Here is a 42,435-nt window from a genome sequence, read left to right on the forward strand (position 1 = left end):
GCAGCATGTCCCATTCGCGTTCGACGCTGTAGAGGGCGTCGACGCAGGCGGTCTCCAGGTCGGTGCCTGATCCGTTGCCCCAGCTGTCGTCGGTGCCGGTGTAGGCCGAGCCGCCCTGCCCGCCGCAGCGCAGGCCGCTGCGGGTGGAGTCGGTCATGGAGTACGACGAGCCCGAGCCGCTGGTGTCGAGGGTGACCGTGCCGTAGTAGTAGCCGCGGCCGGTGCCGGCCTTCACCTCGTCGTAAGCGTCGGCGATCTCGCCGGTGCGCGCGTCGACGAACACGTGCTGCTTGCTCGGCTTGCCGTCGACGATGCCGGACACCAGCGCCTCCCAGGCCAGGCGCGGTTTGCCGCCCCAGGCCAGGACCACCAGGCGCGGGGCCGCGCTGTCGTCGGCCCGGTCCAGCCTGGTCCTGGCCTTGGCGGTCGCGCTCTCGGCCGTCACGGTGGGGCTGGTCGCCACGCCGGTCGTGGCGCCGGCCCCGGCCGCGGTGTCCCGGACGTGGCCGCCGGCGTCGGTCACCACGACCGCGTCGCCGCCGACCACCGGAAGGCCCTTGTAGGTGCGCTCGTAGCTGACGTAGTACATGCCTCCCGCGCCGGGGGTCACCGCCGTGCGCCGGTAGCTCTCGTCCGGGCTCCTGCGCAGGTGGTCGAGGCCGCTGGCGACGGCCTGGTCGGCGACGGCCGCCGCGAGGTGCGGCGGGTCGGCGAGGGTCCTGATGGAGCCGGTGGTCCCGGGCGGCGGCTTGGCGGCCGCGGGGGTGGCGGGGGCCACCATCGCGACCACGGCGAAGCCGGCGGCGGCCGCTAGTAGAGCTCTGCGCCTCATGCGCCTTTTCCTTTCTCCGCCTCTCGCACCGCCGTACGCCTGGTAGGCACGCAGCGGTGATCACGCCGTCGGGCGGTGCCCGGCGGCGGACATGGAGGGATCTGGGGGGTGATGAGAAATTCGAACGGTGATTCCAGCCGAGCGGCGCCGTTGTGCGGCGGTCGGCTCATCGGGTGGAGATGTCTCCTACGGCGGAAGCGGCGGCTATGGCGGGGGGTGGGGGAATGTCACTGCACGGCGCTCCTTGTCTGAACGGCGGCTGTGTGAGCTGCCTGTGCGTGACGTTAGGGTCGCGGCCTAGAGTTGAACATCCGTAGTGACATCCGTATAGATACCGAAAAAGCGCTACGAACCGGGGGAAATACGGACCAGTCCGCGCAATACCGCCTCTAAGCCGCAGGCTTTCCGAGGTGGCTCGAGACGGCGTCGTGCGGCAACAAAATCGATCATGACGGCGATGTTAGGCTCCGGGGCGCCGCCGGGACATCGACCGTGGGCATCTTCCCGCTCATACTTCCGGCAAAGACTTTCCATGGCCGCGGGCCAGAAGCATTAATGATGTGGAATGTCCGGCACGATGGAGACTCCGGACATGTACGGCGCCAGGCCGGCGCGGGCGCGCGATCAGCGTGCCAGGACGGTGTTCGTGATCGGGTGGCCGGCGCTCGGAGGGCTCTCGTGCTGGGTGCGGTTGAGAGCGGTCACGTAGTAGGTGGAGGTGCCCGAGGCCGGGGCGGTGGTGTCGGTGAAGGACGTGCCGCGGGTCGTCCCGACGAGGTTGCGGGCGTCGGCGAAGCGGCAGCCGCCCTCCGCCCGCGTCCCGTCGAGACGGTAGACGGCGTACGAGACCGAGGCGCCGCCGTCGCCGGGCCGCCACGAGAGGGCGGCCCCCGACGGGCCCCGCTCCGCCGACGTGATCGTCGGCGCGGCGGGCGCGGTTCCGCCGCCGTGGGACGGGACGAGGGCCGGCCTGGCGTAGTGGTCGGCGACCAGGCGGGTGACGCCGCCCAGCCGGTCGGCGCGGACGTCGGCGGCGCTGAAGTACACATCGCCGGCCACCTCGGGGTACCGCCGGTTCGCGGTGAGGTGCCGGGTCAGCTCGTCCGGCCGTTGCCACCCCGGGGCCTCGCCGGGCACCCCGGCACGGTAGACGGCCTGCCCGATGAAGAGCTCGACGCCGGTGCCCGCGACCAGGTCCGACCACCAGTCGGCCAGCACGGAGTAGTCCGCCGAGGCGTCGCCGAGCTGCCAGTAGAGCTGCGGGGCGATGTAGTCGACCCAGCCCTCCTTCACCCAGCGGCGGGTGTCGGCGTAGACGTCGTCGTAGGACTGCAGGCCGGAGGTACGCGAGCCGTGGGGGTCGCTGGTGGAGTTGCGCCAGATGCCGAAGGGGCTGACGCCGAACCGGGCCCAGGGCTTGGCCTGGTGGACGCGGTGGCCGAGCTCGCGCACCAGCAGGTCGACGTTCGCTCGCCGCCAGTCGGCGATCGAGGCGAAACCGGCGCCGTACCGGGCGTAGGTGGAGGCGTCGGGCAAGGTCGCCCCGTCCACCGGATACGGGTAGAAGTAGTCGTCGAGGTGGACGCCGTCGATGTCGTACTTCGTGACCGCGTCCATGATCGCGTCCTCGATGAAGGAGCGGACGGCGGGGACGCCGGGGTTGTAGTACAGCTTGCCGCCGTAGGCGAAGCGCCAGGCCGGGTTCTTCCTGGCCGGGTGGTTCGGCGCCAGGTGGTTCGGGTCGGCGTCGTTCGAGACCCGGTAGGGGTTGAACCAGGCGTGGAGCTCCAGGTTGCGCGCGTGCGCCTCCTTGACCATGAACGCCAGCGGGTCGTACCCGGGGGCGGTCCCCTGGGTGCCGGTCAGCCACTTGGACCACGGCTCGTACTTCGAGGGCCAGAAAGCGTCGGCCGTCGGCCTGACCTGCACGAACACGGCGTTCATGTGCCTGCGCGCCGCCAGGTCGAGCCATGAGCGGAACTCCGCCTGCTGGGCGGCCACGCTCAGGCCCGGCTTGCTCGGCCAGTCGGTGTTGGCCACGCTGGTGATCCACATCGCCCGGAGCTGCCGCTTGGGGGCCGTGGCGTCGGTGGCGCACGCGGCGGCGGCGCGGGCCGTACGGCCGGTGGCGTGCCGGGCGCTCGCGTGCGCGGCCGGTGGGTGCGCGAGCATGCTGAGGACCGCCAGGGAGGCGGTGGCGGCGGTGATCCGGCTGAGGCGCCGGGGTCGGCCGGCGGAGCCGGTTACGGTGAACGGGCTGTCGTGATCCATGAAGACAGGCGGGATGTGAGAACGCGCCGGGCGGGGAGCGGAGGCGGACCGGTCACGGAGCGGACGTACGGACGCGAGCCGTCAGATCGGGCTCGCTCGTGCGTTGGTCATGAAGAGAACCTTCATCACACTACCTGCAGAGAGCAATAGTTTTCACCCTCTGGCCAGGTAGATCTTCGCGACCGGCCGGAGGAAGGCGAAAATCTTCGTTCAACTCCCCGGTAATGTCAATAATCGACATTTGTCATGGAATGCCCTTACTGTGCAGCCGTTGGCACCCTCCCCCCCAGGAGCCCACCATGACATCCCCCCGCATCGGACCAGCCTCCGCCGCCAACCGCCTGCTCGCCGCCCTCCTGCTCCTCGCCGGGGCCCTCGCCGCGCTGCTCACCGCTCCGCCCGCCATGGCCGCCGGCGACAGCCCGCTGGCCGCCGGCTTCGCCCGCGCCGCCGCCGCCCAGGACGTGCCCCGCGACCTGCTCGTCGCCCTCGCCTACTCCGAGACCCACCTGGACGGGCACGGGGGCAAACCGAGCGCGAGCGGCGGCTACGGGGTGATGCACCTGGTCAGCAACCCCACCGCGCACGTACTGGAGAAGGCGGCCGAGCTCACCGGCCTGCCCGCGGCCAAGCTCCGCACCGACGCCGAGGCCAACATCATCGGCGGCGCGGCCGTCCTGCGCTCCTACGCCGACGGGCTCGGGCTCGACGCGGCCGCCCGCAAGGACCCCGGCCGGTGGTACGCCGCCGTGGCCAAGTACGGCAACGCCTCCACGCCGGCCGTCGCCCGGCTGTACGCCGACACCGTGTACGACTTCCTCGGCCGCGGGCTGTCGGCCGCCGGGGTGAGCGTCGCCCCGCAGGAGGTCACCGCCGACCGCGGCGCCTACGCCCAGGCCCCTGAGCTCAACACGCCGGCCGCCGCGGCCGCCGACTACCCCGGCGCGACCTGGGTGGCCGCCAGCTCCAGCAACTACACCGCCTCCAGCCGCCCGTCGAGCTACGCCGTCGACCGGGTCGTCATCCACGTCACCCAGGGCTCCTACGCCGGCACGATCTCCTGGTTCCAGAACCCCAGCGCCCAGGTCTCGGCGCACTACGTCGTCCGCTCCTCCGACGGCGCGATCACCCAGATGGTGCGCGAGAAGGACATCGCCTGGCACGCGGGCAACTGGAACTACAACACCAGGTCGATCGGCATCGAGCACGAGGGCTACATCGACCAGGCGTCGTGGTTCACCGACGCGATGTACCGCGGGTCGGCCGCCCTCACCCGCTACATCTGCGACAAGTACGGCATCCCCAAGGACCGCACCCACATCATCGGGCACATCGAGGTGCCGGGCGCGACCCACACCGACCCCGGCCCCTACTGGGACTGGACCAAGTACATGAGCTACGTCACCGGCAGCGGCTCCACCTGGAGCACCACCGTGGACAACTCCACCTCGGGCCAGTTCACCGCCAGCGCCAACTGGGGCACCTCGACCTACTCCGGCCAGCGGTACGGCGCGGACTACCGCTACGCCGACCCCGTCGCGGCCAGCGACCCGGCGTGGTACCAGGCCACCATCCCCAGCGCGGGCACCTACCGGGTCGAGGTGTGGTACCCGAGCGACCCCGGATACAGCAGCTCGGCCCCGTACATCGTGGCCACCTCCGGCGGGAACCAGACGGTGTACGTCGACCAGCGGTCGGGCGGCGGCACCTGGCGCTCGCTCGGCACCTTCTCGCTGAACGCCGGCACCTACGACGCCGTCGGCGTCAGCCGCTGGACCTCCGGCACCGGCTACGTGATCGCCGACGCCGTCCGCATCAGCAAGGTCTGACATCGGCGAGGGGCGGTGGTCCGGCGGGGACCGCCGCCCCTTTTCATGAGGCGAGCAGCCGGTCCCAGTCGACGGTGCGCGCCCACTCCTCGAAGTCGTGCCACCCGACCTCCGGGTACCGCTCGCGCAGCGCCGCGGTGTCCAGGAACTGGGTGTTCTCCTCGAAGCTCTGGAACATGGCCGCGATCTCCTGCCCCGCCCACCGGCGCACCTGCTCGATCGGCATCTGCTCGTAGGGGATCTCCCGCCCGATGACCCTGCCGAGGACGGCCGCCGCCTCGCGGCCGGTCACGCTGTCGGAGGCCAGGTCGACCCGCCTGCCCACCAGGTCGCCGGGGTTCTCGATCGCGTGGACGGCCATGCCGGCGATGTCGAGCACGGTCACCTGGTCGAGCTTCTTGTCCGGGGACAGCGGCATGGTGAGGACCCCGCGGCCGAGCCCGGTGAAGCCGAGGTTCAGCAGGTTCTCCGTGAAGTACACCGGGCCGAGGACGGTGGCGCGGACGTCCTGCCCGCGCAGGTAGGCCTCGATCCGCTGCTTGCTGCCGGCGTGCTCGACCCCGCCGGCGGCCGTGCGGTCGCCGCCGCGCACCGACGAGTACACCAGGTGGACGCCGAGGCCGGCGGCGACGTCGACGAGGACGCGCCCCTGTTCGATCTCCTGCTCCATGCCGCCCGGCCCGAACGGCACCGACAGGCCGAAGACCGCCTCGGCGCCGGCGGCCGCCTTGGCGAGGGCCTCGCGGTCGGCGAGGTCGCCGGCCATCAGCCGTACGCCCTGGGCGGCGAGCGACCGCGCGGCCTGTGACTCGGGGGAGCGGACGTAGGCCGTCACGTCGTGCCCGCGCCGCAGGAGCAGGTCGGTGACGGCGCCTCCCTGCTTGCCGGTGGCGCCGATGACGAGAACCGCGGTCATGATCACTTCTCCTTCTCGATGTGCCGGATGGGCCGGTATGCCGTCCGGCTCACGCGGCCGATTCTTAGACAACTGTCGAGCGATGTCAAACAGCTGTCTAGTCAACTAGACTTCGCACGTGACCTCATCAGCCTCGGAGCCCTCGCCGTCCACGGCCCGCCCGCGCCGCGCCCCCTCAGCCGAAGATCGGCAGGTCAACGCCGAGCGCACCAGGGCCGCCCTGCTCGACGCGGCCCTGGAGGAGTTCGCCGCCAAGGGCTTCGCCGGGGCGCGGGTGCGCGACATCGCCGAACGCGCCGGGGTGAGCAAGGACCTGATCAACTACCACTTCGACAGCAAGGAAGGGCTGTACCTGGCCGTCCAGCGCGCCTGGCTGGCACGCGAGGACGCCTTCTCCGACCCCGGCCTGCCCCTGGACGAGCTGGTCGTCCGTTACCTGCGCGACGCCCTCGGGGACCCGCGTCCCATGCGCCTGCTCGCCTGGCGCGGGCTCACCGGTGACCGCCAGGCGATCCCCAACGCCGTCACCGGGACCGAGGACCTGTCCGCCATGCGCAGGCGCCAGGACGACGGAGAGCTGAGCCCGGCCGTCGACCCCGCGACCCTGCGCCTGGTGCTGCTGGGCGCGCTCGCCGCGCCGGTCGTCTTCCCCGACATGGTCCGCAGGCTCTTCGGCGCCGAGGTCGCCGACCCCGGGTTCACCGCCCGCTACGAGGAGGGCCTGCGCGCCCTGATCAGGGAACTGGCCCCCTCCTCGCCGCGCGCCTGATCCCCGTCCTCCCGTCGTCGGCCGATCGGGGGAGAGGGCGTGGCGGCGGGCCCGGGGGCGGGCATGACCACGGTATGAGCGGCGGCGGCAGGCTCGATCACGGTGCGGATCTGGTCACCTTGTTCCTCTGCGGCGACGTCATGCTGGGCCGGGGCGTCGACCAGATCCTCCCGCACCCGGGCGACCCGGAGCTGCGGGAGTTCCATATCCGCGACGCCCGCGCGTACGTCCGGCTCGCCGAGGAGGTGAACGGCCCGATCCACCGGCCGGTGGACTTCACCTGGCCATGGGGGGACGCCCTGGCGGCCCTGGACGCCGCCGCGCCCGACGTGCGGGTGGTCAACCTGGAGACCGCGATCACGCGGAGCGACGACTTCGTCCCGGGCAAACCCGTGCACTACCGGATGAACCCCGACAATCTTCAGGCCCTGACGGCCGCGCACCCGGACGCCTGCGTGCTCGCCAACAACCACATGCTCGACTTCGGCCCGCAAGGGCTGATCGAGACGCTGGACTCCCTGGCCGCGGCGGGGCTGCGGGGAGTGGGGGCCGGGCGCGACGTGGGGGAGGCGTGGCGTCCCCTCGCCGTCCCGCTGGCCGGGCGCAGGATGCTGATCTTCTCGATCGGGATGCCCTCCAGCGGCGTCCCGCCGGAGTGGGCGGCCACGCGGCACCGGCCGGGCGTGGCCTTCGTGCCCGAGCCCTCCGCCGCCGAGGCCGCCGAGGCCGCCGAGGTCGCCTCCTTCGTCCGGGCCGTGAAACGCCCGGGGGACGTCGCGGTCGTCTCCGTCCACTGGGGGTCCAACTGGGGCTACGAGGTATCCCGGGAACAGGTCCGGTTCGCCCACGCGCTGGTCGACGGTGGCGTCGACCTGGTGCACGGGCACTCCTCCCACCACCCCCGTCCGATGGAGGTGTACCGCGGCAAGCTCGTGATGTACGGCTGCGGCGACTTCATCGACGACTACGAGGGCATCCAGGGCTACGAGCGGTACCGCGACGACCTGCGGCTGATGTACTTCGCCGCGCTGGACCCCGAGACGGGGGACCTGACCGAGCTGACGATGACGCCGATGCGGGCGCGCCGGATGCGCCTGCGCCACGCCTCCGCCGACGACTCCCGCTGGCTGCAGGCGGTCCTCGACCGGATCAGCGCCCCCTTCGGCGCCAGGGTCGCGCTGGAGCCCGGCGGCACGCTCACCCTCCGCACGACATGATCGCCTCCGGCCCCGCGGACCTGGTCCGCGCCATCCGCGCGGCGGGGGTCCGCGACCCGCGCCTGCTCGACGCCGTACGCGCCACGCCGCGCGCCGCCTTCGTCCCGGAGGGGCAGATCGCCGCGGCGTACGAGGACGAGCCGATCCCGATCGCGCACAGGCAGGTCACCACCCAGCCGTCGCTGTCGGCCAGGGTCATCGAGGGCCTCGCCCTCACCGGGGACGAGCACGTGCTGGAGGTCGGCACCGGGCTCGGCTTCCAGACCGCGCTGCTCGCCCGCCTGGCCCGCGACGTGGTGAGCATCGACCGGTGGCCCGACCTGGTCCGCCAGGCCCGGCGCAACCTCGACCGGCAGGGCATCGGCAACGTCGAACTGCTGGCCGGGGACGGCAGTCTCGGCGTCCCCGGCCGCGCCCCCTACGACGCCGTCGTGGTCTCGGCCGCCTTCCCCGAGGTGCCCCCGCCGCTCGTCGAACAGTTGCGGCCCGGCGGCCGCCTCGTCCAGCCGATCGGGCCCGGCGGGCACGAGGAGGTCGTCCTGTTCCAGCGCACCCCCACCGGCCTGGAACGACGGCAGGTGCTCACGCTCGCCAGGTACGTCCGGCTGTACGGAAGGCACGGGTACCCCGGCTGACCCGGCCGCCGGTCCCGGTCCCGGTCCCGGTTTCGGAAGAAATTCTGGGAGCCTGTCCATATGGGCCCGTCCCATTCGTAGTCATGGTGCGCGGCGGCCGAGCAGGGCCGCCACCGAGACACCGACAGGAGCGGAACCGTGAAGTACATGATGCTGATCTACAGCGGCCCGGCGACCGGGACGGCGGAGGAGGAGCCCGGCGGCTCCTTCCAGGACTGGGTGAACTACGACAAGTCCGTCAAGGAGGCCGGCATCTGGGTCTCGGGGGAGTCGCTGGCGGACCTCACCACCGCCACCACCGTCCGCGTCGCGCCCTCCGGCGAGCGGACCGTCACCGACGGACCGTTCGCCGAGACGCGTGAGATCCTCGGTGGCTTCTACGTGATCGATGTGCCGGACCTCGACGTGGCACTCGACTGGGCCGCCCGATGCCCGGGCTCGCGCGGCGCCGGCGCCGTCGTGGTGCGGCCGGTGGCCGAGTTCGACATCTGACGAGCATGGACGAGCGAGCCACCCGTGCCGGGGCCTCCGTGGAGGCCGTGTTCCGCGAGGAGCACGGGAGGCTCCTCGCCGCCCTCGCCCGCCGCTTCGGCGACCTCGACCTTGCCGAGGAGGTCGCCTCCGAGGCGATCGAGACGGCGCTGGCGCACTGGCCCGTCCACGGCGTCCCGCCCAACCCGGGGGCCTGGCTGATGACCACGGCGCGCCGCCGGGCCGTCGACCGCCTGCGGCGCGACCAGGCGTACGCCGCCCGGCTCGCCATGCTGCAGGTGGAGGCGGAGCGCGCCGCCCCCGCCCCGTCCGGCAGCGACGGAGGCCTGCCGGACGAGCGGCTGGAGCTCTTCTTCACCTGCGCCCACCCGGCCCTGCCCGCCGAGGACCGCGTGGCGCTGACCCTGCGGTGCCTCGCCGGGCTGACGACGGCCGAGGTCGCGCGGGCCTTTCTCGTCCCGCCCGCGACCATGGCCAAGCGGATCGTCCGGGCGAAGAAGAAGATCCGCCAGGCCCGCATCCCGTTCCGCGTGCCCGGACCGGCCGAGTTGCCGCAGCGCCTGCCAGGGGTGCTGCAGGTGCTCTACTCGATCTTCACCGAGGGGTACGCGGCGAGCTCGGGCCCCGACCTGCAGCGTCTCGACCTCGCGGAGGAGGCCATCCGGCTGGCGCGGATACTGCGCCGGCTGCTGCCCGCGGAGCGGGAGGTCGCCGGCCTGCTCGCGCTGATGCTGCTGGTCCACGCCCGGCGTGAGGCACGCACCGGTCCCGGGGGCGAGCTGGTGCTGCTCGACGACCAGGACCGCGGCAGGTGGGACCGCGCGATGATCGAGGAGGGCCTCGGTCTCGTCGTCGTCGCGCTCACCGGTGGCCCTCCCGGCCTGTTCGGGGTCCAGGCCGCGATCGCCGCCCTCCACGACGAGGCCGCGGACGTCGCGACCACCGACTGGCCGCAGGTCGTCGCGCTCTACGACGTGCTGCTCGCCCTCGCCCCGTCCCCGGTCGTGTCACTGAACCGGGCGGTGGCGGTGGCGATGCGCGACGGACCGGAGGCGGGCCTGGCGCTGCTCGACGCCCTGGCCGGCGAGCCCCTGCTGCGGGGGTACCACCCCTACCCGGCGGCGCGGGCGGACCTGCTGTACCGGCTCGGCCGGTTCCCCGAGGCCGCGGTGGCCTACCGCGAGGCACTGGACCTGGCCGGCACCGACCCCGAACGCGCCCACCTGCGCCGCCGGTTGAACGCGACCGAGTCACCGGATGCGGAGGGCACGACCGGCGGATGACACGGCCGGGATGCACCGCCGACGGGGATACGGCCGGCGGCCGGGAGGGAGCGACGGTACGGCCGGCGGCCAGGAGAGATGGTGGACCGGCGGTACGGCCGGATACCGGGGCTTTCGCGCGGTTACTGTTCCGGTGGGCGGAGGCGGGCGCGGAGGGCCTCCACGCCGGCGCCGAGCACCGGCGGGACGGTGATCAGTATCGCCACCGCGTCGCCCCGGTTGCTCGCCGCCGCCTCGGCGGCCATCCACCCGACCAGCGGCGCGAGCAGCGCCCACACGCGGAGGTTGGAGGCGATCCACCAGCGCAGACCCCGGAGGAGGAGATCCGGCCGGAAGGCCCGTACGGGAAGATCGCGCCGCCGGCGGTCCGGTGGGGGGAGGGGAGCCCGGCGGAAGGACTGTACGGGGAGATCGCGCCGCCGGCGGGCGGACGAGGAGCGTGGTTTCAGGATCCCCGGTCGGCGGCGGGGCTCCGTGAGCGGCGACCGTCGGCGCAGGGTCGCCGCCATCGACGGCATGCCGAGGAGCAGCCGCGCGGCGAAGCGGGCGCGGGCGGGCCTGCCCGGCAGCGCGTGCAGCTCACCGAGCCACTCCTCCAGCCAGCGCGCCCTGGCCGCCGCCGGGAGGATGACGGCGCCGGCCGCGAGCACCCGGAAGAACACGGTCATGCCGTCGCCGTGCCCGTTCCCGACGGGCCGGAGGGGGACGGCGACGGGGACGGCCGCGGACAGGGTCGCCCTCGCGAGTTCCTCCAGCTCACGCCCGACCGCGTCCAGGCCCAGCCGCCGGGCCAGCGGGGCGTAGACCTCCAGGCTCTCCCGCGACTTCATCCGCCGCTTCTCCGGAGGCAGGAACTCCATCGTGCGCTGGTTGTGCAGGCGGTCGGCCAGTTTGAGCAGCAGTACCGCCTCGTCGGCCGACGCCTCCCACCCGGCCGGCCGGTCCACCGGGGCGTCCAGGTCGCGCAGCGCCCGGAGGATGCCGGTGATCCGCTCGCCGAACTCGTGGGCCAGCTCGGCCTCGGAGCAGCCGGTGTCCTCCAGCACGTCGTGCAGCAGCGCCGCGCACAGCGTCTCGTGGTCCGCCCCGAGCCGGGCGAGGATCACGGCGACGGCCACCGGGTGCGTGATGTACGGGTCGCCGCTGTACCGCCTCTGGTCACGATGCCAGTAGGCGGCCACCGTGTACGCCCGCTCGACCAGCCGCGACCCTCCTGCGTCGAACGTGTCCGGCAGCGCGTCCAGCAACGTCCCTATGGCCGAATCCATCCGCCCGCCCCCGCCACCCGCCGGCCGTGAGGTTTCCTCCAGTGGGCGTGTGGTTCGCTCCGCCGCCCGCCCGGGTTCCTTCGGTTGCCGTGTGGTGCGCTCCGCCGGCCCTTCGCATCCCTCGCTCATGACGTGCCTCCGGCGGTGCCGGGGCGGGGGAGCCAGGCGGGGAGGGGCTGCCTGCGTGAACGGTACGCCTTGGCGACGGCCTCGCGGCCCAGCTCGGCGCCGTCGGTGGTCATGCGGTAGTAGCGGCGCCGGGGACGGCCCTCGCTCACGTGCGCGTCCGGATCCTCCCACCGGCTCTCCACCCAGCCGATCTGCTCCAGCCGCGCCAGGATCGGGTAGACCGTGCCGCTCGGCAGCCCCGTCTCCTCGCACAACTCGAGCCCGTACCGCTCCCGCCCGGGCTCCCCGAGCAGCGCGCGCAGGACCGCCTGAATCTGCAACGTCATCCGGGGGCTATTCGACATATTCCGAACTCTACATAGCTAGAGAAAGGCGGACAGGTGTCCCTTCCGCGACAGTCCCATCACCGTTTCCTCCGCTCACCCGCTGGCTGTTATGGCTGGGCGGGGTTTGAGGTCTTGATGGGTATTAGTCGTGTTTGTGGTGTGCTGTCCGATGGTCGGCCTGCTGCTCTTGGGGGGGCGTGTGAGCGCGTGAGTGTGGCCGGCGGGCTTCTTCTTGTCGTGTGCCTTCTTCGGCGGGAAGGCCGTCGGGGAGGAATGAAGGTCGGTAGCGTGGCGTAGTTGGGCTGTGAAGGTTATCGGTGACGCTTCCCGAGGTGGAATATGACGGCGACGGTGGATTCACCACATTCGGCGCCTTTTGATGCGCTCTGCCCGCTTATTGGGGTGGAGGAGGAATATCTGGTCGTCGATCCCGTGACGCGCGAGGTGGCGCCGGAGGCGGCCGCGGTGGTCGAGGCCGCCTCCGGGGAGCTCGGTGCGCGGGTGTGCACCGAGATCACCCGCTTCCAGGTGGAGGCCAAGACGGATCCCTGCGCCGGCATCGGCGATCTGGAGGCGCAGCTGCGGGCGATGCGCGCGGTGGTCGCCGAGGCGGCCCGGCGGCAGGGGCTCGCCGTCGTCGCGTCCGGCACGCCCGTGCTCGGGGACGCCGTCCCGCCGCCCATCACCGACCACCCCCGGTACGGCGTCGGCATCGCCAACTACCGCTCCCTGCACGACGAGCAGAGCATCTGCGCCGGGCACGTCCACGTGCACCTCCCCGACCGGGAGCGGGCGGTGCTGGTGAGCAACCACCTGCGGCCGTGGCTGCCGGTGCTGATCGCGCTCATGGCCAACTCGCCGTTCTGGACCGGCCGCGACACGGGGTACGCCGGCTGGCGCACGCTCACCTGGGGCAAGTGGCCGGTGGCCGGCCCACCGCCGTACTTCGCGTCCCTCGCCGAGTACGACGAGCTGATCGCCGCGCTCACCGAGTCGGGCGCCCTCGTGGACCCCGGCACGATCTTCTGGGACGTCCGGCCCTCGGCGCACCTGCCCACCCTGGAGGTGCGGGTGACGGACGTCCCCGCCACGGCGGGGGAGTCCGCGCTGCTCGCGGCCGTGATCCGCGCCCTGGTCGTCGAGTCGCTGGAGCGCGTCGAGCGCGGCGACCCCGGCCCCGAGCTGTCGGCCGAGCGCCTTCGCGTGGCGTACTGGCGGGCGGCCCGCGACGGGCTGGACGGTCACGGCGTCGACCCGCTGACCGGCCGCCTGCTTCCCGCCGACGATCTCCTCGCCACGCTGCTCGGGCACATCGGCCCGGCCCTGGAGGAGACCGGCGACCTCGACCTGGTGACCCGGCGGCTCGCGCGGCTGCGCGCCGGCGGCACCGGGGCGGCGCGCCAGAGGGCGGCCTACGAGCGGCGCGGGCGTCCCGAGGACGTGGTCGACCACCTCGTCGAGCACCTGCTGGACGAGGCCGACGAGTGAGAAGGGACGCCCGGCCGCGGGCGTCCGGCGGCTGAAGGCCCGGCGGCCTCACGGTCGCCGGGCCTTCAGCCTGTCCGAAAGCGGTCAGCGCCCTCCCACCGGTTCGGGGATCTCGGCGAGGCGGGCGGCCAGGAACTCACGCAGGGGTTCGACGTGCCGTACCCGGTCGCGCCACTGGGCGAGGAGGTCTTCGAGCAGGTGGCGCTCGCCCACCTGCTCGCCGTGCCGCCACGCCTTGACGACCGGGTGGAGGAACGCGCTCTCCTCCGCCCGGTCGGGCACCGGGTGCCGCTTGATCGCGAACACGTCGCCGTAGTCGGCCCGCCCCCACCGCAGGGTGACGGTGAAGCAGAGGGGGCTGCCGGCGAAGCGCTCGACGGCATAGTCCTCGGGCAGGTCGGCGTAGTGACGGATCTCCCCGCCCGGCTCGCCGGCCACGTAGACGTCGCAGAGGTACTCGAACTGCGTCCACAGCGCGGAGCTGTAGTTGACCCGGTCGAGGATGGTCGTGGTCAGCGCGTCCGGGTCGGCGGGCAGCACGTTCACCTCGAGCGGGACGTCCTCGTACCGCTCGGCGAGGAGGGCCGCCAGGGTGCGCAGGTTGTAGCGGAACCCGTCGATGAACGCCGAGGAGGCGCGCTTGAAGTCGCGGGCCTGCATGAGCGTTCCGGCGAAGTACAGGCCGTCGACGTTGGCGGACTGGAAGTCGGGGCGGATGGCCGGCATCCGCCCGTTCGGGGCGAGCTCGGGGCGGCAGGAGGCGTCGAAGACGCCGGTGTCCATCCGGAAGCCGGTGCAGCGCAGCACCGTGTCGTACTCCAGCAGCGCCTTCTCGCCCTCGGCGAGGGTGTAGGTGATCTCCGCCTTGAACACCTCGCCCTCGCGCCAGATCCGGTCGACCTCGCATTCGAGCACGCCGTGCAGGGTCTTGAACCAGTAGCTGTCGAGGAACGCGCCGTACTGGCCGCGCACGTGGCCGGGGTGCTTGGTCGTCCAGGCCAGCCGGACGGGGCTCGGGCTCGCCAGGTGGATCACCGAGGCGTGCGGCAGCATGGCCTGCGCCGTCTCGAAGGCGGCGTTGCCCTTCCCGATGACCAGGACCCGCTTGCCGGTGTAGTCCTCGCCGTTCGTCGACAGCTCCTCGTACCCGGTCGCCAGTTCGATGCCGGGGATGTCCGGGATGTGCGGCCCGCCCCAGCCGGTCGCCATGATGAGGCATTCGGCGTGGAACACCTCGTCCCCGGCGTGCACCACGAAACGGCCGTCGACCTTCTCGACCAGGTCCACCGAGGTGCCGTACCGCACGTTGAGGTCGTGCTCGCGCTGGAAGTCGGCCAGGTAGCGCACGAGGTCCTCGGCGCAGGGGAAGTACTCGGTGGAGTACTTGGGGAACAGCAGGTCGGGGGAGTCGTTGAGCAGGGAGTTCCAGTCCCACCGCAGGGCGATCTCCGGGTCGTCGTCCGGGATGTTCACCTTGTTGAGCGAGATGAGCCTGCGGTGCCGGGGGTAGTGGCGGAAGAAGGAGCCCGGGACCTCCGCGCGTTCCAGCGTGAGGTAGTCGGCCCCCGCGCGTTGCAGGAAGTAGCTCAGCTGTACTCCCGCCGGCCCGGCGCCGACGATCAGGTACCGGTGGACGTGGTCGCCGGTTTCCATCTTGGTCCTCCCCCATCCGTTCGGATGCGTACTTCACGGGCGGAGCGGCGCGGCGCCCTCCGCTGCGGTGTGCCTTCGGAGATCAGGCGACGATGACGGCGCAGCGGCAGGCCATCGCCGCCCGCTCGGTGGCGTTCGGCCTGCGGTGCAGCCACATGGCGACGACCATGGGCGCGAACACGATCGCGTTGTAGAACAGGTGCAGCTCGACGCGGGGCACCAGCAGCTGGATGATGCTGGTCGGCACCGGCCGGCCCAGCAGGTGGTAGCCGGTCATGGCCTGCAGGAGCAGCAGCAGGTGCTCGAAGTGGTGCCAGACCTGGATGCCCAGCGAGATGTTCCACCAGGTGCGCGCCCGCCCGGTGAAGCCCCGCCGCAACAGGATCAGCCCGACCAGCATGACCAGCGCGTAGCCGTAGTGCATCCACTCGGAGGTGACCAGCCAGGGGAACGGCAGCCCGAGCACCCCGCGCGCCTCGGGCACCGGCCAGCCGAGGACGTAGATCTGGATGGCCTGCACGACGTGCTCGGCCCAGTGCGCCAGCACGACGAGCATGAAGAGGTTCAGGCCGAGGCGGTGGCGGTCGGTGTTCAGCGAGCTCAGGAACCCCGCGCTGGGCGGTAACGCGCTCGAGTGGCTGGCCATGGATCCTCCACGGTCGGTGGTCTTCTGCGGGGGGTGGGATCGCCCGGTGACGGGCCGGGATGTCAGGACCGGTGCCCGGTCTCGGCCAGCAGCGCCAGGTAGCCGTCCGCGACGATGCGCTTGGCCCGCGCGGCGTAGAAGCCGGGGTCCTCGGGGAGCGCGGTGGCCAGGCCGTCGACGTAGCGGTTGAACATGCAGAACGCCGCGGCGATCAGGACGGTGTCGTGGATCTCCCGGTCGGTCGCCCCCGCCTCGCGGGCGGCGGCCACGAGCTCGGGGGTGACGTTCCGCCCGCTCCGCTGGACCGCGCCCGCGACCTCGAGCAGGGCCTTCATCTTGTCCGGCAGCGGCGCCGCCGAAAGGTCGGCCCGGACCTGCTCCACCAGTTCCATGCCCTGCGGCAGCTGCGCGGCGGCGTACGCGGCGTGTGCGGAGAAGCAGTAGGTGCATTCGTTCAGTGCCGAGACGTACGCCGCGATCAGCTCGCGCTCACCGCGGCTCAGCGTGTCGTCCTCCCGCAGCAGCACCTCCACCAGTTCGTTGAGCGGGCGTGCGGTCTCCGGGCGGAACCGGAACAGGCCGCGAATCCCAGGCTCGTCGGAGTTGAGGGTGATGTGGGGCATTGGCGCTTCCTTACCGGCGAGCTCGTACTGGGGGAATTCACATCCGTCCGACAAGCGTTCATGGTCGCCACATCACCGTATGGCTGTCAATGTCATCGATTAGTGTCCGTCCGATTTAGGGGTTAGGGCGTAGGGGTTTCTGTGGTCGGCGCCTCCGTTATCGCTACGTGACCGATAAGTAAGTCTCTTCTCACTCCCTTGTTTACTGATCTCGTCCGGCGTAGCGTCACCGTCGCCCCCCCAAAAGATCCGCACCATCATGAGGAGGCTTTGATGTCCGAACATCCCAACGTCAATCCGGCCCGCGAGAGTTATGACGCAATCGCCAAGGGTGACCTGGAGGCCGTCGGCGATCTCGTCGCCGACGACGTCGTCTTCCACGTTCCGGGCCGGGGGTCGCTCGCCGGCGACCACGTCGGCAAAGAGGCCGTTCTGGACTACGTCAAGCGGCTCTCCGAGACGACGGACGGTTCGCTGAGGTACGAACCGGATGCCTTCCTGGCCGATGACGAGCACGTCGCGGTGCTGCTGCGCATCCGCGGGAACCGCGACGGCAAGATCCTGGACGAGCGCGGCGTCCATGTGTTCCATGTCTCCGACGGGAAGATCACCGAGCGGTGGAGCTTCCCGCAGGACTCCTACGTCATCGAAGAATTCTTCTCCTGACCGGTGCGCACTCTCCTATTCCTGTGATCGGGGGCGCGGGCGGCTTACTCCTTTCGTCCGTGGCCGGCGTCGATATCGTCCGGTCGGTCCTCCTGGCATCACCTGCCTTTCGGTGAAAGCGGCCACCCGGCTCTGGTATCCGCGCCGTGTGCGGGCTTCTGGTCCCGGGTGGCCGATTCGCTTTTCGTCCTCAGGCTGTTCGCGTATTCCTTTCTGTGACGGCGGCACGCCTGCCTGACGGGGTGCCTTGAATCCCTTCTCCTCCGGTGCGCGTCGATCTCGGTTCTCTCACCTCCTGGTGTCGGCCGGTCTACTGGCTTCTGATCGGTGCCTCACCTCCCGCTGTCGGGCCGGCGTCGTACAAGGACGTCTCACCTCCTGTGGTCGTGATGATCGGCGGGCGTCGTGGCGTCTGTCACCTCCTCGGGTCGGCTGAACAGGTCATCGAAGCGGCTTTTCCACCTCCTGTGGTCGGCTGGACGGGTACCTGCACGTCGTCGTCTCACCTCCCCGGGTCCGCCGGCGGGATGATGTCCGTCACCCCCCTTCCTGTGGCCCGTACGGGATGGAGACGTATCCGTCGGTCATCTTGGCCCGCGCCAGGTACACCGACGGGTCGTCCGGGGCGAACGTGGCCAGCCCGTCGACGTAGCGGTTGTACATGCAGAACGCGGCGGCGATCAGAACGGTGTCGTGGATCTCCACGTCGGTGGCGCCGGCGTCCCGCGCGTCGGTCACATGCCGGGCCGTGACCGATTTGCCTCCTTCCTGTACGGCCGCCGCGATGCGCAGCAGCGCTTTCAACTTGTCCTCGAGCGGCGCCGTCTCAAGATCGGCGCACACCAGCTCGACCACCGACATCCCGTCGGAGGACCGCACGGCCGCGAAGGCCGAGTGCGTGTAGAAACAGAACCGGCATCGGTTCAACGCCGACACGTACGCCGCGATAAGTTCGCGCTCGCCACGCGTCAACGTGCTGTCCCCGCACAGCAGCACCTCCGACAACAGCTTCAGAGGCACGGCGGTCTCCGGGCGGTAACCGAACAGTCCCCGGATTCCGGGTTCATTGGTCTCGAGGGTGATGTGGGGACCGGACGACGTCTGGTCGCCCAAGGGCACGGCCGGGGGCCGCGCGGGCCATTCCATTCCAGAGGAATCACCGAACGAAACGGGGGTGTCCGTCAGCTTCACCGCGTCGGGACGAACCGGAATGGCCAGTGCGATCGTCATTCAAATCCTCTTTCTGTCGGTTGTCATTTCGTTCTCGCACAACCAACTTTGCGCTTTCCGCGTCGCGGGAGAAAGGTGCCGGCGCTTCATCAAACTGCCCCGGCGCGTCCGCTTGCTGCCACCGCCGCCGCTTGACGGCAGGTCCGCATTCGAGGAGTTGTGCGCGCTCCCGCGCGAAAGGGACCCTCGTGACAGGAGCCGCGACCTGGAGGTGCGACGTGGCGCAGGATCTGTACCTGAAGGTGGTGCGTGGCAATCCGACCGCCGAGGAGCTGGCCGCCCTGATCATGGTGCTCGCCGCGCGCGCCACGGTCGCCGCCGAGCAGGCGGAGCCCCTCCCCACCCCTCCGGCCTGGGTGGACGCCCCGCGTGCGGCGCTGCGGCCCATCGCCCCGGCCTCCGACGCCGACGCCTGGAGGGTCAGCGGCTGGACCCGTTAGACGAACGCCGGCCCTCGTCCGGCCGTACATGATCGAAGCCCCCGCGCCGGCGCGGGGGCTTCGATCATGTACGGCCCCGGTTACCGCACGTCGTACCGGGATTCATTACAGATCATTACTTAGCACCGCAATACGGGAGATGTAACTTTCCGGCCACCATATGACCATGAAATGGTCCAGCTGGTGCTTGTGTCGATCATCGGCTGATGGCGAAGGTGAGGAGCGATATGCCAACCCTGTTAGGTTCAGTGCGCAGACTCTTGTTGACGCCATCGCTGGCCGAGGTGACTTTCGGTGCGCGAGGCTTTCCCGTCACACCGACCGACGCGACGCGCCGGCTGGAGGCGATTCCGCAGTCGGTGATCTGTGGATTCGAGTGGGCGATCGACGCGCGCGACCAATGGGAGGTCGAACGCCGCCTGAGCCTGGTCGACCAGGAGTTCCGAGGTTTCGCCTACGAAGGCGCGACGATGGGATTCACGATCGTCGACGCCATGTCGGGCTGGCGCGGCAATCGGACCCGGGATCTTTTACTCGGCCCCGGGCAGCCGCACATCTTCCTCACCTATATCGGAATCGGTTTCGCCATGGCCCGCCTGCCCAGGCCCCTGTGGAAGAAGATCATGCCCGACCTGAGCGGCTCGGCGTACTACCCGACGATGAGCTGGCTCGCCGTCGACGGCTACGGCTTCGACCGCGCCTACTTCGACACCAAGCGCTTCGTCGACGAGCAGCACCGGCCCGCGCCGTACCCCTGGGAGGGTGACCCGGACTACTTCCTCCGGGCCGCCGACCAGGGGATCGGCCGGGCCCTGTGGTTCATCCACGGCGGGCGGGTCGCCGACATCGCGGCCCGGGTGGACGGCTTCGCCGAGAACCGCCGGCCGGACCTGTGGAGCGGCGTCGGCCTGGCCGCGACGTTCGCCGGCGGCAGCGACCCCGACGGCCTCGCCGAGCTGGCCCGCCTGGCCGGTGACCGCCGGCCCGAGCTGGCCCAGGGCGCCGTCTTCGCGGCCAAGGCGCGCAGCTTCGCCGGCTTCGTCCCCCCGCACACCGAGATCGCCACCGCCGTCCTGACCGGCCTGTCGATCGAGGACGCCGTCGGGCTCGCCGACGGCACCGAGGTGGAGCCCGGCGCCTCCGCCGCGGTCCCCGCCTACGAGCTGTGGCGCGAGCGCGTCCGCGCCCACTTCGCCACGTCCGGGGCCGGCGTCCCGGGCTGACCCCCGCGGCCCGCCGGCCGGGGGAGGCGGGTGAGCGCGGCGCGGAAACCGTCCGGCGCAGGACGGGGCTCCTTTCCATTCCTTTCGCCCTGCGTTCCGCCGAACGTGCCCGGAAACCGGCCGCCCTTTTCCGTGAACGCGCCCGGACGACGGCGGCACTGCTGATTTCCACCACGACACGAACCCCGTTGAGAAGGGGAAACTCCGGAGAGGGAGAGGCAATTGGCCAGCTTTCTGCGGTCGTTGAGACGCCGTATCATCACCCCTGACGTCTCCGAGACGAAGCTCTCCACGCGCGGCTTCCACGTCAAGAGCCCGGAAGCCCGCGACCTCCTGGAGACCGTCGGCGAGATGTTCCTCACCGGCTACGCCTACGCCGCCGAGGCGCGTACGCCCGCCGAGGCCGAGGAGCGCCTGGAGGAGATCCCCCCGCGCTGGCGCGGGTTCGCCTACGAAGGCGCCGGCATGGCCTTCGGCATCCTCGACGCGATGCCCTTCCAGGGCGGGCGCAAGGTCGCCGACTTCCTCGCCCAGCCGGGTGGCGCCTCCCAGGTCTACCTGATCTACGTAGGCGTCGGCTGGGCCATGGCCCGGCTGCCGAAGTTCCTGTGGGGGAAACTGCACGTCCCCGACCCCCTGCTGCGCTACCTGGCGCTCGACGGATACGGCTTCCACCAGGCCTACTTCCGCACCGAGCAGTACGTCCACGGCCAGTACCAGGACCCGCGCTTCCCGTGGCCGTCCGACGCGCCCGCCGGGTACGCCAACCGCGTCATCGACCAGGGCATCGGGCGGGCCATGTGGTTCGTCGGCGGCACCGACCCCGAGGTCGTGGCGACCCTGATCGAGAAGTTCCCCGAGCACCGCCGGGGCGACCTGTACGCCGGCTCCGGCCTCGCCGCCACCTACGCCTGCGGGGCGGACGGCGACGAGCTGCGGGCCTTCCGGGACCGGGCGGGCGCCCACCGTCCCCAGCTCGCCCAGGGCTCGGCGTTCGCGGCCGAGGCCCGGGTGCGTCCCGGCCTGGTCGTCCCCGCGACCGAGGCCGCCACGGCGGTCTTCTGCGGCGTGACGCCGCGGCAGGCGGCCCGCATCAGCGAAGAATGCCGCCCCGACCAGCCCATCACGGGTGATGTGCCGGCCTACGAGGTGTGGCGGCAGCGCATCGCCGACCAGTTCGTATCTATTGGAGGTGTTAGCCGGTGACCGCGACCCTTGGCTGGCTGCGCAGACAGCTGGCGGGAATCGTCGCGCTCGTGCTCGTCACGAGCGTCTTCCTGATCGCTCGTCTGCCTTCGTACTCCGCGGCCGAGACCGAGAACATGGCGAGCAAGTTCTCGTTCAAGCCGCTGTCGATCGCCCTGCCCGGCGGTTTCCCGGAGCAGTCGATCCGTAAGGTGAACAAGGACTACACGCACATCGACGCCTGGATCTCCTCGGTCGGCGCGGCCATCGCCATGAACGACCTGGACGGCGACGGCCTGTCCAACGACCTGTGCCTGGTGGACACGCGCATCGACCAGGTCGTGGTGACGCCCACCCCGGGCGCGCGCGCCGACCGGTACGCGCCGTTCGCGCTGAACCCGGCGCCGCTGCCGATGAACGACCACATGGCGCCCATGGGCTGCGTCCCCGGTGACTACAACGAGGACGGCCGCCTCGACCTGCTGGTCTACATGTGGGGCCGCACTCCGATCATCTACCTGGCCAAGCCCGGCGCGGCCAAGCTGTCGGCCGACGCCTACCAGCCCGTCGAACTGGTGCCGGGCCCGAACTCCACCAACGGCGTCTACACCGGCAAGCAGTGGAACACCAACGCCGCCACCGTGGCCGACTTCGACGGCGACGGGCACGACGACATCTTCATCGGCAACTACTTCGCCGACGGTCCGGTGCTCGACCCCACCAAGAGCGGTGGCGTGCACATGAACCACTCGATGTCCGACGGCCACAACGGTGGCGAGGACTACTTCTTCCGCTTCACCGGGGCCTCGGCCAACGGCGTCAGCTACCAGTGCCTGGACAACGTGCTGTCCAAGACGGCCTCCAAGGGCTGGGAGCTGGGCGCCGCCGCCACCGACCTGGACGGCGACCAGCTGCCCGAGCTGTACCTGGCCAACGACTTCGGCCCGGACCGCATGTTCTACAACCGTTCGACCCCGGGGCACATCAAGCTCTCCCCGGTGGAGGGCGTGCGCTCGCCGATCGTCCCCAAGTCCAAGTCGGTCGGCAACGACTCCTTCAAGGGCATGGGTGTCGACTTCGGCGACTTCAACCACGACGGCATCTACGACATGTTCGTCAGCAACATCACCACCTCCTGGGGCATCGAGGAGAGCAACTTCCAGTACATCTCCACGGCCAAGAACCAGGCCGACCTGCGCTCGAAGCTGCGCGAGGGCGTGGCGCCGTGGAAGGACGAGAGCGCGCCCAACGGCACCGCGTGGTCCGGCTGGGGCTGGGACCCCAAGATCGAGGACTTCAACAACAGCGGCGAGCTGTCGATCGCCCAGGCGACCGGCTTCGTCAAGGGCCAGACCGACCGCTGGCCGCAGCTGCAGGAGCTGGCCACGGCCAACGACGAACTGCTGCAGAACCCGTTCTGGTGGCCGAACGCCCGCGCGGGTGACGACATCGGCGGGCACCAGACGATGAAGTTCTTCGTCAAGGGCCCCGACGGGCGGTACGCCGACCTCGCCCCCGAGCTCGGCCTCGCCATCCCGACGCCCACCCGCGGCATCGCCACCGGCGACGCCGACGGCGACGGCCGCATCGACTTCGCCATCGCCCGGCAGTGGGGCGAGCCGGTCTTCTACTCCAACCAGAGCCCCGGCACCGGCGCCTACCTCACCCTGCAGCTCACCCGCGACAGCGGCGTGACCGCCGGCACCCTCCCCGGCGCCGGTTCCCCGGTCACCGGCGCCCAGGTCACCGTCACCACCGCCGACGGGCGCAAGTTCATCGGCCGCGTCGACGGCAGCAGCGGCCACTCCGGCCGGCGCAGCAGCGAGGTGCACATCGGCCTCGGCCAGAACGTCGCCGGGCCGCTCAAGGTGCACCTGCAGTGGCGCGACCGTACCGGACAGGTACGCGACCAGGACCTCCAGCTCAACCCCGGCCGGCACTGCCTCGAGCTCGGCCAGCAGGCCAAGGAGAAGTGATCGACATGTCGGACAAGAAACCCAGTGCGCCGCCGCGTCATGACCCCAAGGTGGTCATCGCCCTGCGCAACTTCGCGATCTCGATCAGCGTCTTCAACATCGTCGGCTTCACGATCCTCGGTTTCGAGCAGCCGTGGCTGTGGCCCTTCATCGCCCTGGCGACCGGTTACGCCACCGAGATCGGCCTTGAGTACATCGGCGCCAAGGCCGAGAAGCGCGCGCCGCGCTACCAGGGCAACGGCTTCCGCGGCCTGATGGAGTTCCTGTACCCGGCGCACATCAGCAGCCTCGCGATGAACATGCTGATCTACGTCAACGACCGGCTGTGGGTGCTCATCTTCGGCGTCATGGTCGCGGTCGGCGCCAAGTGGGTGCTGCGCACGCCCATCAAGGGCCGGATGCGGCACTACATGAACCCGTCGAACTTCGGCATCGCCGTCATCCTGCTGCTGTTCCCCTGGGCCAGCATCGCCCCGCCGTACCACTTCACCGAGCACGTCGACACCTGGGTGGACTGGCTGATCCCGGCCATCATCATCCTCGGCGGCACGATGCTGAACGGCAAGCTGACCAACCGCATGCCGCTCATCGCCGGCTGGGTCGGCGTCTTCGCCCTCCAGTCGATCGTCCGCGGCATCCTGTTCGGCACCTCGATCCCCGCCGCGCTCGGCATGATGACCGGTGTCGCGTTCGTGCTGTTCAGCAACTACATGATCACCGACCCGGGCACCAGCCCGTCCAAGCCGGCCAACCAGGTGCTGTTCGGCGGCGGCGTCGCCCTGATGTACGGCCTGCTGACCGCCGTGCACATCTCCTACGCCATCTTCTTCGCCACCGCCGCCGTCTGCGCCATCCGCGGCGGCTTCCACTGGTCGATCCACTTCATGGAGAAGGCCCGCAAGCAGCGCGAGGCGCAGGCGGCGATCCAGGCCATCGCCGACCTGCCGGTGGAGAAGGGCAAGCCCGCCGGGAAAGAGGTCGCGGCCGTATGAGCAGGATCGCGATCGTCGGCATGGCGTGCCGCTACCCGGACGCCGCCTCGCCGAGAGAGCTGTGGGAGAACGCTCTCGCCGGTCGCCGTGCCTTCCGCAGGCTCCCCGACGTGCGCATGCGCCTGTCGGACTACTGGCACCCCGATCCGGCGCACCCCGACACCTTCTACGCCCGCACCGCCGCGGTGATCGAGGGGTACGAGTTCGACCGGGTGGGCTACAAGATCGCCGGTAGCACCTACCGCTCCACCGACCTGACGCACTGGCTCGCCCTCGACATGGCGGGCCGGGCGCTGGCGGACGCGGGCTTCCCCGGGGCGGAGGGCCTGCCCCGGGAGCGCACCGGCGTGGTGGTCGGCAACACCTTGACCGGCGAGTTCACCAGGGCCAACGTCATGCGGCTGCGCTGGCCGTACGTCCGCCGCACGGTGGCCGCGGTGCTCAAGGAGCAGGGCTTCGACGACGACCGGCTCGAAGGCCTGCTGTCGGACCTGGAGGCGACCTACAAGAGCCCGTTCCCTGGGATCGACGAGGACACCCTGGCGGGCGGCCTGTCGAACACCATCGCCGGGCGGATCTGCAACCACTTCGACCTCAACGGCGGCGGCTACACCGTCGACGGCGCCTGCTCCTCCTCGCTGCTGTCGGTGACGACGGCGTGCAAGGCGCTCATCGACGGCGAGGTCGACGTCGCGATCGCCGGCGGCGTCGACCTGTCCATCGACCCGTTCGAGATCGTGGGCTTCGCCAAGACCGGCGCCCTGGCCAAGAGCGACTTCCGGCTGTACGACCGCCACTCCAACGGCTTCTGGCCGGGCGAGGGCTGCGGCATGATCGTGCTGATGCGCGAGGAGGAGGCCGTCGAGGCCCGGCGCCGCGTCTACGCCACCATCGCCGGCTGGGGCATCTCCTCCGACGGCAAGGGCGGCATCACCCGCCCCGAGGTCAGCGGGTACAAGCTGGCGCTGCGGCGGGCCTACGAGCGGGCCGGGTTCGGCATCGAGACGGTGGGCCTGTTCGAGGGCCACGGCACGGGCACGGCGGTCGGTGACGCCACCGAGCTGACCGCGCTGTCGCAGGCCAGGGCCGAGGCGGGCGCCGAGCCCGGCGCCGCCGCCGTGACGTCCATCAAGGGGATGATCGGGCACGCCAAGGCCGCGGCCGGCGTCGCCGGGCTGATCAAGGCCGCGATGGCGGTGCACGAGCAGGTGCTCCCGCCCGCCATCGGCTGCGTCGACCCGCACGAGATCCTCACCGGGGAGTCGGCGCCGCTGCGCGCCCTGCGCAAGGCCGAGCCGTGGCCCGCGCGGACCCCGGTGCGGGCCGGCGTCACCGCCATGGGCTTCGGCGGCATCAACACCCACGTGGTGCTGGAGAAGACCGGCCCGCGCAAGCGGCCGTCCACCCGCACCAAGACGCTGGCCGCGTCACTGCAGGACGCCGAGCTGCTGCTCGCCGACGCCGCCTCGCCGCAGGCGCTGCGCGAGCGGCTCGCCGAACTGGCCGACTTCGTCCCCGCGGTGTCGTACGCCCAGCTCGCCGACCTCGCTGCCACGCTGCAGCGGGACCTGCGCGACCTGCCGTTCCGCGCCGCCGTCGTGGTCACCTCGCCCGAGGACGCCGAACGGCAGCTGCGCCGGGTGCTCGACGCGCTCGACGCCGGCGAGACCAGCCTGTTCGCCTCCGACGGCCGGGCCTTCCTCGGTCACGCGGACGGGCCCGGACGCGTCGGCTTCCTGTTCCCGGGCCAGGGCTCGGGGCGCGGCACCAGCGGCGGCGCGCTGCGGCGGCGCTTCCCCGAGGTGGAGGAGGTGTACCTCCAGGCGAAGCTGCCCACCGGCGGCGACATGGTGGCGACCGCGGTGGCCCAGCCCCGCATCGTCACCGGCTCGATCGCCGGGCTGCGCGCCCTGACCACCATCGGGGTCGAGGCGGACGTCGCGGTCGGCCACAGCCTCGGCGAGATCTCCGCCCTGCACTGGGCGGGCGCCCTCGACGAGGAGGCCCTGCTGCGCCTGGCCGCCGCCCGCGGCAAGGCCATGACCGAGCACAGCGCCTCGGGCACCATGGCGGGCGTCCGCGCGACGCCCGACGCGGTGAACGACCTGATCGCCGACCTGCCGGTCGTCATCGCCGGGTACAACGGGCCCGAGCAGACCGTCGTCGCCGGGCCCGTGGACGCCATCGAGGCGTTCGGCGGCAAGGCGACGGCCGCGGGCCTGAAGTGGACCCGCCTCGCCGTCTCGCACGCCTTCCACTCGCCGCTGGTCGCGCCGGCCGCCGACGCGTTCGGCGAGCGGCTCGCCGAGGAGGAGTTCGCCCCGATCGGGCGGCAGATCGTCTCCACCGTCACGGGGGAGACGCTGCCGTCGAACATCGACATCCCGGCGCTGCTGCACCGGCAGATCACCGACCCGGTGCTGTTCACGCAGGCCGTGGAGCGGGCGGCCAAGGGCATCGACCTGTTCGTCGAGGTCGGGCCGGGCCGGGTGCTCAGCGGGCTGGCGTCGTCGGTGACCGACGTGCCCGCCGTCGCCCTGGACACCGACGACGAGTCGCTGACCGGGCTGCTGCGGGTGGCCGGCGCGGCGTACGTCGCGGGTGTCCCGGTCGTGCACGAGGAGCTGTTCCACGGCCGGCTGGTCCGGCCGCTGGAGGTCGGCGCGGAGTTCTCGTTCTTCCAGAACCCGACCGAGAAGGCCCCGGAGGTGCGCATCGGGGGCGCCGCGGCGGCCTCGGCCGTCGCGGCGGCGCCCGCCGCCACCGCCGAGGCCCCGGCTGCCGGCGGCGCCGCCGAGTCGAGCATCGACCTGCTGCGCCGCCTGGCCGCCGAGCGGGCCGAGCTGCCGCTGGAGATGGTCAGCGCGGACAGCAGGCCGCTGGACGAGCTGCACCTCAGCTCGGTCACGGTCATGCACATCATCGACCAGGCCACCCAGCGGCTCGGCGTGCCGGCCTCCCACGCGCCGACGAACCTGGCGACGGCGAGCCTGCGCGAGCTGTCGGAGGCGCTGGACGCGCTGGCGCAGAACGCGGGCGCGGCCGACTCCAAGGCTCCCGCCATCGTGGCGGGCGCCGCCCCCTGGGCGCGGGCGTTCGCCGTCGACCTGGACGAGCTGCCGCTGCCGGCCCGCACCTCCCCGCAGGAGAACGGCCCGTGGCAGCTGTACGCGGCCGGGGACTCCCCCCTCGCCGGGCCGCTGCGCGAGGCGCTCGAACGCGGGAAGGTCGGTTCCGGTGTACTGGTGGTCCTGCCGCAGAACTGCGCAGAGGAGCATCTGGAGCAGGCGCTGCTTGCGGCCAAGACGGCGGCCGGCAGCCCCGAGGGCACCCGCTTCGTGGTCGTCCAGCACGACCGCGGCGCGGCCGGGCTGGCCAAGACGCTGCAGCTTGAGGCGCCGCACCTCCGCACCACCGTCGTCCACGTGCCGGTGACGGACGAGGCGGTCGGCTGGGTCGTGGGCGAGGTCGCCGCGACCACCCGGTTCGCCGAGGCGTTCTACGACGAGCACGGCGCGCGGCGCGTGCCGACGCTGCGGGTGCTGCCCGTGACCCCGGCCCGTACCGTCCAGCCGCTGGGCGCGGACGACGTGCTGCTGGTGACCGGCGGCGGCAAGGGCATCACCTTCGAGTGCGCCCTGGCCGTGGCCGCCGACAGCGGCGCCAGGCTCGCCATCCTCGGCCGCTCGGACGCCGCGGCGGACGAGGAGCTCGCGGCCAACCTGCGCAGGCTCGCCGACACGGGCGTGACCGCCCGCTACGCGCGCGCCGACGTCACCGACGCGGACCAGGTCCGCGCCGGCGTCGCCGAGCTGGAGGCCGCCCTCGGGCCCGTCACCGCCGTCCTGCACGGCGCGGGACGCAACGAGCCGGCGGGCATCCCGAGCCTCGACGCGGCCGCGTTCCGGCGGACGTTCGCCCCCAAGATCGACGGCCTGCGCAACGTGCTCGACGCCGTCGAACCGGAGCGGCTGCGCCTGCTGGTGACGTTCGGCAGCATCATCGGCCGCGCCGGGCTGCACGGCGAGGCGCACTACTCCACGGCCAACGACTGGATGGCCGACCTCACCCGCGAGTTCGGCGAACGGCACCCGCGGTGCCACGCGATCTGCATGGAATGGTCGGTGTGGTCCGAGGTCGGCATGGGCGAGAAGCTGTCGGTCGTCGAGGGCCTGGCCCGCAAGGGCATCACGCCGATCAACCCCGAGCAGGGCGTGGGCATCATGCGGCGCCTGGTCACCGACCCCGACAGCCCCTCGATCGTCGTGATCAGCGGGCGCACCGAGGGTGTCGGCACCGTCCGGTACGACCTGCCGGAGCTGCCGCTGCTGCGGTTCGTCGACAAGCCGCTGATCCACTACCACGGCGTCGAGCTGGTCACCGAGGCCGAGATGAACGCCGGCACCGACCTCTACCTGGCCGACCACCTGCTCGACGGGAACCTGCTGTTCCCCGCGGTGTTCGGCATGGAGGCCATGGCCCAGGTCGCCCACGCCCTCACCGGGCGCGAGGCGGCGCCGGTCATCGAGGAGGCGGAGTTCCTGCGGCCCATCATCGTGCCGCCGGAGGGCAGTACGACGATCCGCATCGCCGCCACCGTCACCGGCGACGACACCTTGCGGGTGTCGATCCGCAGCGCGGAGACCGGCTTCGAGGTGGACCACTTCCGCGCCGGGCTGCGCTACACCGCGGACCCGGCGCCCGCCGGGCCGCCGGACCAGGTCGCCGAGGGGCTGCCCCCGGTGCCGCTGGACCCGGCGACCGAGATGTACGGTGACACGCTGTTCCAGGGCACCCGGTTCCACCGGCTGCGCCGTTACCACCGGGCCGCCGCCCGGCACGTCGACGCCGACGTCGCGGCGCTGTCCGCCCGCGACTGGTTCGCCGGGTACCTGTCGGGTGAGCTGCTGCTCGGCGACCCCGGCATGCGTGACGCGCTCATGCACGGCAACCAGGTCTGCGTCCCGGACGCCACGCTGCTGCCGGTCGGCATCGAGCGCGTGCACCCCGGCGGGGCCGCGCTGGCGGAGGCGGGCGAGCTGCGCTACTGCGCCACCGAACGCTCCCGCGACGGCGACACCTACATTTACGACATCGCCGTGCGCACGCCGTCCGGCGAGGTCGTCGAGCGGTGGGAGGGCCTGCGCCTGCAGGCCGTGCGCAAGAAGGACGGACGCGGGCCGTGGGTGACGCCGCTGCTCGGCTCCTACCTCGAGCGCACGCTGGAGGACCTCGTGGGCGCGCGCGTCGCGGTCGCGGTGGAGCCGTACGACGAGGACGGCGACGCCGAGGCCCGTACGGCCGTGGCCGCCGGGCGCGCCCTCGGCCGTCCGGTCGAGGTGCGGCAGGTGGACGGCCGGCTGGAGGCGGACGGCACCCCGGTCGCCGCCGCCCACGGCGCCGGGCTGACCCTCCTGGTGGCCGGTACGGCGGCCGGTGCCGCCGTCGCGCAGGTGGCCGAGCGGACACAGGCCGAGTGGCGGGAACTGCTCGGTTCCCACGCGCCGCTCGCCGAGGAGGTCTCCCGGCAGACCGGCGAGGGCCTCGACACCGCCGCGGCCCGGGTGCTGGCCGCCGTCGAAAGCCTCGGCGGCGCCGGCTCCACGCTCGCCCTCACCCCGGCCGGGCACGGCGCCTGGGCGGTCTTCGCCGCCGGCGACGCGCGCGTGTCGACGCTCGTCACCACCCTGCGGGACGCACCGCACCCGGTCGTGCTCGCGGTCCTCACAGAAGGGCGGTCCTAGGCCATGGGCAAGTACTACGAATACCTGCACACGGTCGGCTTCGAAGAGACCAACATCGTCGGCAACGTGTACTACGTCAACTACCTGCGCTGGCAGGGACGCTGCAGGGAGATGTTCCTCAAGGAGCGGGCGCCGGAGGTCCTCGCCGACCTCCAGGACGACCTGAAGCTGTTCACGCTGAAGGTCGACTGCGAGTTCTTCGCCGAGATCACGGCCTTCAGCGAGCTGTCCATCAGGATGCGGCTGCAGGAGCTGGCCCAGACCCAGGTCGAGTTCAGCTTCGACTACGTCCGGCTCGACCCGGACGGCACCGAGGTCCTGATCGCGCGGGGACGCCAGCGGGTGGCGTGCATGCGCGGGCCGAACACCCGCACGGTCCCCTCCAGGGTCCCCGACGCCCTGGCGCGGGCGCTCGAACCGTACGCCTCGTAGGCGCGGACCAGGAAGCAAGCCAGGAGGACAGCGTGAAAGTCGACAACTCCACGGAATCCCGCCCGGTGGCGGACGTCGCCACGCTGCGGCGGGCGTTCGGGACCTTCGCCACCGGGGTCACGGTGGTCACGACGGGCGGCCCCAACCCGCACGCCATGACCGCCAACTCCTTCACCTCCGTCTCGCTCGACCCGCCACTGGTGCTGATCTGCGTCGACCGCGGCGCCGTGATGCACCAGTGCCTCACCGCCACCGGCAGCTTCGGCGTGTCGGTGCTGGCCGCGCACCAGGAACGCGTCGCGCTGCACTTCGCCGACCGCTGGCGCACCCTGGGCGCGGCCCAGTTCGACCACGTCGACTGGGCTCCCGGCGAGGTGACCGGGGTGCCGCTCCTCACGGGCACCCTGGCGAGCTTCGAGTGCGAACTGTGGCGGACCTACGACGGCGGCGACCACACGATCTTCATAGGGAAGATCGTGTCGCTGCACCGGCCGACCGACCGGGACGCCCTGCTCGTCTTCAAGGGCAAGTTCCGGCAGATCAGCCCCGACTGGAGCGAGGTGCCGTCGTGACCGTCACCAGGTCCGAGGCGTCCCGGCGGCCGTCCACCCCCCAGGGCGGCCGCCGGGTCCCCCCGGGTCCGCCCCTGTGGGCGGGCCCGGGGCTGTTCAAGAAGCTGGCCACCGACCGGCTCGCGCTGATGGCGCTCGCCGCGACGTACGGCGACGCCGCCCGGCTGGTCATCGGCCCGAAGAAGCTGTACTTCTTCAACCACCCCGACCACGCCAAGCACGTGCTCGCCGACAACAGCGGCAACTACCACAAGGGCGTCGGGCTCGTTCAGGCCCGGCGTGCCATCGGCGACGGGCTGCTGACCAGCGAGGGCGAGCTGTGGCGCAAGCAGCGCCGCATGATCCAGCCGGTCTTCCAGAACAAGCGCATCTCCCGGCAGGACGCGGCCATCGCCAAGGAGGCCGCCGGCCTCGTCGAGCGGCTGCGCTCCCATGCCGGGGGCGAGCCGGTCGACGTGGTGCAGGAGATGACCGCGCTCAGCCTCGGCGTGCTCGGGCGCACCCTGCTCGACGCCGACCTCGGCGCGTTCGCGACCATCGGGCACGCGTTCGAGGCCGTGCAGGACCAGGCGATGTTCGAGCTGGTCACGCTCAGCAAGGTGCCGATGTGGGTGCCGCTGCCCAAGCAGCTGCGGTTCCGCCGGGCGCGCGCCGAGCTGCAGCGGATCGTCGACCACCTGGAGGCCGAGCGGCTGGCCCGGCCCGGCGAGCTGGGCGACGACGTGGTGTCCCGCCTCATCGCCTCCACCCGGCAGGAGGCCGACCACCGGGTCGGCCGGCAGCGCATGCGGGACGAACTGGTCACGCTGCTGCTCGCCGGGCACGAGACGACGGCCAGCACGCTCGCCTGGACGTTCTACCTGATCGACCGGCACCCGGAGGTGCGGGAACGGCTGCACGCCGAGGCCGTGGAGGTGCTGGGCGACCGGCTCCCGGTGTACGAGGACCTCCACCGGCTCAGGTACACCGCCCAGGTGGTGGAGGAGGTCATGCGCCTGTACCCCCCGGTGTGGATGCTGCCCCGGGAGGCGCAGGGCGACGACGAGGTCGGCGGTTACCACGTGCCGGCGGGTTCGGACGTGCTGATCAGCCCGTACACGCTGCACCGGCATCCGGCCTTCTGGGACGACCCCGACCGGTTCGACCCGGACCGGTTCGACCCCGCCCGGCCGGTGAACCGGCCGAGGTACGCCTACATCCCGTTCGGCGCCGGGCCGCGGTTCTGCGTCGGCAACCACCTCGGGATGATGGAGGCGACGTTCGTCATCGCCATGGTGGCGCGTGAGCTGCGGCTCACCAAGGTCCCCGGGTACAAGGTGGTGCCGGAGCCCATGCTGTCGCTGCGGGTGCGCGGCGGGCTCCCGATGACCGTCCACCTGGCGGGCTGACCGCATCCGTCCCCCGCTCTCCCGCCGCCCGGAGAGCGGGGGGCCTTTCTCCCGCTTCGCCGTCGCCGGACACGTCGTGAGCCGGCCGGCGCCGCGGAGGCCGCGGAAACGACGAACAGGCCGGCGTGTGCCGGCCTGCAGGGGTCGTCGTGGGGGCTCTCAGTGGGTCAGCTGCGGGACGTTCATCTCGGCCCGCGGGCTCGGGGTGCTCGTGGCCAGATTCACCGACAGCAGGTCGCGCAGGGCCAGCAGCACCGGAGGGTCGAGGGGCCGCATCGGCCGCAGGTGCAGGTCGGCGACCTTCGTCTCCGCGCCGCCCCGCACGGTGATCGGCCCGTGCCGTCCGATGCACAGCGCCTCGTCGCCGCCCGGCGGGTGGTCGACGGCGTCCTCGCGCCCGGGGGCGATCGACTGCGCCATCAGGTGCCACTCGCCCTGGGGGACGTCCTCCAGGACGTACGGGCCCGGCTTGCGCAGGATCGTGTACCTGACGGGCCTGCCCTCGAGGATCCGGTCGGGGAAGAGCCCGGCGAAGATCGGCTGGTCCTTGAGCGGGGAGGAGATGGCGCCCGTGATCGTCGTCGCCGGCCCGTCGCCGGCGAGCTCCACCCACTCGATGGTCATCTGCGGGGTGATGCCCCGCATCTGCCGGTACTTCGTCGGCGAGACGCCGACGCTGCTGGTGAACCGCGAACTGAAGGTGCCGACGCTGGAATAGCCGACACGGTGGCTGATGTCGGTGACCGTCAGCGACGTCGAGGCGAGCAGCCTCTTGGCCTCCTGTAATCGCACGGCCGAAAGGAATCTGCCGGGAGAAAGCCCCGTCACGCGCTGGAAGACACGGGAGAAGTGGAATTTGCTGAACATCGCCGTACGGGCCATGTCGTTGATGGTGAGCTGCTCTCCGAGATTCTCGTGCATGCTTCTGACGACGCGAAGCACGGCCTGCTCGATCGCGTTATCCATTGCTCCCCCCGTGCGTTGGAGGTGTTGTGAGAATCGCCCCCGAATTGACACGGGAGAACTCGTCGCCACGAGCCTCCGTCATGTGCGCGCGCTCATGGCGGCGATCGGATCCCACTGAACCGGGTTGTGAAATCCTGGGAAAACGACGCTCGACGACGACACTTCGACGGCACTGGGCCATGTCATCAGAATTGGCCTCGGCGCCTTCCTGCGACAACCCCTATCCGCCCCCAGCCTGCCCATATGGGTTTCACCGGGATGGAAACCGATCACCACATTCGCGGGCCGAACCCGTGGAAACGGGCGCGCGTTCACCGGCAGGTGAGCGGTCGTACATCCGATGTACGCGATCCGGTCAGTAGGGCTGAAAGCACGGCAGAAGATGCGTTCGTCACGGTGATGGCTGACGGTGGACTGGTCAGCGGTCGACCCGGACGAGGAGACGCCTATGCCACCGCGAATCCCTGACGGATATGAAGCCAGGACGATGACCATCGAGGCGTTCGCCGACACCATCGTCCCCGGCGAGAAGCGGTTCCCCGGCGACCGGGCCGTCGTCGGCGCCTCAGCCGGCGGAGGGGCGGTGGCCTCCGGCGCCATCGAGCTGCTCGAATGGGACGCCACCGGGGTCAGCGAGGGCCTGGACGGCTTCGCGAGCGCACTGAACGACCACGCCACCGCGTACGCCGCCGAGCACGGGCTCACGCTGGACGAGTCGGTGCCGCCGTTCGTCGCCCTGGAGTTCGAGCAGCGCACCGACCTGGTGCGGCGCCTGACCGCCGTCGGCCACCCGGAGAAGGCGCTGTGGGTCAGCCTCGCCCTGTTCAGCAACATGGCCTTCGACTCCGCCGCCCACATGCACACCGCCGACGCGATCGCCGCCGGGCACCCGGGGCTGCTCGCGCTCGGCATCGAGAAGCCCGGTCCCGACGGGCTGTGGCGGTTCCCGCAGTACTCCTACGGCCGGCCGCTCGCCCGCCTGCACCCGGACACCACCCCCTCAGGGAGCCCCGCATGACCAGCACCGAACGCACCGACGTCCTCGTGGTCGGAAGCGGCTTCGGCGGCGCGATCGCGGCCTACCACCTCGCCGCCGGCGGCGCGAAGGTCGTGGTGCTCGAACGCGGGCCATGGCTGACGGGCAAGGACTTCGACCACGACTTCAAGCTCGGCTCGTCCTACACCCGGATCTTCGACTTCGTCGTGGGCGAGGGCATGAGCATCCTCGGCGGCAACTGCGTCGGCGGCGGCAGCGTCGTGTACTTCGCCGCGATGCCCCGCGCGCCGCGCTTCGTCTTCGAGCGCCGGGGCAGCATCGGGCGGCGCATGTGGCCGGCCGCGGTCAGCCGCGACACCCTCGACCCCTGGTACGACAGGGTGGCCGAGTCGATCCCGATCTCCAAGCAGGACTGGAACGATGTCAGCTATGCCGGAGGCCTCTGGGCCGCGGCCTGCGACCACGCCGGCCGTACGGCGAACCCCGTCCCCGCCGCGATCGACCTGTCGGCGTGCACCAACTGCAACTGGATGATGGCCGGGTGCCGCTTCGACGCCAAGAAGTCGCTGCTGTTCACCTACCTGCCGGCCGCCCTCGCGCACGGCGCGGAGATCCGGCCGCTGCACGAGGTGCAGCAGATCTCGCGGACCGACGACGGCGGCTACCGGGTCCACTACGACGTCATGGACGGCGAGGACTACCGCGTCCGCCACGAGAGCGGCACCATCGACGCCAAGATCATCGTGCTGGCGGCGGGCGCCGGGGCCACCCCCGTCATCCTGCAGCGCAGCGAGGCAACCCTCGGCGCCATGCCGTACGCCGTCGGCCGGTACTTCTCGGGCAACGGGGAGCGGCTCAACACCGCCATCTTCAACGAGGACCGCGTGCGCGAGGTGCTCGGGCTCGAACGCGGCGACGGCCTCGCCTACGAGGCCAACCAGATCGGCAAGGGCCCCGTCGTCGCCAGCTGGGACCGGCTCGACGGCTCGCTGCCGGAGTACTCCCGCTTCTCGCTGGAGCAGCTGTACTTCCCGCCCGGCCTCGGCACCATCCTCGCGCAGGTGCCCGGCGCCGAGGGGGTGAGCTGGTTCGGCGTGGACAAGAAGGAGATCCTCAAGCGCTGGCGGTCCTGGCTGATCATCTTCCAGATGATCGAGGACGACAACGAAGGCGTCTTCGGGCCGCCGCCCGCCAAGGGCAACGCCGACCGGCTGTCGCAGCAGATGCTGGGCATCGGCCGCCTCAGCTACAACCCCACCGCGAACACCTTGCGCGCCTGGGCGGAGGCGGACGCCGAGGTCAAGGACATCCTGGAACGCGACGGGCTGGCCGAGGTCGCGGCGTGGACCAACGACGTGGTGGGCGCCTACACCGTGCACCCGCTGGCGTCCTGCCGCATCGGCGACGACCCGGCGACCTCCGCGCTGGACGACCGCCACGAGCTGCGCGGCCACTCCGGCATCTTCGTCACCGACGGCTCCGCCGTCCCGGGGGCACTCACGGTCAACCCGGCCATGACCATCTCGGCCCTCGCCGAACGCGCCATCCCCGCCATCGTCCGCGCCGCCCGCGAACGAGGCGTCGACGTCACCTACGGCGCCCCCGCCCCGAACGGCTCCACCAGCGGCCGCAAGGGCGTCGCCCACCTCGTCCCCGACCTCCTCCACCACTGACCTCGCCGGGGGCGCTCCCGGGTGCTCGCCCGTGGGGCGCTTCTCCGCGGGTGTCACGTCGGCGGCTTCGGGGCGTTGGTGCCCGGGGTGCTCCGCCATGGGGTGTTTCTCCGTGGGCGCCGCGTCGGCGGGGTGGGGGACGGGCCGGATCGGCGCCCTGGGCGGCCGGGACCGGTGGAGGTTCGGTGAGGGTCTGGAGCAGGAGGTAACGATGGGGAAGGTGCTCAGCCGGGTGATGCTGCGCGGGGCGCTGGCGCACATCCGGCATGTCACGCCGGTGCGTCCGGGCGTCGCCGAGGGCCTGGTCGCGCGGGTGTACGCCCAGGTCGAGCGGGACTTCGGCATGCTGGCGCCGCCGATCGTGCTGCACTCGCCCGCCGCGGAGCCCCTGGCGGCCTCCTGGACGGTGCTGCGCGAGTCGCTGCTCGCCGCCGGGCGGGTCCCCCGTCCGGTCAAGGAGGCCGTCGCGACGGCCGTGTCGCTCGGCAACGCCTGCCCGTACTGCGTCGACGTGCACCAGGCCACCATGGACGGCCTGGTGCCGGGCCGACCCGCCGCACAGATCGCGGACGACCACCTCGACGCGATCGCCGACCCCGAGCTGCGCCGGGCCGCCGCATGGGCGCGCGCGACGGGGACGCGGGACGCGGCGGCGCGATCCGCTCCGCCGCTACCGCCTGAGCAGACCGGCGAACTGGTCGCGGTGGCGGTCACCTTCCACTACCTGAACCGCATGGTGAACGTCTTCCTCGGCGAGTCACCGCTGCCTCCCGAGGTGCCGGCCGGGGCGCGCGGCGGGCTCATGCGGCTCTTCGGCCTGCTCATGCGTCCGGCGGCGCGCAGGTCCGTACCCCCCGGGGCCTCGCTGGACCTGCTGCCGGCCGCGCCGCTGCCCCCGGACCTGTCCTGGGCCGGGACGCAAGCCCTGGCCGCGGCCTTCGCCCGCGCGGCCGCCGCGGCGGAGCGGGCGGGCCGCCGTTCGGTGCCGCAGCCGGTACGCGAACTGGTCGTCGCGCGGCTGGAGGCGTGGACCGGAGAGCCGCTCGGCCCGAGCCGCGCCTGGGCCGCCGCCGCGGTGGCCGGGCTCCCGGCCGCCCAGCGGCCCGCCGGACGGCTCGCGCTGCTGACCGCGATGGCGTCGTACCAGGTGGACCAGTCCGTGGTCGACGAGTTCCGGGCCGGCACACCGGACGACCGCGCACTGGTCGAGCTGACCTCGTGGGCGAGCTTCACCGCGGCCCGCCGGGCCGGCGCCTGGATCGTCCAGGCCCCGGAGTTCCACGACCAGGTCACCCGGCCTGTGCGCGGTGGCGCCCTGTGAGTTCCAAGCCTTCGAATTCCTGAACCGATGAGAGGACACGATCGTGAGCGAGCTGGATGAGGTGCTTCAGGCCCTGACCGCGGAAGGTGAGGAACTGGACCGCCTGGTCGCCGGGTTGGAACCGGCGCAGTGGGAACTGGCGACACCCGCCCCCGGGTGGACGATCCATGACCAGATCGCCCACCTGACCTTCATCTTCCGTCTGGCCGGCACCGCGGCGTCGGACGCCGAGGCGTTCGCGGCGATGGTCGCCGGTGCCGAGAACGACTTCAACGGCGCCGTGAACGCCGCGCTCGCCGCCTACGACGGCGACTCGCCCGAGGTGCTGCTCGGCAAGTGGCGCGCCGAGCGGGCCAAGGTGGTCGAGGCCCTGGCCGCCGTCCCGGCCGGGCAGACCGTCCCGTGGCTGGTCAACCCGCTGCCGCCGATCGTGCTCGCCTGCGCGGGCATCATGGAGCAGTTCGCCCACGGGCAGGACATCTTCGACGCCGTCGGGGTAGGGCGGGAGGTCACCGACCGCATCAAGCACCTGGTGGTGTTCGCCGTGCTGACCAGGGACTTCGGCTACCTGGCGCGGGGACTCACGCCGCCCGCGACCGAGTTCCGCTTCGAGCTGACCGCTCCCTCGGGCGAGCTGTGGGCGTACGGCCCGGAGGACTCGCCGCAGAAGGTCAGCGGGCCCGCCGCCGACTTCTGCCTGCTGGTCACCCGGCGGCGCCACCGCGACGACCTCGCCGTGGTCGCCACGGGGGAGGAGGCCGACCACTGGCTGGACATCGCCCAGTGCTACCGCGGCCCCGCAGGCGCCGGACGCACCCCGGGCCAGTTCGCCCCGGTCACGGTGTAGCACCCCGTTCACCGGTCATCCACCGCACAACGGCGCCGAACCCGCCGCACCACCTCCCGCCGTCGCGGCGCCGTAGAGAGAGCGACGGTGGGGGCGGGGGGTCGGTGTCGTTCTTGTGTCGCGGTGCCGCATCCGCTGCACCGCGTCCTGCCGTCGCGGCGCCGTACGGGGGCGGTTCGGAGTCGTTCTATTCGCCGTGGCCGGAGTCGTCGTACGGCGTCCTGTCGTCATGGCGGTGGAGAAAAGCCGGCGGCGGGAAATGGGAATGTTCCGGAGGGCTTCGCCGGCGACGTGCCGGTGGAGCCCTTCTGCATGTTCGCTCACGGGTTTCACCCCGTCCAGGACGGGCGTGGCAGGAAATGGCGGTCGGAAGGCAACTTGCTGCCTCCGGATCATGCGGCCGGACGGCTGTGAATGGCGCACAGTTGTTGGTGCGGGAACGATTTCGCAGCCAGAAGAAATGGCCGACGAAAGGCAGCAGGATCATGGTGGTCATGATGGCCGAAGGCGCCACCCGGTCGGATATCGGGGGCGCGCGGGAAAGCGTGGGGCCGGTGAATTCGCTCGCGATCCGCCGCGTCACGGTCATCGGCACCGGGGTGATCGGGACCTCGGTCGCGCTCTCCCTGCGGCGTGCCGGCATCCAGGTGGCCCTGTCCGACACCGACCGGGCCTCTCTCGCGCAGGCCGAGCGGATGGGCGCGGGCGCCGCGCTGACCGACGCCACGCCGCGCGCCGACGTGGTCGTCATCGCCACCCCGCCGTCCACCGTCGTGAAGGTGCTGCGGGAGGCGCAGGCGCGCGGACTGGGCCGCGTGTACACCGACGTGGCGAGCACGAAGGGCCGCATCTTCGCCGACGCCGAGCTCGCGGGCTGCGATTTCACCACCTATGTTCCCGGGCATCCCATGGCGGGCCGGGAGTTGTCCGGCCCCGCGGCGGCGCGAGCCGAGCTGTTCGCCGGCCGTTCGTGGGCCCTGTGCCCGCACCCCGGCACCTCTCAGGAGGCGGTACGCCTGGTGGCCGGGCTGGTGGCGGTGTGCGGGGGAGCGCCGAAGGTGCTGGCCCCCGAGGCGCACGACCGGGTGGTGGCCGCCGTCTCGCACGCGCCGCACGTGGTGTCGGCCGCGCTCGCCGCGCGGTTCGCCGGCGCCGACGCGACGATGCTGTCGCTTGTCGGCCCGGGGCTGCGGGACACCACCCGGATCGCGAGCGGCTCCCCGGCCCTCTGGTGCGACATCCTCGAGCAGAACGCCGAGTCGGTCGCGGCCGTGCTGGAGGACGTCGTCCGAGACCTGTCCGCGGCGGCGTCCGCGCTGCGGAGCTCCGGCGGGGCGGGGTCGGCGGTGCTGGCCGACCTGCTCGGCAGGGGCAATCTCGGGCGGGAGCGGATCGCCGGGGCCTGGTCGCAGGATCACAGCGGCCGCCCCGCCCCGGCACGGCGCCGGGACGCGGCCTGACGCGGCGGCCGGGCCGCGTCGGGTGCGTCCAGCGAACGGGTGAAGCGCGGATCGGGCGGCGCCTGCCATGGCGGGCGCGGGTCGGCGGCGGTCATTCGGGGGGTCGACAAGGAGGTGAAGGCAGAGAGCAATTTGAAAGAAGTATCGCGGGGTGATCGACGAGAGAATGCTGGAGAAAGCATCGGCAGAAGGTCCGTCGCCCGGCCGTCGCCGGTAGGAAGGAGCGTACCGACCAGCATGACAAGTGGATGGCTTAGCATGGTTTCTCCGGAATGTCCGAAATATAGGACAGAACGGGGTGGTCATGCGCAGAATCTCGCGCGTCGGCTGGTGTCGGTGTGTCCTACTATGGCTGGCTCTGACCGGTTTCTGGCTTTGTCGACGCGGCTTTCCTCCCCTCCCGCTTCGTGTCGCCGCGTGTCGCGGGATACGGGGAGCTCTGGGTCTGAGCTGTTGTCGAAGTCGTTCCTGGCGATCCTTGGTTGCTCCGCTCGCCGAAGTAGTCGTCCGCGTTCCGCAGGCCGTACTCGCACCACCGGCCTGGTCGTGAACGCCTAGAAGGCGGGCGCCGCTGCCGGAAGTCGATGGCGGGTTCAACCCTATATCGCAAACTCCGGGCAATCCGGCTTGATATCGAGCGTAACCCTGTAAATCGCACATCTTGCTCAATAGCGGCCAATTTCCCCCGTTGTGGCCGACGAAGAGAGGAAACAGGAACGTGACTGACGATGCGCAGCTCAAAGCTGGGCGACGTGAGTGGGTAGGTCTAGCCGCTCTGGCCCTCCCCACCCTTCTCGTCTCCTTCGACATCTTCATGCTGCTTCTGGCGCTGCCCCACCTGAGTGCCTCGCTGCACGTCACCAGCACCCAGCAGTTGTGGACCGTGGACATCTACGGGTTCATGGTCGCGGGCTTCCTGGTCACCATGGGCAACCTCGGAGACCGGATCGGCCGCCGCAAGCTGCTGCTGATCGGCGCCGCGGCCTTCGGCGTCGCCTCAGTGATCGCCGCCTACTCCACCAGCCCGGGAATGCTCATCGCGGCCCGCGCGGTGCTCGGCATCGCCGGCGCGACCCTCGGCCCGTCCACCCTGTCGCTGATCAGCAACATGTTCCGCGACGACAAGCAGCGGGCGACCGCCATCGGCATCTGGGCCGGCTGCTTCTCCATCGGGGCCATCGTCGGGCCCATCGTCGGCGGTTTCCTGCTCCAGCATTTCTGGTGGGGCTCGGTCTTCCTGGTGGGCGTCCCGGCGATGGTGCTGCTGCTGGTCGTCGGGCCGATTCTCCTGCCGGAGTACCGCAGCCCGCAGGCGGGCCGGATCGACCTGGTCAGCGTCGTGCTGTCGCTGGCCGCGATCCTGCCGATGATCTACGGCATCAAGGAACTGGCCAGGAACGGCTGGGAGGCCGTCCCGGCCGCCGCCCTGGTGATCGGCCTGATCATCGGCGTGGTGTTCGTACGGCGCCAGCGGGCGCTCGCCGACCCGCTGCTCGACCTGCGCCTGTTCAACAACGGCATCTTCAACACGGCGCTGACCAGCATGCTGTTCTACAGCGCGCTGACCGGCACCACGATGCTGTTCGTCACGCAGTACTTCCAGTCGGTCGCCGGGCTGCCCCCGATGCAGGCCGGGCTCGGCCTGCTGCCGGGTCTCGTCATGGGCATCATCAGCACCACCGTCTCGCCGCAGCTCGCCGGGAAGGTCGCCCCCGCCCGTCTCGTCGCGGGCGGCCTGATCCTCACCGTCGCCGGAATGGTCGTGCTCACCCAGGTCGACACGGGCTCCATCGGCATGATGATCGGCTTCGCCGTCTGGTGCCTCGGCGGCGGCCCGCTGCTGACCCTCGGCACCGGCCTCGTCGTCGGGTCCGTGCCGCCGGAGAAGGCCGGCTCTGCGTCGTCGCTGGGGCAGATCTCCAACGAGTTCGGCTACGCCCTCGGCATCGCGACCGTCGGCACCATCGGCACCTTCGTCTACCGCACGCAGGTGGAGGGGACGATCCCGGCGAGCGTCCCGTCCGGGGCCGTCAAGGCGGCCGAGGAGAGCGTCGCGGGCGCCACGGCGGTGGCCGGCTCGCTGCCCGAGCAGATCGCCGCGGCCCTGCTCGCCCCGGTGCGCGAGGCGTTCACCACGGGCCTGCACGTCGTGGCCGCCCTGAGCGCGCTGCTCCTGCTCGGCGTCGCCGTCGTCAACGCGGTCGTCCTGCGCAAGCTGCCGCCCTTCGGTCAGCCCCCGGCCGGCGGCGGCGAGCCGCAGGCCGAGGAGCCCGCCGCGGGTGAGGCCCAGGCGAGCGCCGCGCCGGACACCGAAAAGGCGCCGGTGGTCCAGGAGGTTTAGCCAGACCGCCTCCGGTGAGGTCTTGACCGGGCCTCACCGGAGCAGTCAACCGGATTTGTCAGTCGATTTCGTCAGGTTCGCCGACGAACAAAGAGCTCGGACCGTACCATCGTGCGCGGGTGCTTGCCGACGCGCGGTGGCCGGTTCGTTGTAAATGAACAACGACAATGGAAGGAGAGCCTGATGGCTCAGTTCGCGATTCTGCTTTACGCTCCCACCCCGGCCGACTGGTCGGACGCTCCGCAGGAGGAGCTCGAGGCCCACGGCGCCTACGCCGGAAAGATCGACGAGCTCGGTGCCAGCATCGTCGCGGGCTACGCGCTGCAGCCGAGCACGGCGGCCAAGGCCGTGCGCAGTGACGGCGTCACCGACGGCCCGGCCATCGACGACAAGCTGGTGCTGGGTGGCTTCACGGTGATCGAGGCCCGCGACATCGACCACGCCGTCGAGATCGCCAAGCTCAGCCCCGGCACCTGGCGCGGCGCCATCGAGGTCCGTCCGCTCTTCGGCTGACTCCTCCAACGGGCACCACGAGTACGACCGTCGCCGCGGGGGGGCCCCGGGGGGGCCGGGGGGCGGGGGGGCGGGGCGCGGCCCCCGGGGCC

The 42,435-nt window shown here is 71.5% G+C and carries 33 protein-coding genes and 1 pseudogene; 24 read left to right on the plus strand and 10 right to left on the minus strand.

Annotation, left to right across the window (positions count from 1 at the left end; all coding sequences use genetic code 11):
* Both KIK05_RS10645 and KIK05_RS10650 read right to left on the minus strand, forming a co-directional pair.
* Nucleotides 1-832: pseudogene (locus tag KIK05_RS10645) on the minus strand (peptidase M28); the annotation flags it as partial.
* 624 nt (nucleotides 833-1,456) lie between these two features.
* Nucleotides 1,457-3,103, minus strand: coding sequence for a glycoside hydrolase family 10-like protein (locus KIK05_RS10650; RefSeq protein ID WP_214410469.1), 1,647 nt, complete (start codon nucleotides 3,101-3,103; stop codon nucleotides 1,457-1,459).
* 299 nt (nucleotides 3,104-3,402) lie between these two features.
* Here KIK05_RS10650 and KIK05_RS10655 point away from each other — a divergent pair, with 299 nt between their 5' ends.
* Nucleotides 3,403-4,932 (plus strand): golvesin C-terminal-like domain-containing protein, encoded by a 1,530-nt coding sequence (locus KIK05_RS10655; RefSeq protein ID WP_214410470.1) that lies wholly within the window; start codon nucleotides 3,403-3,405, stop codon nucleotides 4,930-4,932.
* A 43-nt stretch (nucleotides 4,933-4,975) separates the two neighbouring features.
* Here the strand turns inward: KIK05_RS10655 and KIK05_RS10660 are convergent, their stop codons facing one another.
* On the minus strand, nucleotides 4,976-5,848 hold the full coding sequence (locus KIK05_RS10660) for an NmrA family NAD(P)-binding protein (protein WP_214410471.1): 873 nt from the start codon (nucleotides 5,846-5,848) through the stop codon (nucleotides 4,976-4,978).
* Nucleotides 5,849-5,966: 118 nt separating this feature from the next.
* On the opposite strand from KIK05_RS10660, the gene KIK05_RS10665 reads away from it, so the two are divergent.
* The 5 genes from KIK05_RS10665 (at nucleotide 5,967) to KIK05_RS10685 (ending at nucleotide 10,244) form a co-directional block, all read left to right on the plus strand.
* The gene (locus tag KIK05_RS10665) at nucleotides 5,967-6,617 is read left to right on the plus strand and encodes a TetR/AcrR family transcriptional regulator (RefSeq protein ID WP_214410472.1); all 651 of its coding nucleotides are present in this window, start codon (nucleotides 5,967-5,969) and stop codon (nucleotides 6,615-6,617) included.
* A 74-nt stretch (nucleotides 6,618-6,691) separates the two neighbouring features.
* Entirely contained in the window at nucleotides 6,692-7,834 is a 1,143-nt protein-coding gene (locus tag KIK05_RS10670) for a CapA family protein (protein WP_214410473.1), read from the plus strand.
* The gene (locus KIK05_RS10675; RefSeq protein WP_214410474.1) at nucleotides 7,831-8,469 is read left to right on the plus strand and encodes a protein-L-isoaspartate(D-aspartate) O-methyltransferase; all 639 of its coding nucleotides are present in this window, start codon (nucleotides 7,831-7,833) and stop codon (nucleotides 8,467-8,469) included. The genes KIK05_RS10670 and KIK05_RS10675 overlap by 4 nt, the downstream gene beginning before the upstream one ends.
* A 147-nt stretch (nucleotides 8,470-8,616) precedes the next feature.
* Nucleotides 8,617-8,961 (plus strand): YciI family protein, encoded by a 345-nt coding sequence (locus KIK05_RS10680; RefSeq protein WP_250562612.1) that lies wholly within the window; start codon nucleotides 8,617-8,619, stop codon nucleotides 8,959-8,961.
* A 5-nt stretch (nucleotides 8,962-8,966) separates the two neighbouring features.
* Nucleotides 8,967-10,244: an RNA polymerase sigma factor gene (locus KIK05_RS10685; RefSeq protein WP_214410476.1), complete on the plus strand. Its 1,278-nt coding sequence runs from the start codon at nucleotides 8,967-8,969 to the stop codon at nucleotides 10,242-10,244.
* 122 nt (nucleotides 10,245-10,366) lie between these two features.
* On the opposite strand, the gene KIK05_RS10690 is transcribed toward KIK05_RS10685, so the two are convergent.
* Together KIK05_RS10690 and KIK05_RS10695 are read right to left on the minus strand one after the other, a co-directional pair.
* A complete protein-coding gene (locus tag KIK05_RS10690) occupies nucleotides 10,367-11,512 on the minus strand; it encodes an HD domain-containing protein (RefSeq protein WP_214410477.1) in 1,146 nt (381 codons plus the stop codon).
* Between the two features lie 125 nt (nucleotides 11,513-11,637).
* A complete protein-coding gene (locus KIK05_RS10695; protein ID WP_250562607.1) occupies nucleotides 11,638-11,985 on the minus strand; it encodes a PadR family transcriptional regulator in 348 nt (115 codons plus the stop codon).
* Between the two features lie 384 nt (nucleotides 11,986-12,369).
* Between KIK05_RS10695 and KIK05_RS10700 the strand changes: the two genes are divergently transcribed.
* Entirely contained in the window at nucleotides 12,370-13,455 is a 1,086-nt protein-coding gene (locus tag KIK05_RS10700) for a carboxylate-amine ligase (RefSeq protein WP_308249851.1), read from the plus strand.
* 84 nt (nucleotides 13,456-13,539) lie between these two features.
* Here KIK05_RS10700 and KIK05_RS10705 read toward each other — a convergent pair whose 3' ends face one another.
* The 3 genes from KIK05_RS10705 to KIK05_RS10715 all read right to left on the minus strand — a co-directional run bounded on the left by KIK05_RS10705 (nucleotide 13,540) and on the right by KIK05_RS10715 (nucleotide 16,377).
* The gene (locus KIK05_RS10705) at nucleotides 13,540-15,108 is read right to left on the minus strand and encodes an NAD(P)-binding domain-containing protein (protein ID WP_214410479.1); all 1,569 of its coding nucleotides are present in this window, start codon (nucleotides 15,106-15,108) and stop codon (nucleotides 13,540-13,542) included.
* A gap of 82 nt (nucleotides 15,109-15,190) precedes the next feature.
* A complete protein-coding gene (locus KIK05_RS10710) occupies nucleotides 15,191-15,754 on the minus strand; it encodes a hypothetical protein (RefSeq protein ID WP_214410480.1) in 564 nt (187 codons plus the stop codon).
* Nucleotides 15,755-15,816: 62 nt separating this feature from the next.
* Nucleotides 15,817-16,377, minus strand: coding sequence for a carboxymuconolactone decarboxylase family protein (locus tag KIK05_RS10715; protein WP_214410481.1), 561 nt, complete (start codon nucleotides 16,375-16,377; stop codon nucleotides 15,817-15,819).
* A gap of 273 nt (nucleotides 16,378-16,650) precedes the next feature.
* Here KIK05_RS10715 and KIK05_RS10720 point away from each other — a divergent pair, with 273 nt between their 5' ends.
* Nucleotides 16,651-17,043 (plus strand): nuclear transport factor 2 family protein, encoded by a 393-nt coding sequence (locus KIK05_RS10720; RefSeq protein WP_214410482.1) that lies wholly within the window; start codon nucleotides 16,651-16,653, stop codon nucleotides 17,041-17,043.
* A gap of 537 nt (nucleotides 17,044-17,580) precedes the next feature.
* Here the strand turns inward: KIK05_RS10720 and KIK05_RS10725 are convergent.
* Nucleotides 17,581-18,273 carry a carboxymuconolactone decarboxylase family protein gene (locus KIK05_RS10725; protein ID WP_250562608.1) on the minus strand — a complete coding sequence of 231 codons (693 nt, stop codon included), beginning with the start codon at nucleotides 18,271-18,273 and terminating at the stop codon, nucleotides 17,581-17,583.
* Between the two features lie 218 nt (nucleotides 18,274-18,491).
* Between KIK05_RS10725 and KIK05_RS10730 the strand changes: the two genes are divergently transcribed.
* From KIK05_RS10730 to KIK05_RS10770, 9 genes are all read left to right on the plus strand, one after another.
* Complete coding sequence (locus tag KIK05_RS10730; RefSeq protein WP_214410483.1) at nucleotides 18,492-18,713, plus strand: acyl-CoA carboxylase subunit epsilon; 222 nt, start codon at nucleotides 18,492-18,494, stop codon at nucleotides 18,711-18,713.
* 248 nt (nucleotides 18,714-18,961) lie between these two features.
* The gene (locus KIK05_RS10735; protein WP_308249852.1) at nucleotides 18,962-19,936 is read left to right on the plus strand and encodes a DUF1702 family protein; all 975 of its coding nucleotides are present in this window, start codon (nucleotides 18,962-18,964) and stop codon (nucleotides 19,934-19,936) included.
* Nucleotides 19,937-20,179: 243 nt separating this feature from the next.
* Nucleotides 20,180-21,142 carry a DUF1702 family protein gene (locus tag KIK05_RS10740; protein WP_250562609.1) on the plus strand — a complete coding sequence of 321 codons (963 nt, stop codon included), beginning with the start codon at nucleotides 20,180-20,182 and terminating at the stop codon, nucleotides 21,140-21,142.
* Entirely contained in the window at nucleotides 21,139-23,097 is a 1,959-nt protein-coding gene (locus KIK05_RS48050) for an FG-GAP repeat domain-containing protein (RefSeq protein WP_214410485.1), read from the plus strand. The genes KIK05_RS10740 and KIK05_RS48050 overlap by 4 nt, the downstream gene beginning before the upstream one ends.
* A 5-nt stretch (nucleotides 23,098-23,102) precedes the next feature.
* On the plus strand, nucleotides 23,103-24,089 hold the full coding sequence (locus KIK05_RS10750; RefSeq protein ID WP_214410486.1) for an enediyne biosynthesis protein: 987 nt from the start codon (nucleotides 23,103-23,105) through the stop codon (nucleotides 24,087-24,089).
* On the plus strand, nucleotides 24,086-29,833 hold the full coding sequence (locus tag KIK05_RS10755; protein WP_214410487.1) for a type I polyketide synthase: 5,748 nt from the start codon (nucleotides 24,086-24,088) through the stop codon (nucleotides 29,831-29,833). Before KIK05_RS10750 ends, KIK05_RS10755 begins: the two co-directional genes overlap by 4 nt.
* A gap of 3 nt (nucleotides 29,834-29,836) precedes the next feature.
* Nucleotides 29,837-30,265, plus strand: a complete 429-nt coding sequence (locus KIK05_RS10760; protein WP_214410488.1) for an acyl-CoA thioesterase — start codon at nucleotides 29,837-29,839, stop codon at nucleotides 30,263-30,265.
* A gap of 32 nt (nucleotides 30,266-30,297) precedes the next feature.
* On the plus strand, nucleotides 30,298-30,837 hold the full coding sequence (locus tag KIK05_RS10765; protein WP_214410489.1) for a flavin reductase family protein: 540 nt from the start codon (nucleotides 30,298-30,300) through the stop codon (nucleotides 30,835-30,837).
* Nucleotides 30,834-32,225, plus strand: a complete 1,392-nt coding sequence (locus KIK05_RS10770; RefSeq protein WP_214410490.1) for a cytochrome P450 — start codon at nucleotides 30,834-30,836, stop codon at nucleotides 32,223-32,225. The genes KIK05_RS10765 and KIK05_RS10770 overlap by 4 nt, the downstream gene beginning before the upstream one ends.
* 159 nt (nucleotides 32,226-32,384) lie before the next feature.
* Here the strand turns inward: KIK05_RS10770 and KIK05_RS10775 are convergent, their stop codons facing one another.
* Nucleotides 32,385-33,191 carry a helix-turn-helix domain-containing protein gene (locus KIK05_RS10775; protein WP_214410491.1) on the minus strand — a complete coding sequence of 269 codons (807 nt, stop codon included), beginning with the start codon at nucleotides 33,189-33,191 and terminating at the stop codon, nucleotides 32,385-32,387.
* Nucleotides 33,192-33,678: 487 nt separating this feature from the next.
* On the opposite strand from KIK05_RS10775, the gene KIK05_RS10780 reads away from it, so the two are divergent.
* The 7 genes from KIK05_RS10780 (at nucleotide 33,679) to KIK05_RS10810 (ending at nucleotide 42,343) form a co-directional block, all read left to right on the plus strand.
* Complete coding sequence (locus KIK05_RS10780; protein ID WP_250562610.1) at nucleotides 33,679-34,209, plus strand: DUF5987 family protein; 531 nt, start codon at nucleotides 33,679-33,681, stop codon at nucleotides 34,207-34,209.
* Entirely contained in the window at nucleotides 34,206-35,861 is a 1,656-nt protein-coding gene (locus KIK05_RS10785) for a GMC family oxidoreductase N-terminal domain-containing protein (RefSeq protein ID WP_214410493.1), read from the plus strand. Before KIK05_RS10780 ends, KIK05_RS10785 begins: the two co-directional genes overlap by 4 nt.
* A gap of 211 nt (nucleotides 35,862-36,072) precedes the next feature.
* Nucleotides 36,073-37,182, plus strand: a complete 1,110-nt coding sequence (locus tag KIK05_RS10790) for a carboxymuconolactone decarboxylase family protein (RefSeq protein ID WP_214410494.1) — start codon at nucleotides 36,073-36,075, stop codon at nucleotides 37,180-37,182.
* A 43-nt stretch (nucleotides 37,183-37,225) separates the two neighbouring features.
* On the plus strand, nucleotides 37,226-38,029 hold the full coding sequence (locus KIK05_RS10795) for a TIGR03084 family metal-binding protein (protein WP_214410495.1): 804 nt from the start codon (nucleotides 37,226-37,228) through the stop codon (nucleotides 38,027-38,029).
* 554 nt (nucleotides 38,030-38,583) lie between these two features.
* The gene (locus tag KIK05_RS10800) at nucleotides 38,584-39,489 is read left to right on the plus strand and encodes a prephenate dehydrogenase (RefSeq protein ID WP_214410496.1); all 906 of its coding nucleotides are present in this window, start codon (nucleotides 38,584-38,586) and stop codon (nucleotides 39,487-39,489) included.
* Between the two features lie 718 nt (nucleotides 39,490-40,207).
* Nucleotides 40,208-41,830, plus strand: coding sequence for an MFS transporter (locus KIK05_RS10805; RefSeq protein ID WP_308249853.1), 1,623 nt, complete (start codon nucleotides 40,208-40,210; stop codon nucleotides 41,828-41,830).
* A gap of 183 nt (nucleotides 41,831-42,013) precedes the next feature.
* Nucleotides 42,014-42,343, plus strand: coding sequence for a YciI family protein (locus KIK05_RS10810; RefSeq protein ID WP_214410497.1), 330 nt, complete (start codon nucleotides 42,014-42,016; stop codon nucleotides 42,341-42,343).
* Nucleotides 42,344-42,435: the final 92 nt, after the last annotated feature.

The organism is Sphaerisporangium fuscum (genome assembly GCF_018531465.1).
GTDB classification, from domain to species: Bacteria; Actinomycetota; Actinomycetes; order Streptosporangiales; family Streptosporangiaceae; genus Sphaerisporangium; species Sphaerisporangium fuscum.

Excerpts from the sequence above, each read along its gene's own strand:
- KIK05_RS10685 (WP_214410476.1), top strand. The coding sequence starts at position 8,967 with ATGGACGAGCGAGCCACCCGTGCCGGGGCCTCCGTGGAGGCCGTGTTC.
- KIK05_RS10680 (WP_250562612.1), top strand. The coding sequence starts at position 8,617 with ATGATGCTGATCTACAGCGGCCCGGCGACCGGGACGGCGGAGGAGGAG.
- KIK05_RS10670 (WP_214410473.1), top strand. The coding sequence starts at position 6,692 with ATGAGCGGCGGCGGCAGGCTCGATCACGGTGCGGATCTGGTCACCTTG.
- KIK05_RS10650 (WP_214410469.1), bottom strand. The coding sequence starts at position 3,103 with ATGGATCACGACAGCCCGTTCACCGTAACCGGCTCCGCCGGCCGACCC.
- KIK05_RS10715 (WP_214410481.1), bottom strand. The coding sequence starts at position 16,377 with ATGCCCCACATCACCCTCAACTCCGACGAGCCTGGGATTCGCGGCCTG.
- KIK05_RS10760 (WP_214410488.1), top strand. The coding sequence starts at position 29,837 with ATGGGCAAGTACTACGAATACCTGCACACGGTCGGCTTCGAAGAGACC.
- KIK05_RS10790 (WP_214410494.1), top strand. The coding sequence starts at position 36,073 with ATGGGGAAGGTGCTCAGCCGGGTGATGCTGCGCGGGGCGCTGGCGCAC.
- KIK05_RS10710 (WP_214410480.1), bottom strand. The coding sequence starts at position 15,754 with ATGGCCAGCCACTCGAGCGCGTTACCGCCCAGCGCGGGGTTCCTGAGC.
- KIK05_RS10705 (WP_214410479.1), bottom strand. The coding sequence starts at position 15,108 with ATGGAAACCGGCGACCACGTCCACCGGTACCTGATCGTCGGCGCCGGG.
- KIK05_RS10750 (WP_214410486.1), top strand. The coding sequence starts at position 23,103 with ATGTCGGACAAGAAACCCAGTGCGCCGCCGCGTCATGACCCCAAGGTG.
- KIK05_RS10725 (WP_250562608.1), bottom strand. The coding sequence starts at position 18,273 with ATGACGATCGCACTGGCCATTCCGGTTCGTCCCGACGCGGTGAAGCTG.
- KIK05_RS10660 (WP_214410471.1), bottom strand. The coding sequence starts at position 5,848 with ATGACCGCGGTTCTCGTCATCGGCGCCACCGGCAAGCAGGGAGGCGCC.
- KIK05_RS10785 (WP_214410493.1), top strand. The coding sequence starts at position 34,206 with ATGACCAGCACCGAACGCACCGACGTCCTCGTGGTCGGAAGCGGCTTC.
- KIK05_RS10780 (WP_250562610.1), top strand. The coding sequence starts at position 33,679 with ATGACCATCGAGGCGTTCGCCGACACCATCGTCCCCGGCGAGAAGCGG.
- KIK05_RS10720 (WP_214410482.1), top strand. The coding sequence starts at position 16,651 with ATGTCCGAACATCCCAACGTCAATCCGGCCCGCGAGAGTTATGACGCA.
- KIK05_RS10655 (WP_214410470.1), top strand. The coding sequence starts at position 3,403 with ATGACATCCCCCCGCATCGGACCAGCCTCCGCCGCCAACCGCCTGCTC.
- KIK05_RS10695 (WP_250562607.1), bottom strand. The coding sequence starts at position 11,985 with ATGTCGAATAGCCCCCGGATGACGTTGCAGATTCAGGCGGTCCTGCGC.
- KIK05_RS10675 (WP_214410474.1), top strand. The coding sequence starts at position 7,831 with ATGATCGCCTCCGGCCCCGCGGACCTGGTCCGCGCCATCCGCGCGGCG.
- KIK05_RS10690 (WP_214410477.1), bottom strand. The coding sequence starts at position 11,512 with ATGGATTCGGCCATAGGGACGTTGCTGGACGCGCTGCCGGACACGTTC.
- KIK05_RS10755 (WP_214410487.1), top strand. The coding sequence starts at position 24,086 with ATGAGCAGGATCGCGATCGTCGGCATGGCGTGCCGCTACCCGGACGCC.
- KIK05_RS10775 (WP_214410491.1), bottom strand. The coding sequence starts at position 33,191 with ATGGATAACGCGATCGAGCAGGCCGTGCTTCGCGTCGTCAGAAGCATG.
- KIK05_RS10810 (WP_214410497.1), top strand. The coding sequence starts at position 42,014 with ATGGCTCAGTTCGCGATTCTGCTTTACGCTCCCACCCCGGCCGACTGG.